Consider the following 56,044-nt stretch of genomic DNA (forward strand, 5'->3'; position numbering starts at 1 on the left):
ACCGGCAGCGATTGCCAGAGGGATATTCACGCCGGACAGGACCTCAGCCTGTTCTACCGTTTCTCCTCCGCCCTGCTGCCACAATGGCAAAAGCTCGACGCGGATGTAAAAAACTATATCGAGCGCCGCCTCGTAAAAGACGGAAATCGGTGAAACAGCACGGCACAGATTGCGTGCGAAAAGTCGCATTTTATGGAAGGCAGATACCTTTCATAAACCACTTGGTAACGCCATCCCGATAAAGTTTCTTCCCGGAGCATCGGGCGGGGCGTGTCCGAGCGGAACAGAAATATGCGATTGAAGAGTTCAGCAGTGTTGAAAAGTCTATCTGGGGCACATTCGCGCAAAGCGGGTGCGACGTCTTTCGTAAGGTTTATTGCGCTAACCCTTGCTGCGGCGTTCATAACCGCAACATCCGTTCAGACCGCAAAGGCCGATCCGAAATATGCGGGTATCGTCATCGATGCCAAGACCGGCAAGGTCCTCTATGGAGAGGATCCGGACGGGCTGCGTTATCCGGCTTCGCTAACGAAGATGATGACGCTTTATCTGACATTCGAAGCGCTCAATACCGGACGTATCTCACTCGATTCCAAGGTGCCGGTGTCAGCCAACGCCGCCAAGGAGCCGCCATCCAAGCTCGGCGTGCGCGCCGGCGGCAGCATCACTGTGGAACAGGCTATCCTTGCACTCGTCACCCGGTCCGCAAATGACATGGCAACCGCGCTCGGCGAATATCTCGGCGGCTCGGAAGACCGTTTCGCCAGAATGATGACCGCCAAGGCCCGCGCACTCGGCATGACCCGCACGACCTATCGCAACGCCAACGGCCTGCCCAACACGGCGCAGATGACGACGGCACGCGACCAGGCCCGTCTCGGCGTCGCGCTTCGCCAGCATTTCCCGCAATATTACGGCTATTTCTCCACCCGCACCTTCAATTTCGGCAAGCAGGTTATCGGCAACCATAACCGCCTCGTCGGAACCGTGAAGGGTGTGGATGGCATCAAGACCGGTTATACCCGTGCAGCCGGCAGCAACCTTGCTACATCGGCTCAGCTGGACGGTCGCTCCATCGTCGCCGTCGTTCTCGGCGGCCGCTCCAGCGCTGCCCGTGACGCCACCATGCGCAAGCTTGTTGCAACCTACCTGCCGCAGGCATCGCGTGGCGGCAACAGCAACCTGATCGCGCAGACCCGCTCAGCGCCAGTCGAAGAGCCCGTCGCCGTAGCGGCTGCTGTTCCGTCCGTCGCAGTTGCAGCAACCGCAGCCGGCCTGCCCAATTCCGGTCCGGTGCCGCAGACCCGTTACGAAGAAGCGCCGGTCACCGCCTTCGCAGGTTCCTCTTCCAATGCAGCCGTCAAGGCCATGGAAGCTGCCACCTGGCAGAAGGGCAAGGATCCAATCAATCAGGCGCCCGCTGCACCGGACCGCAAGTTGATCACCAATTCGACCAAGGTGGACAATATCGTCACCGCGTCCACCACGGCGCCTGTTGTCTCCGCCCCTTCGGTTTCGGCCAGGTCCGAGGCTCCGCAGGGCGGCTGGGTCATCCAGATCGGTGCATCTCCCGATGAGAACTCCGCGCGCGGCCTGTTGCAGAACGCGCAGGAAAAGGGCGGCGCGGCACTGCGCTCCGCAAAACCCTTCACGGTCGCCTTCAGCAAGGACGGCTCCCAGATCTACCGCGCCCGTTTCGGCGGCTTCGATGGCCAGAACGCCGCGGTGAATGCATGCAATGCATTGAAAAAGAAAGGCGTCAGCTGCTGGGCGTCACTCCAGTAACAGACGTTTCCGCAGGCGGTGGTTCATGGTCGAAACATCGCCTGCCTCCTCGAAGTTTGTAATGTGTAGCGAGGCTTTCCAAGATGGCAGTCAACGAGAATTATTCGGACATTGCGTCTGGCAACGGGCATGGCAGCCTGTCGGTTCTGCATCCCATTCACGAGGCGGCGATGCGTATCGCCGATCTCGGTCTTAATCGTTCCAAGGCGAAGACACGCGATCTCGTGGCGCTGCTTCTGTCGCATGGCGCCCGCGCCTGGCGCTCCAACCAGCCGGAAGCGAACATCCACCTTCATGTCGCGAGCCGCTCGGGTCGCGCTCCGGTCCATATTCGCATTCGCTGAAAATCAAACGCAGTCGACAAGACACAAACAAAAACCCCGCGGAGCCTGAGCGCCGCGGGGTTTTTCTTGATTGGTAACCGAAGATGACGAAGCGGCTTACGCCTCGTTTTCCGGTGCCTCCGGCAGATCGTCGGCGGCATCTTCGCCATTGCCGTTCTCTGCTTCGTCGTCGCCTTCCGGCTCGTTGATGCGCTCCACGGAAACCACCTTCTCATCCTTGGCGGTCGAGAAGATCGTCACACCCTTGGTGGCGCGGCTGGCGATGCGGATGCCGTTGACCGGCACGCGGATGAGCTGACCGCCATCGGAAACCAGCATGATCTGGTCGCCTTCTTCCACGGGGAAGGCCGCGACGAGTTCGCCGATCTCGTTGGTCTTCGAGGTATCGGTGGCGCGAATGCCCTTGCCGCCGCGACCAGAGGTGCGGAAGTCGTAAGAAGAGGAACGCTTGCCGAAGCCCTTCACGGAAACCGTCAGCACGAACTCTTCGCGTGCCTTCAGTTCCTGATAGCGCTCTTCGCTGAGTTCGCCCTCTTCCGTCACTTCCTCGCCGACGAGCGCAATATCGTCCTCATCCACGCCTGCGGCACGCCGTTCGGTAGCCGAGCGCTTCAGATAGGCCGCACGCTCCCACGGTTCAGCTTCCACATGGCCCACAATGGTCATGGAGATGATGCGGTCGCCGTCGGCCATGTTGATGCCGCGCACGCCGACGGAGTTGCGGCCGGCAAAGACGCGCACATCGTCCACGGGGAAGCGGATGCACTGGCCGAGCGCGGTCGTCAGCAACACGTCGTCGCGGTCCGTACAGGTTTCGACGGAGAGGATTTCATCGCCCTCCTCGTCCAGCTTCATGGCGATCTTACCATTGCGGTTGACCTGCACGAAATCGCCGAGCTTATTGCGGCGAACCGTGCCGCGCGTCGTCGAGAACATCACATCCAGCGTTTCCCAGGTCGTTTCGTCCTCGGGCAACGGCATGATGGTGGTGATGCGCTCGCCGGGCTCCAGCGGCAGCATGTTGATGAGGGCCTTGCCCTTGGACTGCGGCGTGCCGATCGGCAGACGCCAGACCTTTTCCTTGTAGACGATGCCACGCGAGGAGAAGAACAGCACCGGCGTATGGGTATTGGCAACGAAGAGACGGTTGACGAAATCCTCGTCGCGCGTCGCCATGCCGGAACGGCCCTTGCCGCCGCGACGCTGCGCCCGGTAGGTGGTCAGCGGCACGCGCTTGATATAGCCGAGATGCGAAACGGTGACGACCATGTCCTCGCGGGCGATGAGGTCTTCATCGTCCATATCGGGACCGCCCTCGACGATCTCGGAACGGCGCGGCGTGCCGAACTCGTCGCGGATGGCGACAAGCTCGTCCTTGACGATCTGCTGGATGCGCAGGCGCGACGACAGGATTTCGAGGTACTCGGAAATTTCCGCACCGATCTTGTTCAGCTCGTCGCCGATTTCATCGCGACCGAGCGCCGTGAGGCGGGCAAGACGCAGTTCGAGAATGGCGCGCGCCTGCTCTTCCGAGAGATTATAGGTGCCGTCGTCATTAATGCGGTGGCGCGGATCGTCGATCAGACGAATCAGGCTTTCCACATCCTGCGCCGGCCAGCGCCGCGTCATCAGCTCTTCGCGGGCCGAAGCGGGATCGGGCGCATGACGGATAACCCGGATGACCTCATCGATATTGGCAACCGCAATCGCCAGACCAACCAACACATGCGCACGCTCGCGCGCCTTGCGCAGCAGATATTTCGTACGACGGCTGACGACATCCTCGCGGAAGGCCACGAAGGCGCGCAGCATGTCGATGAGCGTCATCTGCTCCGGCTTGCCGCCGTTCAGCGCCACCATGTTGCAGCCGAAGGAGGTCTGCAGCGGCGTATAGCGGTAAAGCTGGTTCAGGATGACTTCGGCATTGGCGTCGCGTTTCAATTCGATGACGACGCGATAGCCCTGACGGTCGGATTCGTCGCGCAGGTCGGAAATACCCTCGATGCGCTTTTCCTTGACCAGTTCGGCCATCTTTTCGATCATGTTCGCCTTGTTCACCTGATAGGGAACCTCGGTGATGATGATCTGCTCGCGGTCGCCGCGCATCGGCTCGATGGTGGCGCGGCCGCGCATGATAACCGAGCCGCGGCCGGTCTCATAGGCCGAACGGATGCCGGAACGGCCCATGATCAGCGCGCCGGTCGGGAAATCCGGGCCGGGAATGATCTGCATCAGCTCCGGCAGCTCGATCGCCGGATTGTCGATCATGGCGATACAGCCGTCGATGACTTCCGAGAGATTGTGCGGCGGAATATTGGTGGCCATGCCGACCGCGATGCCGCCTGCCCCGTTGACCAGAAGGTTCGGGAACTTCGCCGGAATGACGACCGGCTCCTGCAGGGTGCCGTCATAGTTGTCGCGGAAATCGACCGTTTCCTTGTCGAGATCGTCGAGCAGCGAATGGGCGGCCTTTTCCAGACGGCATTCGGTATAACGTTCTGCCGCCGGCGGATCGCCGTCGATGGAGCCGAAATTGCCCTGCCCGTCGATCAGCGGCAGGCGGAGCGACCAGTCCTGCGCCATACGCGCCAAAGCGTCATAGATCGCCGCATTGCCGTGCGGATGGAATTTACCCATCACGTCCCCGGTAACGCGGGCGCATTTGACGTATTTCTTGTTCCAGTCGATGCCGAGTTCGGACATGCCGTAAAGAATACGGCGATGAACCGGCTTCAGGCCGTCTCGCACATCGGGAAGCGCGCGGGACACGATGACGCTCATGGCGTAATCGAGATACGACCGCTGCATTTCCTCCATGATGGAAATCGGTTCAATGCCTGGCGGAAGTTTTCCGCCGCCGGGGGGGCTCTGGTCAGTCAAAACGGATCACATTCTCTGTTAAGAATCGGATGGATTTTTATAGCGGAAACAGCCACGTTAAGCCAATTTCCCGGCGAGTTTTGAACAGGCTTTTGCGTCATTTGCAAGACGAACGCCGCTTTTCACGATTTAGCCCGGCAAAAGCGCCGCCGCTCCCTTTCAAAGTGCCGGCGACTTGCGTAGGCTCCGCCCTAAAAACAGATAAGACGGGGAAAGAATGGCCAGCAGCGAAACGCTCATCAACGCGCTTACCACACTTCTGGTCACGCTCGATCCGCCGGGCCTTGCCCCCGTCTTTCTGGCGCTGACCGCCGGTATGACGCGCGACCAGCGCAGCCAGGTGGCGCTGCGCGGCTCCATCATCGCCTTCGGCATTCTCGCCGTCTTCGCGCTCTTCGGCCTTGCCATCCTCAATCTTCTTGGCATCTCGCTCGGCGCTTTCCGCATCGCCGGCGGCCTGTTGCTGTTCTGGATTTCCTTCGAGATGATTTTCGAAAAACGCCAGGAGCGTAAGGAAAAGACCTCCGAGATCGCCATCACCAAGGACCACCTTCACAATCTGGCGGTCTTTCCGCTGGCGCTGCCCCTGATCGCCGGGCCGGGCGCCATCTCCGCAACCGTGCTACTTGCCGGCTCGATGAAAACCACCGTCGAGATGCTGGTGCTCATCCTGATCCTCGCTTTCGCCATGGCTCTAGTTTATGCGGCCCTGATCGTCTCGGAGCGGATGGACCGTTTTCTCGGCAATACCGGCCGCGCGATCCTCACCCGTCTGCTCGGCGTGCTGCTTGCCGCCCTTTCCGTGCAGTTCGTGGTCGACGGCATAAAATCGGCCTTCGCTTTTTGAAAAGCCGCACCTTGGCGGTGCCTGCGCAATAAATTCTCGCCAATCGCCAAAACGCCGGAAAATCCTCCCTTTAAATCCGGCCGCCGCTTCGGCTAAAAGACGCATGTTTTTTCGGATTCGAAAGTTATCTCCATGCGTTCCACGCTGCGTCGCCTCATCCCGGATGCCGCACCCGTCAGCAACAGGGAAAGGCTGCGCTCCGCAACCGGCGCCTTTGTCGGCATTCTGCTGACCGGCCTTCTGGGAAGTCTCGCTCTCAGTTTCGATCCCACCCTGCCCGCCATGATCGCGCCGATGGGCGCTTCGGCCGTGCTTCTGTTTGCCGTGCCCTCCAGCCCGCTGGCGCAGCCCTGGTCGATCCTATGCGGCAACCTCGTTTCGGCCTTCGTGGGCGTGACAGTGGCGCTGCTGGTTCCGGATCTATTCCTTGCCAGCGCGCTTGCCATCAGTCTTGCCATCGCCGCGATGATGGCTTTGCGCTGCCTGCACCCGCCAAGCGGAGCGGTGGCGCTGACCGCTGTTCTCGGCGGCCCTGCCGTGCACAGCCTCGGTTATGGCTTTCTGTTGTGGCCGGTCGCCGGAAATTCGCTGATCCTTCTTGCCTTGGCCCTCGCCTATAACAATGCCACCGGCCGCGCCTACCCACACGGCCTGAAGCTCGGCAAGGCCTCCCATGGCACCACCGATCCGACCCCCATCCAGAAAATCGGCTTTTCCTCCAACGACCTCGACGAGGTACTGAAGGAATATGACCAGGTACTGGATATCGACCGTGACGAGCTCGAAACCATTTTACGCAAGACCGAACTGCGCTCCTGGCGTCGCCGTGCGCTGCATCTCGATTGCGCCAGCGTCATGTCGCGTGATGTCGTCGGTGTTGCGCCTGATGACAGTCTGCGTCATGCCCACGCGCTGATGCACAGCCACCATTTCAAGGCATTGCCGGTCACCAACGATAAAGCGGAGATCGTCGGCATCGTCACCCAGACGGATTTTCTGGAAAAGGCGAGCTGGAGAAACGGCCGCCCCTCCATTGGTTTCCTGCAGCGGCTGCGCCTCATCCTCTCCGGCGCAAGCGCCCCCAACGATACCGTCAAGGACATCATGACATCGCCGGTCAGAACCGTACGGCCTGAAACGGCAATCGAGGAGGCCATCATCCGCTTTGCCGAAGAAGGACTGCACTACCTGCCGGTCATCGACGCCAGAGGCAAGATGGTGGGCATCGTGTCGCAATCCGATGTCATGGTGGCGATGCTGGCGGACAAGGTGGCGGCATAAGCGGCAGCACTCAAGCCAATGAACGGGAAGAACACACGCTGAAAAATTCCAGGGACGTCAACCGCTACCCGAAAGCGTCAAAGCTTCAGGCGGCGGATGCTTCTACCATGCACCACCGTGAGAATGAGGACGCCTGAAACGTCAATTTCATAAAAGATGACATGGCTTCCATGCTCATGTCGGCGCACACCTTCCCCAATCGCCGGGGCAAGACGTCCCATGCGCGGATTATCGCCAAGCAACTGGAAACAGCCTTCCAATTCATTCTTGTAAAAATGTGCCTGTCTCAATCCGAACTGTTCAACGCCATAGATAAAGATATCGAGAATTTCGCTTTCGGCCTGTTTAGTCAGCCGATAGCTACTCACGCACAACTCCACGTGCGGCCGCTATCCGTTCGCCTTCCGCAAACAGATCATCCATACTGCGGGAACCGATGCCGCTCGCGCGGGAATCCGCGACGATCTGGCGAAGCTCATCAACGCTGAACTCCTGCCCCCGCCGCGCCCGGTCACGACGCACCAGATCGCGCACATAGTCGCTAACGCTCGCATATTCGCCTGTCAGGACCTGGGTCTCGATCCATTCTTTCATGGGATCTGGCAAGGAAACGGTCATGGTCGCCATATTTGTAAATCTCCCGTCAGTCCTCCCAAGATACCAGAGAATATGAAAAAATCACAAAGATTCCGACTTGTGATAGTTTCCTCGATATCAGAGTCAGAACGGAATATCGTCATCCATATCGTTGGAGAAGCCGCCGGAAGGCTGGCCGCCGCCACGGGAAGAGCCGCCGCGCGACGAGGACTGCTGGTCGTAACCGCCGCCATAGCTGGAGCCGCCGCCACTGCCATAATCGTTGCCGCCGCCGAAATCGCCGCCGCTGCGGCCACCGCCCTCACCGCGACCATCGAGCATCGTCAGCGTGGAGTTGAAGCCCTGCAGCACGATTTCAGTGGAATAACGGTCGTTGCCGGTCTGGTCCTGCCATTTGCGCGTCTGCAGCTGGCCTTCGATATAGAGCTTGGCGCCCTTCTTGACATATTGCTCGACGACCTTGCACAGGCCTTCGTTGAAGACGACGACGGTGTGCCATTCGGTCTTCTCGCGGCGCTCGCCGCTGTTGCGGTCCCGCCAGGTCTCCGAGGTGGCAATGCGCAGATTGGCGATGGGGCGGCCATCCTGCGTCCGGCGGATTTCGGGATCGGCGCCCACGTTCCCAATCAGAATTACCTTGTTTACGCTACCAGCCATCTCGTCATCCTGTCCGCCGGCCATCATGACCGGCAATTGCATTTCAAAAAATTCGCCACACAATAGCTGCCGCCGCCCGCAAAGGGCACCGCAAGCATGGAACTATCCACAAAGAATAATCTTAAGCTGCGGGAGCAGACATTCGCGCTTGCAATTCGTTCCTTTTTTGTTCTATTAAATCGCAGATTTCGAGTCAAGCATTCCGAAAAGCTGCGACCGATTGGGAATAGACCTCGACACATCCGGCTGCGTCACTACATAAGGACGCGCTGCCATCAAGCCTGTTATTTTTGTCCGAGCCTTGTCATGAGTGAACTGAAGACGATTTCCATCCGTGGCGCCCGCGAGCACAACCTCAAGGGCATCGATCTGGACCTGCCGCGCAACAAGCTGATCGTCATGACCGGCCTTTCCGGTTCGGGCAAGTCCTCGCTTGCCTTCGATACGATCTATGCCGAAGGCCAGCGCCGTTATGTCGAGAGCCTGTCGGCCTATGCGCGCCAGTTCCTGGAAATGATGCAGAAACCGGATGTCGACCAGATCGACGGCCTCTCGCCGGCGATCTCCATCGAGCAGAAGACCACATCGCGCAATCCGCGTTCCACGGTCGGCACGGTCACCGAAATCTACGACTATATGCGCCTCCTCTTCGCGCGTGTCGGCGTGCCCTATTCGCCGGCCACGGGCCTGCCGATCGAAAGCCAGACGGTGAGCCAGATGGTCGACCGCATCCTCGCTTTTGAGGAAGGCACGCGTCTTTACATCCTCGCGCCGATGGTGCGCGGCCGCAAAGGCGAATACAAGAAGGAACTTGCCGAGCTGATGAAGAAGGGCTTCCAGCGCGTCAAGGTGGATGGCCAGTTCTACGAAATCGCCGACGTGCCCGCCCTCGACAAGAAATACAAACACGATATCGACGTGGTCGTTGACCGCGCCGTCGTGCGCCCGGATATGGCCGCACGCCTGGCCGACAGTCTCGAGACCTGCCTCAAGCTTGCCGATGGCTTGGCAATCGCCGAATTTGCCGACAAGCCTCTGCCGCCGGAAGAAACCGCCGCTGGCGGTTCGGCCAACAAGTCGCTCAACGAGACCCATGAGCGGGTGCTGTTTTCGGAAAAATTCGCCTGCCCCGTTTCCGGTTTCACCATTCCGGAAATCGAGCCGCGGCTGTTCTCTTTCAACAATCCCTTCGGCGCCTGCCCAAGCTGCGATGGCCTCGGCTCGCAGCAGAAGGTGGATGAAAACCTGATCGTACCGGAGCCAGCCCGCACCCTGCGTGACGGCGCCATCGCTCCCTGGGCCAAATCCTCCTCGCCCTATTACAACCAGACGCTGGAAGCACTCGGCAAAGCTTTCGGTTTCAAGCTGTCGAGCAAGTGGTCGGATCTTTCGAAAGAGGCGCAGCACGCCATCCTGCAGGGCACCGATGACAAGATCGAATTCAACTATCAGGACGGCGCCCGCTCCTACAAGACAGTGAAGAATTTCGAAGGCATCGTGCCCAATCTGGAGCGTCGCTGGAAAGAGACCGACAGCGCCTGGGCGCGCGAGGAAATCGAACGCTACATGTCGGCGGCCCCCTGCCCGGCCTGCGCCGGTTATCGCCTGACGCCGGAAGCGCTCGCCGTGAAGATCAACAAGCTGCATATCGGTGAAGTCACCGAAATGTCGATCCGCACCGCGCGCGACTGGTTCGAGGTACTGCCGGAAAGCCTCAACGCCAAGCAGAACGAGATCGCAGTCCGCATCCTCAAGGAAATCCGCGAACGCCTGCGCTTCCTCAACGATGTCGGTCTGGATTATCTCAGCCTGTCGCGCAATTCCGGCACGCTTTCCGGCGGTGAAAGCCAGCGCATCCGTCTGGCCTCGCAGATCGGCTCGGGCCTCACCGGCGTTCTCTATGTTCTCGACGAACCCTCGATCGGCCTGCACCAGCGCGACAATGCCCGCCTGCTGGATACGCTGAAACATCTGCGCGATATCGGCAATACCGTCATCGTGGTCGAACATGACGAGGACGCCATTCTGACGGCGGATTATGTGGTCGATATCGGCCCTGCCGCCGGCATTCATGGCGGTCAGGTGATCGCTGAAGGCTCACCGCAGGAGGTGATGGCCAATCCGAAATCGCTGACCGGCAAATATCTCTCCGGCGAACTCGGTGTCGCCGTGCCGGCGGAGCGCCGCAAGCCCAAGAAGGGTCGCGAGATCAAGGTTTTTGGCGCACGCGGCAACAATCTGAAGAATGTCACGGCCGCCGTGCCGCTCGGTGTTTTCACTGCCGTAACCGGCGTATCGGGTGGCGGCAAATCCACCTTCCTGATCGAGACGCTCTACAAGTCGGCGGCGCGTCGGGTGATGGGTGCGCGCGAAATCCCGGCCGAACACGACCGCATCGACGGTTTCGAATTCATCGACAAGGTCATCGATATCGACCAGTCGCCGATTGGCCGCACACCGCGTTCCAACCCGGCCACCTATACCGGCGCCTTCACGCCGATCCGCGACTGGTTCGCCGGCTTGCCGGAAGCGAAGGCGCGCGGTTATGCGCCGGGCCGTTTCTCCTTCAACGTCAAGGGCGGCCGCTGCGAGGCCTGCCAGGGTGATGGCGTCATCAAGATCGAGATGCACTTCCTGCCTGATGTTTACGTCACCTGCGATCTCTGTCACGGCAAGCGTTACAATCGAGAGACGCTCGATGTCACCTTCAAGGGCAAATCCATTGCCGATGTGCTGGATATGACGGTGGAGGAAGGCGTGGAGTTCTTCGCCGCCGTCCCGGCCGTGCGCGACAAGCTGCAATCGCTGTTCGATGTCGGCCTCGGTTATATCAAGGTCGGCCAGCAGGCCAATACGCTCTCCGGCGGCGAAGCGCAGCGCGTCAAGCTCGCCAAGGAACTGTCGAAACGCTCGACGGGTCGCACGCTCTATATTCTCGACGAACCGACGACCGGCCTGCATTTCCACGACGTCAACAAGCTCCTGGAAATGCTGCATGCGCTGGTCGAGCAGGGCAATTCCGTCGTGGTGATCGAGCATAATCTCGAAGTCATCAAGACGGCTGACTGGATCATCGATATCGGGCCTGAAGGCGGCACGGGCGGCGGTGAAGTGGTGGCGACCGGCACACCGGAGGACATCGTGAAGGTCGAGCGTTCCTATACCGGTCACTTCCTGAAGGAGCTTCTGGAGCGCCGGCCGGCTGGAAAACGGGAGGCTGCGGAGTAATCCGCAGCTTTCGTCGCAAGGGTTCGATAGGCCAAAGGCCGGAGGAGGAACAGCATATGTCGACATCAGGCACGATCCGCACCGGTATCGGCGGCTGGACCTTTGAGCCATGGGAAGGCACGTTTTATCCCGAAAAATTGCCGAAGAAGCGCCAGCTGGAGCACGCCAGCCGGCAGCTCACGGCGATCGAGGTGAACGGCACCTATTACAGCAGCCAGAAGCCGGAAACTTTTGCCAAATGGGCTTCCGAAGTGCCCGAAGATTTCGTCTTCTCGCTAAAGGCGAGCCGTTTCGTCACCAACCGCAGGGTTCTGGCCGAGGCCGGTGAATCGATGACGAAGTTTCTGACGCAGGGGCTGACGGAACTCGGGTCCCACCTCGGTCCGATCCTCTGGCAATTCGCGCCGACGAAAAAATTCGACGCGGAGGATTTTGGCGCATTTCTGTCCCTGTTACCGGAGAAGCAGGACGGCATCCGTCTTCGCCATGTCGTCGAGGTGCGCAACGAGACATTTCAGGTTCCGGAATTCATCGATCTTCTCGCCAGGTACAAGGTCGCCGTCGTCTGCGCCGATCATCATGACTATCCGATGCTGCCTGATGTGACGGCCGATTTCGTCTATTGCCGCCTGCAGAAGGGCGAGGACGATATCATGACCTGTTATCCGAAAAAAGAGATCGACCACTGGGCCGAGCGGGTAAAGACCTATGCGAAGGGCGGCGTGCCGGACGATCTGCCGCTGATAGCGCCGGATCGGAAGGTCGAAAAGACACCGCGCGATGTCTTCGCCTTCTTCATCACCGGCGGCAAGGTGAATGCGCCTGTTGGTGCGCAGGAACTGCAAAAGGCGGTCTGAGCGCTTTCAGCCCGCCATTTCTTTCGTCGGGCTGAAATCGATGGCCGCGAAAGCTGCCTCGATAACCTCCGGGCCAGCGCCCGGCCGGGTGGCGTCGCTGGAGAGGATTTGCCGGAAACGGCGCGCGCCGGGCATGCCCTGAAACAGCCCGACCATGTGGCGGGTGACGTGGTTGAGACGTCCGCCTGCGGCGATATAGTCGGCGGCATAGGCCATCATCGCGTCGCGCAGCGCCATCCAGTCTGGCTGGTGAGCCTCTTCGCCATAGATGCGATGGTCGACATCGGCAAGAATGGACGTGTTGTGATAGGCGGCACGGCCGAGCATCACACCATCCATATGCTGGAGATGTTCGCTCGCCTGATCGAGATCGGCGATACCGCCATTGATGCCGATAAAGACATCAGGGTTTTCCCGCTTCATGCGATAGACGAGATCGTAATCGAGCGGCGGCACTTCGCGGTTTTCCTTCGGCGAAAGCCCCTGCAGCCAGGCTTTTCGCGCATGAACCCAGACCGCGTCCGCGCCCGCCGCAACAACCCTCTTCAGAAAATCCGGCAGAACTGCTTCCGGCTGCTGGTCGTCCACCCCGATCCGGCATTTCACCGTAACCGGCACGCTGCTGACAACCTTCATTGCGGTGACACATTGCGCCACTACCTCCGGCTCGCGCATCAGGCAGGCCCCGAATGTGCCGGACTGAACCCGATCCGAGGGACAGCCGACATTGAGGTTGATCTCGTCATATCCGTAATCGCCGGCGATCCGCACCGCCTCGGCAAGTTTGGTCGGATCAGACCCGCCAAACTGTAACGCGACGGGATGTTCCTCAGGGTGATAACCGAGCAGTCTGTCTCGCTGGCCATGGATGATGGCATCGGCAACGATCATTTCGGTATAAAGCAGAGCACGCTTCGACAATTGCCGGTGCAGAAATCTGCACCTCGTGTCAGTCCAGTCGATCATGGGGGCCACGGCGAAGATTTTTTCGCCGTTTGCAAGCGCTTGTCTGTACATGAATTAACCTCTTTGCGCCGGCTTCTACAGCAAAGGACCGTAAAAAGCCAGTTTTGCAGCCGGGGTCATTTTGAACTGGAAATCGCCCCGGAATCGCGGGACAAGAATTGCACCGAAAAAGACGACAGGAAATCGACATGGCCGCCACCGTCATCCCCGCTCCGAAACCCGTTCTCCTGCCCGTTGAAGGCACGGACGACCTCTTCCCCGTACGGCGGGTCTATTGCGTCGGCCGCAATTATGCCGATCACGCCATAGAGATGGGTCACGATCCCTCGCGCGAGCCGCCCTTTTATTTCCAGAAAAACCCGGACAATCTGCTGCCCGCCGGTCAGGATTTCCCCTACCCGCCGCTGTCGTCGAATGTGCACTACGAAGTCGAGTGTGTCGTGGTTCTGAAAAGCGGCGGTGCCGATATCCCGGCTTCCGAGGCGCTGGACCATGTCTGGGGGTATGCCGTCGGTATCGACATGACGCGCCGCGACCTTCAGGACGGCCTGAAGAAGATGGGCCGCTCCTGGGAGGGCGCGAAGGCCTTCGAATATTCCGCACCGGTCTCCCCCATTGTCCCGGCGGACAGGATCGGCCATCCCGCCACAGGTGCGATCTGGCTCGACGTCAATGGCAAACGCAAGCAGACGGGCGATCTTGCCCAGATGATCTGGAAGGTGCCGGAAGTGATTGCCGAGCTTTCCAAGCTGTTCACGCTTGCCGCCGGTGACGTCATCATGACCGGCACACCGGCCGGCGTCGGCCCCATCGTACGTGGCGACCGCATCGAATGCGGCGTCGAGGGTGTCGGCACGCTGGGCGTGACGGTTGCCTGAGGCCGTCGAAAAAAGGGAGGATACCGCCATGCCGCTTTACCGCCTCGCCGACCGTGTGCCGCAGACCCCTGCGCCTGATCGCTACTGGGTGGCGCCCGACGCCAATGTCATCGGCTCGGTGACGCTCGGTGAGGATGTCGGCATCTGGTTCGGCGCAACGCTGCGCGGCGATAACGAGCCGATCAGCATCGGGCGCGGCACCAATATTCAGGACGGCGTGATGGTGCATAGCGATCCCGGTTTTCCCGCCGTCATCGGCGAAATGTGCACCATCGGCCACCATGCCATCGTGCATGGCTGCACCATTGGCGACAATTCGCTCATCGGCATGGGCGCGACGATCCTGAATGGCGCCAAGATCGGTCGCAACTGCCTCGTCGGCGCCAATGCGCTGGTGACGGAGGGCAAGGAATTTCCGGACAATTCCCTGATTGTCGGCTCGCCGGCGCGCGCCATCCGCACGCTGGATGACGAGGCCGTCGCGGGGCTTCGCCGCTCGGCGGAAAAATACATCGAAAACTGGAAGCGCTTTTCGAAAGATCTGGCGATCATCGAAGGATAGGAAACGGCGGGCATCCACGCCCGCCCTGCTGTGAGACTAAGCCGAGCAGGCGGCGCAGAGGCCGCGAATTTCAATGGTGGTCTTTTCCGCCTTGAACTTGCTGTCCTTCACCCAGCGCTCCAGGCGGTGGTCGATTTCATGATCGTGGAATTCCGTCACCTGCCCGCAGGATTCGCAGATGGCGAAAGCCACCGTGCCATGGTGGTGCGAGCAGCACTCCGCCTGCGTATGGGTGCAGGCAACGAAGGCGTTAAGGCTCTCAAGCCGGTGCACGAGACCAAACTCCACCAGCTTTTCCAGCGCACGGTAAACCTGCAGCGGCGCACGAAAACCCTCATCCCGCAGCTTGTCGAGGATCATATAGGCGCTGAGCGGCTGATGCGCGTTTGAGAGGGCATTCATGACCAGCGACTGGTTCTTGGTGAGGTTCTGCTGGGTCTGCGCATTCATGACTTGCCTCCTTCATCCGCAGCGCGGGAAAAACCCGGCGCCGGCAACAGGCTTATAACGAAGAGGATCACCGCGGCAACCACGATGGATGGGCCGGACGGTGTATCGTAACTGAGCGAGCCGAACAGGCCGCCGACAACGGCGACCGCGCCGATCAGCGAAGCCACCACCGCCATCACCTCCGGCGTCGCGGAAAAACGTCTGGCAGTCGCCGCCGGTATGATGAGCAGCGATGTGATGAGCATGATGCCGACCACCTTCATGGCAATGGCGATCACCAGCGCCATCAACAGCGTGAAGATCAGTTTTGCACGCTCCGGGTTCAGCCCCTCGGCCTCGGCCAGCTCCGTATTGACGGTGGAGGCAAGCAGCGACCGCCACAGGAACACCATGGAGACGATGACCACCAGCCCGCCGCCCCAGATCAGGGCGATATCGCTGCGGGTAACGGCGAGAATATCGCCGAACAGGAACGAGACGAGATCGATGCGCACCCAGCTCATGAAAGCGACGATGACGAGACCGATCGCCAGCGCCGAATGGGACAAGATACCAAGCAGCGCATCGGCGGATAGCGCCTGCCGCCGTTGGAGAAAGAGCAGCAGGATCGAAACCGCTGATGCCACCAGAAAGACGCTGACGATGAGGTTGAGCTGCAACAGCAGCGACAGCGCGACGCCGAGCAGCGCCGAATGGGCCATCGTATCGCCGAAATAGGCCATGCGACGCCAGACGACGAAACAGCCGAGAGGACCGGCAGTGAGCGCAACGCCTATACCGGCGACCATGGCGCGAACGAAGAAATCGTCAAACATGGCGCTCTCCCTGTCCGCGGCTGGATGGCGTATGGCCCTCATGCTCATAGCCGCAGCCGCATTCGTCATGGCTGTCGTGATGATGGCCGTGGTCATGCATATGATGGTGCCCATCCTCGGGGTGGCAATGATCGGTCACCGAACCATCCTCATGCCGCACCCGGCCATCAGGCAGATGGGTATGATCGTGATGGTGGCTATAGACGGCAAGCGCCTTGGCCGCGGCGCCGCCAAACAGCCGCATATATTCCGGGCTCTGGCTAACCGCCTGCGGCGTGCCCCGGCAGCAGACATGGCCGTTCAGGCATATCACGGTGTCGGTTTCAGCCATTACCACATGCAGGTCATGCGAGATTAACAAAATTCCGCAATTATTTGAATTTCTGATATTTTTTATCAAATCATAGAGCGCAATCTCGCCGGAAAAATCGACCCCTTGCACGGGCTCGTCAAGAACCAGCAGATCGGGCTTGCGGGCGATGGCGCGGGCCAGAAGTGCGCGCTGGAACTCACCACCGGAAAGGTGCTGCACTTCCGCATTGGCGAGATGCGCAATGCCCGTCGCATTCAGCGCCGCATCGATTTCGCGGGCTGGCAGCGGGCCGGTCAGTGTCATCAGCCGCCGCACCGAAAGCGGCATGGTCCAGTCCACGGCAAGCTTCTGCGGCACATAACCGACCTTCAGACCGGCAATGCGCGAAACCTCGCCCTCGGTCGGCTTCACCACGCCGATTGCCATTTTCGCGCTGGTGGATTTGCCGGAACCGTTCGGCCCGATCAGCGTGACGATCTCGCCTTTGCTGACGGAAAACTCAACGCCGCGCACCAGCCAGCGGCCGTTGCGCTGCACGCCGGCATTGGCGAGGGAAACCAGTATCTTTTTGCCCCGATGGGCGGAATGAAGCATGGGATTGTCCGTTCGGCGATGTTGCTTACCGCTATTGCATACGTTATAGAGTTACGCAATAAATGTAATAACATAACTATACTTCTTCAAGTGGAGTGCATTTCATGAAATCGTTCCTGATCCCGCTCATGGCATCGGTGGCAATAGCGGCCGCCGCTTCCGGCGCCACCGCCGCGCCCGATGTCGTGGTCTCGATCAAGCCCGTACATTCCCTCGTCGCCGCCATCATGCGGGGCGTCGGCGAACCGCAGCTCATCGTTGACGGCGCGGCTTCGCCGCACACCTACAATCTCAGACCGTCCAATGCCCGCAAGCTGGAAAAGGCCGATGTGGTCTTCTGGGTTGGGCCGGGACTGGAAGCATTCCTGGAAAAGCCGCTCGAAGCGCTTGCCAGCAAGGCAACCGTGGTGGAACTGGAAGACGCAAAGGGTCTGGAAAAGCTGCCCTTCCGCGAAGGCGGCCCCTTTGAAGCACACGACCATGGCGATGAAGGCCACGAGGCGCATGACGGCCACGCTGAAGAGGAAGGCGCACACGATCATGGACACGACCATGCGGAGGGTCACGAGGACCATGACCACGGTGCATACGATACCCATCTCTGGCTCGATCCTGTCAATGCCAAGGCCATGGCGCAGACGATAGAAACCGCGCTGATCGCGGCCGACGCCGGCAATGCCGCGACCTATCAGGCCAATACCAAAAAACTGATCGACGACCTCGATGCGCTCGATGCCGAACTCAGGGAAACGGTCAAGCCGGTGAAGGACAAGCCCTTCATCGTCTTCCACGATGCCTATCAATATTTCGAGCATCGTTACGGCGTGAAGACGGCGGGATCGATCACAGTCAGCCCCGAAACCCTGCCGGGTGCGGACCGCGTCAAACAGATGCAGGAAAAGGTTCGCCAGCTTGGCGCAACCTGCGTTTTCGCTGAACCGCAATTCGAGCCGAAGCTGATTTCGGTCATCACCGAAGGCACCGCCGCGAAATCGGCGACGCTCGATCCGGAGGCAGCGACACTGGAACCCGGCCCGGACCTCTATTTCAAGCTGATGCGCGGCATTGCAGGCTCGCTGAAGGATTGCCTGTCCTGATGCGCATTGCCGCCCCTAACGCCCCGGCTCCGTCATTCCGGCCTTGAGCCGGAATACGGCCGAAGCGTGAATGATCGGAAGAATAAACATTTCAAACCAGTTACTTGCGCTTGAAATATAAAGTAATGCATAAGAAACGAGGCGCGACAATCGCTGGGTAAGAGACGTCGCGCCATCAATCGCAATGCAGCTCGTTACGGCTTCGGCGCCATTGAAGACCAGACCGGGCTGCTGATGCTCTGCAAGGTTTCCGGCGACGCGCCGTTGATGCGCGCCAGAAGGGCCTTTGCAAGCTCCCTGCCCGCCAGCTTGATATCCTCATTGACGGTGTGGATCTGCGGTTTGATCCAGTTCAGGAACTCGGCGGACTGTTTCGAGACGATATCGATATCTTCGCCGATTTTCACACCGGCTGCCTCAAAACCGGCCACCAGCGCAATGGTGCTGCTGCCGCTGATCGAAACAATGCCGTCGGGACGGTCATCGGATTGCATCAGCCGCTGGCCGAAATCGCGGATTTTTTCGAGCGGCGTTTCGATGGTGATGGCATCCAGCGGAAATTCACTAAGGCCGAAATCCCTGATTGCCCTCATGAACCCCTTGCGGGCGTGATCGTGGAATGAAAACCGCGATGGCGGCACGACGACGGCTATCCTTTTGCGTCCGCATTGCGCCAGCCGCTCGACCGCCTCATAGGCATAGGCCTCGTTGTCGAAATCATGAAAGGCATGGTCGATGCCCATATCGGACCGCCCATGAGTGACGAAGGGCATGTTGCGCTCGGTCATGAAACGAACGCGCGGATCGTTGGGCTCGATCTTCGAAATAATGACCCCATCCGCCGAACCGGTATCGAGAATATAGCGGATCGGCACCATGGAATCCTTGGCATGGATGTGGGGCGTCACGACCAGATGATATTGTGTTGTGGAAAGAACCTCGGTGATGCCGAAGACCATCTGGCTGGTGAAACCCATCAGTTCTTCATCGACGCTCAGCACAAGGGCAATCACATTGGTCTTGCCGGTGCGAAGGCGCACCCCGGCGCGGTTTGGCTGGTAACCGATCTGCCGGGCGATCAGCCGCACGCGTTCCTTGGTTTCAGCGCCGATATCGGGCGCATCCTTCAGTGCGCGCGAGACGGTGGTGATGCCGAGACCCGTCATATAGGCGATTGTCTTCAAGGTCGGACGCTCGCCCGTGGTCGCGGGTATGTCGTCCCTGCCGGATTTGCCAGTATCGTTCATGTCATTTCGCCACGCTTTACCGAACGATAATCATAGATAGCTTTTGCTCCGTTGCAAAGGCAAAGGTCTGCGGACAAAGGCCGGTCCTGTCCGGCTATCGGCCAATTCAGCTAAAACGATATAGGTCCGTAAAATATTTCCCGTCTGCGATCCTTTTCTTACGGGGCCAAAAGTCCGGATATCATTGGATGAATTTCCTCATTATATAGATTAAAAAATTTACATAACACGCTAATATAAAATGATAAAAATCTATAATTTTTTGTCGATGCAACAGCATCGTCAAGACTCGGCGTTCCCTGGCATTTTTCGTGGTACCGATTGTCACTCAAAGGAATGACGGAACGATTGTTTTACGGTAACGTTGCCGAAGGGAGGAAATCGCAAAGCCGGATAAATGTGAGGCAGCCGCTTTGCGAGCATCCATTCTCCCCAGATTCTGACACAAGCCTGCACCATGATGCAGGCCAGTCTTCTTCGAATTCATATTATGCAGGGTCCGATTATGATTTCTTCTTCCTCGCCCGAAACCGTCATCGATCTGGCCGGGTCCTGGCGCTTGACCTCGGTGGAAGGAGACCACGCCACCCAGCTTTCCGTACCGGGCGATATTCACACCGCGCTCAAAATTGCGGGCATCATTCCAGATCCCTATCACGGCGCCAATGAGAAGGCGGTACAATGGGTCGCACAGCAGGACTGGATCCTCGAGCGCACATTCATTCTCGATGAGGCGGATGCCAGCTGGTATCTCGATATCGATTACCTCGACACCGTCGCCATCGTCTTCGTCAACGACATCCCGGTGCTGAGCGCCGACAATTGTTTCCGCCGTTACCGCCCGGATGTTTCGCGGGCTGTGCGGCCGGGTGAAAATACCATCCGCATCCATTTCCATTCCAACATCGCGGCTGGCGCGGAACGGCAGGCACGCCAGCCTTTCTATATTCCCTATCACCCCGGCAATTCGCCGATTGCCAATGGCAACATGCTGCGCAAGCCGCAATGCCATTTCGGCTGGGACTGGAATATCGCGATTGCCCCGCTCGGCCTTTACGGCAAAATCCTGCTGAAGCGCCTCGATACAGCCCGCATCGAACATGTCGTCACCTCGCAGCACCATGTCGAAGGCGGCGTGGAACTGCATGTCGCCGTCACGCTGTTTGCCGAAGGTCCGGCGAGCCTGCCGGTCTATCTGTCGCTGAATGACGAAAGGCTCAGGCTCGATTGCGGCGTGGGCGCCGGCGAAACGGTGGTGCGTCACGTCTTCTTCGTAGAAAATCCGGAACTCTGGTGGCCAGCCGGCAGTGGCGAACAGACGCTCTACGAGCTGACGGTGGAATTGCCCGATGAGACCGTGACCCGGCAGATCGGCTTCAGAACCATCGAGCTTCTGACGGACAAGGACGAGGCCGGCAGCCGCTTCGCCTTCCGCATCAACGGCCGGGAAATCTTCTGCCGCGGCGCCAACTGGATCCCCGCCGATGCGCTTTATTCGCTGACCAGCCGGGAAAAGACCGAAGACCTTCTCTGCTCCGCGGTCGAGGCCAATATGAACATGATCCGCGTCTGGGGCGGCGGGTTCTATGAGGAAGACTGGTTCTACGATCTCTGCGACCGTCTCGGCCTGCTGGTCTGGCAGGATTTCATGTTCGCCTGCAACCTTTACCCCTGCAGCGAGGATTTCCTCGACAATGTCGAACACGAGGTCGAGTATCAGGTGAAACGCCTCTCCTCCCATCCCTCCATCGCGCTCTGGTGCGGTGATAATGAATTGGTGGGTGCGCTGACATGGTTCGATGAATCCCGCAACAATCGCGACCGTTATCTCGTGGCCTATGACCGCCTGAACCGCACCATCGAACGGGCCCTGAAAAAAGCCGCTCCCGAAGCGCTCTGGTGGCCATCGAGCCCAGCGTCGGGTTATCTCGATTACGGCGATGCCTGGCACGCCGATGGTTCCGGCGACATGCATTATTGGTCCGTCTGGCACGAGAACAAGTCATTCGACAATTATCGTTCGGTGAAACCGCGCTTCTGCTCCGAATTCGGTTTCCAGTCCTATACATCCATGCCCGTCATCCGCACCTACGCGGAAGACCGGGACATGAACATCGCCTCCCCGGTCATCGAGCTGCACCAGAAGAATGTCGGCGGCAATGAGCGGATTGCGGGCACCATGTTCCGCTATTTCCGCTTCCCGAAGGATTTCGAGAATTTCGTTTATCTCAGTCAGGTCCAGCAGGCGCTGGCGATCCGCACGGCTGTCGATTACTGGCGCTCGCTCAAGCCCCATTGCATGGGCACGCTTTATTGGCAGCTGAACGACACCTGGCCGGTCGCCTCATGGTCGAGCCTTGATTATGGCGGCGGCTGGAAAGCGCTGCATTATGCCGCCCGCCGTTTCTTCCAGCCGGTTACAGTCTCGACCATCCCTTCAGAAGATGGAGGCCGGGTGAGCTTCTCCATGGTCAACGACACGGCGGAGGATGTGGAAATCGACATGAACATCGTCGCCCTGACCATGGACGGCAACCGCGTGCCGCTGAAATCTGCCAACGGCACCTGCGCGACCGACAGGGCCGCGATATTGACCGACATCGACATGGACACCCTGCCTCACGGCGCCGTCCTTGCCTGGAGCTTCATCGCCTCGAACGGCATGACCGGCGAAGGCCTTCATGTGCGCGACACTTACAAGGCGCTGGAGCTTCAGCCAGCAGGCCTGACATTCACCACCAGCACACTGAAAAACGGCCAGTTCGAAATCGATGTCACCGCCACCGGTCTCGCCCTCTTCGTCATGCTGGAGGCAGATCAGCCCGGACGTTATTCCGACAATCTCTTCGATCTTGCCGCCGGCGAAACGCGCCGTATCATCTTCACCCCGAAAGCGGACGGCCCCCAGCCGCATTTCCGCATCTTCGATCTTCATACCTGCCAATCCTCGCCCGATCCCGGCATTGAAAGCATGCGGAGAAAGGCATAACCATCCCTCTCGGGAATGACAGGTGAACCCACGCCTGTCTTCATCAGTTCAAAAGGCTGCGGGGTTCTCCGGCAGCCAGTCATCAGCAAGCGGAGGAAGACCCATGGTTTGGCAACCGGCCGAAAACCGATATGCATCCATGAAATATAATCACTGCGGCAAAACCGGCCTGAAGCTGCCGGCGATTTCGCTCGGGCTCTGGCACAATTTCGGCAACGACACGCCGCACCAGACCAAACAGGCCATTTGCCGCCGTGCTTTCGATCTCGGCATCACCCATTTCGATCTCGCGAACAATTACGGCCCGCCGCCCGGCAGCGCCGAAACCGCCTTCGGAGAAATTCTGAAGACGGATTTTGCCGGCTATCGCGATGAGATGATCATCTCCTCCAAGGCCGGTTACAACATGTGGCCCGGTCCTTACGGTGAATGGGGCAGCCGCAAATATCTGATCGCTTCCTGCGACCAGAGCCTGAAGCGCATGGGGCTGGACTACGTCGATATCTTCTATTCCCACCGTTTCGACCCCAATACGCCGCTTGAGGAGACCTGCGGCGCGCTGGACCAGATCGTGCGCTCGGGCAAAGCGCTTTATGTCGGCATCTCGTCCTACAATTCGAAGCGCACCCGCGAGGCCGCCGCAATCCTGAAGGACCTCGGCACGCCCTGCATCATCCATCAGCCGAGCTATTCGATGATCAACCGCTGGATCGAGGAAGACGGTCTCGTCGACACGCTGGAAGAACTGGGCATCGGCTCCATCGTCTTCTCGCCGCTGGCGCAGGGCATGCTGACGACGAAATATCTCGGCGGCGTGCCGGATGGCAGCCGTGCATCGCAGAGCAAGTCTCTCAACCCGGCCTTCCTCAACGAGCGCAATGTCGAAAACATCCGTGCGCTGAACAGCATTGCCGAGCGACGCGGCCAGACGCTGGCGCAGATGGCGATTGCCTGGGTTCTGCGCGGCGGCCGCATCACCTCGGCGCTGATTGGCGCAAGCCGTGTCGAACAGGTCGAGGATTGCGTGAAGGCGCTCGACAAGCCGGATTTCACGGCAGAAGAGCTTGCCGAAATTGATCGTTACGCCAAGGACGCGGATATCAACCTCTGGGCAAAATCCGCCGAACGCGTCTGATTGAGGACAGACTGCCCGGTTCTGCCGGGCGGTCTGCAGATTGCAAAATGCCGGGCCAAAAACCTCAAAACAAAAGATTAACTTCCGCCCCTAAGCGTTAATAACCATTACATAAATGTAATTTTAAATTCAGTTTCCGTTCATTCGTTTATTCGTAAGTTCTCCTCATCGAAACACGAGAGGAAACTTCCATGAAAAAGTTCGTCACCATTCTTCTGGCCGCCACCGTTCTCGCCGCTCCGATGGCCCAGGCCCAAAGCCGCCACGACGATCGCCATCGCGGCGTCACCGTCGAGCGTCAGGTCACCACCAAGAAGGTCATCGTGAAGAAGCACCGCTGGGATCGCGGCCAGCGCCTTTCGGCCCGTGAGCGCCGCAACATGGTAGACCGTCGTGACTACCGCCGTTACCACCTTGCAGAACCGCGCCGCGACCAGCGCTGGGTACGCGTCGACAACCAGTTCCTGCTCATCAACGCCGTCAGCGGCCTGATCGTCGGCCTCGCCGCCGCCCGCTAACTAATCCAGGCATCGATGAAATGAAAAAGGCCCGCTCGCGCGGGCCTTTTGTCGTTTGTCGTTTCAGCCGATCAAAAAATGTCGGCGCCGCTGCCCCACGGGCCGTGTGGCTTGTCCACACCGTCGGTGCGTTCGAAACCATGGGCGCCGAAGAAGTCGCGCTGCGCCTGAATGAGGTTGGCGCTGCCGCGGCCACGGCGATAGGCGTCGAAATAACCAAGTGCCGAAGCAAGTGCCGAAACTGGCAGACCCGACAGAACGGCGTAGGAGACGACACGGCGCAGCGGTGCGTCGGTATCCTTGACGATGCCGGCAAAGGCAGGCGTCACGATGAGGTTGGCCACATGCGGGTCCTTGGTGAAGGCCGAGGTGATCTCATCGAGGAATTCCGAGCGGATGATGCAGCCGGCGCGCCAGATGCGGGCAATCGTCGGCATCGGCAGGTTCCAGTTGAACTCCTTGGAAGCGGCCGACATGATGGCGAAGCCCTGCGCATAAGCGCCGACCTTGGCGGCCAGAAGCGCGCTTTCCAGGTCGGCGATAAAAGCCTTTTTGTCAGCCGGTGCAGGCGCAACGGTCGGCAGGCCGAAGATCTTCTCCGCAGCTTCACGCTCGTCCTTTTGCGAAGAGAGAATACGGGCAGCCACGGCCGCCTCGATGGCGGTTGCGGCGACGCCCATGTTCTGCGCCTCGATGACCGACCACTTGCCGGTGCCCTTCTGGCCGGCCTTGTCGAGGATAAGATCGACCATCGGCTTGCCGGTGATCGGATCGGCGGCGCGCAGAACCTTCTCGGTGATTTCGATCAGATAGGAATTCAGGCGGCCCTTGTTCCATTCGGCGAAGACATCGGCGATTTCGACGGCGCTCATGCCAAGGCCGTCACGCAGGATGCCGTAGATTTCGGCGATCATCTGCATGTCGGCATATTCGATGCCGTTATGGATGGTCTTGACGAAATGGCCGGCGCCGTCATTGCCGAGCCATGCCACGCACGGATCGTTGTTGTACTTGGCGGAAATGGAAGTCAGCACCTTCTCGACGCGCTTCCAGCTATCTTCGGTGCCGCCGACCATGATCGACGGTCCATGGCGCGCACCTTCTTCACCGCCGGAAACGCCCATGCCGATAAAGGTCAGGCCGCTATCCTTCAGATTGTCGAAACGGCGGATCGTATCGCGGAAATTGGCATTGCCGGCGTCGATCATGATGTCGCCATTGGCGAGATGGGGTTTCAGGATTTCCATCTGCTGGTCAACCGGATCGCCGGCCTTGATCATGATGATGATCGGGCGCGGAGGACGAATGGCGGCGACGAATTCCTCGATGGTTTCGCAGGGGATCAATTGTCCCTGCAAGTCCCCGGCCTCGGCGTAGAATTTTTTCGTCGCTTCAGGGGTTCGGTTGAATACGGCAATCTTGTTGCCCTTTTCCGCGATGTTCAACGCCAGGTTCGAGCCCATGACGCCGAGACCGATCAAACCGATTTCTGCCTGTTCCACGGATGTGCCTCCATCTTGCTTTTTGGTGGTCGTGTTGTGGCACTGTAATGAACAAACGGCAAGGCTAGCCGCGACTGAAACGATTAAATTTTGATGACGCAAATCAGCTTTGCATATTTGCGACAGGTCGAGGCCGGCTCAAAATGGCAAGCCCGACTCGCCTCTTATGATCGTCGGGGCCGGTCGTCACCATCATCCAGCGCCCGCCAGGCGGCCCCGTCCATATCCTCATATTGGCCCGAACGCACCGACCAGAGGAAGGCGAAAAGGCCGAGCGCTCCTAAAAACAGCGCGACGGGAATGAGATAGATCAGCATGTTCATGCCAGTTGCGCCCCCTCGCCTGCAAATCCGGTCTTCGCTTCATTCTGAGGACGGACGGTTTCAGCCGTACCGGCAAGACGCAACGCATTGGCGACGACGATCAGCGAGGACGTCGACATGGCGATGGCCGCGATCATCGGCGTCGCATAACCGGCAATGGCAATCGGCACGGCGATGATGTTGTAGCCGATGGCAAGCGCGAAGTTCTGCCGGATCAGCCTTCCTGCCCGTTGCGATGTCTCGATTGCGAAAGGCACGGCATCGAGATCCTCCTGCATGAACACGAAATCGGCGGCCTGCCGGCCGATATCGGCGGCGGTGGCGGGCGCCATGGACACATGCGCAGCAGCAAGCGCCGGCGCGTCGTTGATACCGTCTCCCACCATCAGTACCCGCCGCCCCTCGCCCGCAAGCTCGGCGCAACGCGCCGCCTTGTCCTTCGGCGATAGGTCCGCACGCCAGTTACCAATCCCCAGCCGCTGCGCCATGGCGCTGACGGCTGCTGCCCGGTCACCCGAAACGATTTCCTGCATAAGCCCCCGTACCGACAGGCTGCGCAATGCCGAAACCGCACCCGCGCGCGGATTATCCTCGAAGCCGAAGCTTGCCAGATGCCCGCCATCGAGGGACAGCACCACTTCCGAGCGCGCATCGCCATTGTCGACGCTCGCTTCACTTGCGCACGCGAAACGGCGATTGCCCAGCCGATAGGTTCCGGCTTCCGTTTCCGCCTCGACGCCGGAGCCCGGAATTTCCCGCACCGCCTCATAGGCCGGCACCGCGCCGCTATAGGCAGCATGCAGGGCTTTCGACAGGGGATGACGCGAATGGGCGGCAAGCCCCGCTGCAATCGCCATGGTGACGGGCTTCACATCGCCAGTCTCAACCAATCTCGGTTTGCCGATAGTCAGGGTGCCGGTTTTGTCGAACAGCACGGTATCGATTTCGGCCAGCCGCTCCATGGCCGAGCCTTCCTTGACCATGATGCCGTGCCGGAACAGCCTTCCGGCGGCCACCACCTGCACGACGGGAACGGCAAGGCCAAGCGCGCAGGGGCAGGTGATGATGAGAACCGCAATGGCGATCAGCATCGCCTGTTTCCAGTCACCGCCGAAAATGCCCCAGCCGAGAAACGTCACCAGCGCAAGAAGATGCACCACGGGAGAATAATAGCTTGCGGCGCGGTCGGCGATGCGCCGGTAACGCGCCCGCCCGCCTTCGGCCGCCTCCATCAGCCCGATTACTTCCGAGAGGAAGGAATCCTTCGCCGATGCCGTCACCCGCACAATCAGCGAACCGGTAAGGTTGAGCGTGCCGGCCTGAAGGCTGTCGCCTGCCGCAACGCGGCGTGGCGCGCTTTCACCGTTGACGATGGACATGTCGAGATCGCTGCTGCCGGAGACGACCACGGCATCCACCGCCACACGGTCCCCGGCCGCAATCGCGATCGACATTCCCGGCTGGATATCGGCAAGGGGCCGATACTCCCGCGTTCCATCCTCACCGATCACCGTTGCCCCGCGCGGTGATAGCCGGGCAAGCCCGGCAATGGCCGAGCGCGCTTTGTCGCGCATGATATGGTCAAGCGTCCGGCCGATCAGCAGGAAAAACAGAAGCGATACGGTCGCATCGAACCAGGCATGTTCGCCGTGATGGATCGTCTCCCACAGGGAAACGGCATAGGAAAGCGTGATGGCGAGTGCGATCGGCACATCCATATTGGTACGGCCATGTTTCAGCGCGTTCCAGGCCGACTGGTAAAAGAAACGCCCACCATAGATCAGCGCCGGCGCGGCGATCATCGCCGAAATCCAGTGGAACATGTCGCGCGTCGCCGCATCCGCCCCTGACCAGACGGAGACGGACAGGAGCATGATATTGGCGGACGCAAAGCCGCACAGCGCCACCCCCCTTATCAGCTGCGAACGCAAGGCGTCCGAGGCATCCTGCCCGCTGGCGAAAAGATGCGTGCGATATCCCGTCGCAAGAATGGCGCGGGCAATCTCGGAAGGGTCAGTCCTGACTCCGTCGACTTCTTCTTTCCAGACGACCGCCACGCGTTTGGACGACAGGTTCACACGCGCCCGCTCCACTTGGCGCAGACGGCCAAGCGCGGTCTCGATGGTGGTGATGCAGGCGCCGCAATACACATCCGGCACGCTGAGATCGGTCTGGCGCAGCCCCTGCCCCAGATCGCGGCTGGCCAGCAGCAATTCCTCCGACGAGGGCGGATTGACCGGCTCGCCGAGCTGTAACGAACCTTCCGTTCCCGGTGCGCAGCAGCTCATTTGCGCCCCCTGATGACGGCAATCCGCGTGCCCTCATGCACGATAATCCGGCCGTCCTTGACGGCGGTGACCTCGACGATCCATTGGCCCGGCAGCATGTCATGCGGGCCGGTGAAGAGGCCGGTGGAAACCGGGGTCAGTTCCATGTCGAAATTCTGGCGTTCCCCGACAGGCCGGCGAAAATGCGCCGTCACCTTATCGGTGTCGACCGGGCCGGTGTCGGGATGAAACACCTCGTAACGCACCGTCTTTTCATCCACGATAAGCTTGCCCTTTATACCGGTCGCGGCCCTTGCCTTGGCGGCTTCCGCCTTGGCGTTGAACTGCTGGCTGGCAACATAGGTATTGGGCACGACAAGCCCGCTCCAGCTGTTGACCGCGTTCCAGGCCATCACCATGTTGACGGTGATGACGGTGCCGAAAAACAGCAGCATGACACCCAGCATATGCCAGCCAGTGAACGTGAAACCGGACGTCTGGCGATTGTTCACGGTCATTTTTTCACTCCCGGAGCGTTGAATACAGCATCGTAGCGGGCCGTCTCATGGCCGCCCGTATCGCTGACGATGAATTCGAAATTTTCCGCCGCCCGCGCAACATCTTTGCCCGGCAGAGTGACGAAGACCTTCAGCGTCGTCGCCTCGTCCGGCTCCACCGTCACTTCGAAGGTGCGCGCGGCCGTATCCGGCATGCCGTTGATCTTCATCACCGCATTCGGAATGCCCTCAATGGTCAGGGTCATCGTGCGTGGCTGCGGCACCATGTTCAGAATGCGCACCGTATAGCCGTTGCGAATGGAGCCGTTCGATTCCAGCACATATTGCGGATTGCGGTCATGCAGGACATTCAGCGCCAGCCGCTCGCGCGTCACCAGCGCAAACAGCATGCCGATGCCGACCGCCGACCAGATGGCCGTGTAAAGCAGCGTGCGCGGCCGGAAGACGATGCGCCAGTTGAAGTGGCGGACACTCTTCCTGAAGCTGCCGTCCTCCTTGCGCACATTGGCGGGGCGGACGGCGTGCTCACCATTGCCGGTCGCGAGCGCCATGTTGGACTGGTATTCGGAAAGCGTCGCATAGGCGATCAGCCCGCGTGGCTTGCCGATCTTGTCCATCACCCCGTCGCAGGCATCGATGCAGAGCGCGCAGGTGATGCATTCCAGCTGCTGACCGTCCCTGATGTCGATGCCCATGGGACAGACCGCGACGCAGGCATTGCAATCGACGCAGTCCCCGATGCTCTCCCCTGCCGCCGCGGCCTTCTTGGCATGCCGTGAGCGCGGCTCGCCGCGCCAGTCATTATAGGTGACGACAAGCGAGTTCTCATCCAGCATCGCCGCCTGAATGCGCGGCCAGGGACACATATAGGTGCAGACCTGTTCCCGCATCAGCCCGCCGAAGACATAGGTGGTGGCGGTGAGGATGGCGACGGTGGAATAGGCGATCATCGGCGCCTGCCCGGTCATGAACTGCATCGCCAGCGTTGGCGCATCGGCGAAATAGAAAATCCAGGCGCCGCCGGTCAGAACGCCGATCACCAGCCAGATCGCATGTTTCAGCACACGCTTGCGCAATTTGCCGAATGTGAAGGGCGCGGCATCCAGTTTCATGCGCGCGTTCCTGTCACCCTCTATCGCCCGTTCGACCACCAGAAACAGGTCGACCCAGACGGTCTGCGGACAGGTGTAACCGCACCATGCGCGCCCTACAGCGGACGTGACGAGAAAGAGCCCCAGCCCGGCCATGACAAGCAATCCGGCGACGAAGAAGAATTCCTGCGGCCAGATTTCGATGAAGAAGCAATAAAAGCGCCGGTTGGCGATATCGATCAGCACCGCCTGATCCGGCGCATAGGGACCGCGATCCCAGCGCAGGAACGGCGTTAGATAATAAATGCCGAGCGTGACCAGCATCACCAGCCATTTGAAGCGCCGAAACCTGCCCTCGGCGCGCTTGGGAAAAATCTTCCTGCGTGCCTCGTAGAGCGGTTTGCGCGTTTTTGCGGAATTGACGGCTTCCGCCTCCAGCCTCTCGACGGGCTGTTGCGGGCGATCCTGTCCGGCGCGATAGATGTTCATGATAGGAGTCCGTTTTTATCTCCTTGCTTTCTCCCATCTCCCCGGTGAAACATCCTTGACTTACATCAAGTGACGACAAAGTGGCGCAGTATGGGAACGCGCCGCCAAAGGGAGGATGAAATGCCTGTCATGCAGTCGAGAATCATTCATCTGTCGGTCGAAAAACCCTGGAGCCACGTCTATGACTTCGCCTCCAACCCGCAGAACATGCCCCGCTGGGCCGCGGGCCTTGCGGGCGGCCTCACACCGGACGGCGAGGACTGGATCGCCGCGGGCGGGCCGCTTGGCGAAGTGCGCGTCAATTTCGCGCCCGCAAACGAGTTCGGCGTCATCGACCATGTCGTGACATTGCCGGATGGCGTGAAGGTTTATAACGCGCTACGGGTAACGCCGAACGGCAGCGGCACGGAGGTGAGTTTCACCCTGCTTCGCCTTCAGGACATGACGGACGAGGATTTCGAGCAGGATGCAAAAGCGATCACGGCCGATCTCGAAACGCTGAAGGCGCTGCTCGAAAAGGATTGATGGAGGAAGCATGACCACGAATACGAACGACCGGCGGATCGACTATGTCGAATTCAACGTCACCGATATCGAGCGCAGCAAGGAATTTTACGGCGGCGCCTTCGGCTGGTCCTTCAAGGATTACGGTCCGCAATATTGCGAGTTTTCCGATGGCCGGCTGACCGGCGGTTTCACCACCACGGCGCCGGTCTCGGCCAAGGGCGGACCGCTCGTCATTCTCTACGCCGCCGATATCGAGGATGTGCAACGACACGTCGAAGCCGCCGGCGGGCAGATCAGCGTCGCAATCTTCGAGTTTCCGGGCGGCCGGCGTTTTCACTTCACCGATCCGGACGGATACGAACTGGCCGTCTGGTCGGACCGATAAGAAAAAGGCCGCATCGCGGCCCACATTGAAACCTCTCCGTCATGCCGGACTTGATCCGGCATCCAGCCACGGCGCGTCTGCGCCGTGAGAAGAGTCTTTTGCGATCAATGACTTGATCGCGCTGGACCCCGGATCAAGTCCGGGGTGACGGAGTGCGGATGAGGTACTCTGCCCAAAACATCTCCGCGTGGCCTTAGGGCCGCATCACGCGGCCCTTTGCTTTTCTACCTCAAGCAATCACTCACCCCCGCCAAGCGAATGAACGAAGATCGCCAGCTGCTTGACCGTCGTATCGCCGAGACGCTCACCCCAGGCGGGCATGACCCCGTGCTTGGGCGAACGGATCTGCGCGGCGATGCCTTCCTCCCCATGCGCCTTCAGCCAAATCGCGTCGGCCAGATTGGGCGCGCCGAATTCGCGATTGCCCTTGGCGTCTTCCCCGTGGCAGGAGGAGCAATTGTCGGCAAAGAGCTGCTTGCCTGGCTCCACCAGAGCCGGGTTGGATGGGGTGCCGGTGAGGCTGACGACATAGGCCGCGACCTCGCGGATTTCGTCCGATTTCAGAATTTCACCGAAAGCGGGCATTTCCGAAGCACGCGTATCCGCATCGTCGGCAAAACGAATGCCATGCTTCACCGTCGTATAGATGTCGTCGACGCTGCCGCCCCACATCCAGTCGTCATCGTTGAGGTTGGGATAGCCCTGCCCGCCTTCCGCGCCCGAACCGTGACACTGAATGCAATTGACCTTGAAAGCGGCAGCGCCGCCGGAAAGGGCAAATTGCATTAGCGTCGGGTCGGCCTGAATTTCGGCAAGCGACGAATTGGCGATCTTGTCGACAAAGACGCTCTGCGACTGTTTTGCATCGGCAATTTCGGCGGCAATATCGCCGCGGCTGTTCCAGCCGAGCAACCCTTGCGTCGCCCCATTGATCAGCGGCCATGCCGGATAGGCGATGGTATAGCCGATGGCCCAGAGGATCGTGAAATAGAAGGTCCAGACCCACCAGCGCGGCATTGGATTGTTCAGCTCGCGGATACCGTCCCATTCGTGGCCGGTGGTTTCGACGCCGCTGATGTCATCAATGTGTTTTTCGGACATATCCTAGTCCTCCTTGAGCGGAATGCTGGCGGCATCGTCCGCGGCCTTCTTCGAGCCGGGGCGAAGGGTGAAAACGACGACGCCGGCAAAGAACAGGGTCATGGCAAGCAGACCCCAGCTATCGGCGAAGTGGCGCATGGCCGTGTAGGTTTCCATGGCTCACACCTCCTCACCGGTATCCGGCGGCATCGTCATAGGTCGAGAAATCGACCAGCGTGCCGAGCATCTGCAGATAGGCGACCAGCGCATCCATTTCGGTGAGCTTAGCCGGATCGCCGTCGAAATCGCCCACCTTCGCCTTGGGGTAACGCGCCAGAAGTTCCGACGAATCCGCATTCGGGTCGGCCTGGGCGGCAAGATCGGCAGCGGATTTCTCGATCATCTCGTCGCTATAAGGCACACCGACAGCGCGGTTGGCCTTCAGCTCCATGGAAACATCGGTGATCTTCAGCGGCGTGGTCTTCAGGAACGCATAGGAGGGCATGACCGATTCCGGCACCACAGAACGCGGATCGGCTAGATGCTGCACGTGCCACTCGTTCGAATAACGATCGCCGACGCGCGCAAGGTCAGGCCCCGTGCGCTTGGAACCCCACTGGAACGGGTGGTCGTACATGGATTCCGCCGCCAGACTGTAATGCCCGTAACGTTCCACCTCGTCGCGGAACGGCCGGATCATCTGGCTGTGGCAGACGTAACATCCCTCTCGGATGTAGATGTTGCGCCCGGCCAGTTCCAGCGGCGTGTAGGGCCGCATGCCCTCCACCTTCTCGATGGTGTTTTCGAGATAAAAGAGCGGTGCGATTTCAACGATGCCGCCGATGGAAACGACCAGCAGGGAGCCGACCAGAAGCAGCGTCGCGTTGCGTTCGATGACGCCGTGTTTGTCAAGTATGGACATCGGCCTCTCCTTATTCAGCAGGCTGCAGCGAAGGAGCCGCGTCCTTGCTGGCGCCCTCCTCGCGTTGATGACCGAGGATGGTCATCGTGACGTTGTAGGCCATGATCAGCGCGCCGCTGAGGAACATCAGGCCGCCCAATGCACGCATCACGTAATAGGGAAACAGCGCCGCGACCGATTCCGCGAAGGAATAGACGAGGAAGCCCTGGCTATCATATTCGCGCCACATCAGCGCCTGCTGGATGCCGGCCACCCACATAACCGCGGCGTAAACGACGATGCCGAGCGTGGCGAGCCAGAAGTGCCAGTTGACCAGTTGCAGGCTATAGAGACGCTCCCTGCCCCACAGTCTCGGCGTCAGGTAATAGATCGCGCCGAAGGTGATCATGCCGTTCCAGCCGAGTGCGCCGGAATGAACATGGCCGATGGTCCAGTCGGTATAGTGGCTGAGCGAATTGACGGCCTTGATCGACATCATCGGGCCTTCGAAGGTCGCCATGCCGTAGAAGGCAACCGCCATCACCATCATGCGCACGACGGGATCGGTACGGATCTTGTCCCATGCGCCCGAAAGCGTCATCAGACCGTTGATCATGCCGCCCCACGAGGGCATCCACAGCATCACCGAGAACACCATGCCGAGCGTCTGCGCCCAGTCCGGCAGCGCTGTATAGTGCAGGTGGTGCGGGCCGGCCCAGATATACATGAAGATCAGCGCCCAGAAGTGGATGATCGACAGGCGGTAGGAATAGACCGGGCGGTTCACCTGCTTCGGGATGAAATAATACATCATGCCGAGGAATCCGGCCGTCAGGAAGAAGCCGACCGCGTTATGGCCGTACCACCATTGCGTCAGCGCATCCTGCACGCCCGAAAAGGCCGAGTAGCTCTTGACGCCGAGGAACGAGACCGGAATGGCGAGATTATTGACGATATGCAGCATGGCAATCGTGACGATGAATCCCAGGTAGAACCAGTTCGCCACATAGATATGCGGCTCCTTGCGCATGAAGATCGTGCCAAGGAAGGCGACGAGATAGGCAACCCAGACGATGGTCAGCCAGATATCGACATACCATTCCGGCTCCGCATATTCGCGGCCCTGCGTAATACCGAGCAGATAGCCGGTGGCGGCCATGACGATGAAGAGGTTGTAGCCCCAGAACACGAACCAGCCGAGATTGCCGCCGAACAGGCGCGCCCGACAGGTTCTCTGCACCACGTAAAAGGAGGTGGCGATCAGCGCATTTCCCCCGAAAGCGAAGATCACCGCCGATGTGTGCAGCGGCCGCATCCGGCCGAAATTGAAATAGGGCGCGATATTGAGATCGGGAAAGGCGAGCTGAAGCGCCACCACGACGCCGACCAGAAAGCCGACGACACCCCAGAACACGGTGGCGATGACGCCGTATTTCACCACCTCATCGAAATATTCCGACTTTAGGCGGGCACGCGCGGCTGAATCGACAGGCGCGAAGGAGACACGGCGCAACAGAAGCACCGTGCTGACCAGAAGCGTAAAGAACAGCACCCACATATGGGCGGCGAAAAGATTGTCATGGGCAAAGGCTGCCCCGAGCAACGCGAGAAAGGCCCCAAGGGCCACGATCGCGGTTTCTAACGTGTAATTCATTGTTGGTTTCCCCCAACGTGCAAGCCGACCGACGAAAGGCACGGCACGCGCCTGGGAGAGCGGAAACGCGCCTTTGCGTCGGTTGGAGCATTGCCACCGGCAGGGGAACGCCACCTTGATCCAGATCAAGAAAGCAAAGCTGTCGCAGCCCCGGCAAAACGGGGCGCGGCTTTATGAGAGGAATTTGCGTAAGAGCAAAAATACACGGCGATGTCGGCCCGCTTTCGCGGGTGCCGCTTCAGCCCTTCATCTTCAGGGGCAGACCGGCGGCGACAAAATAGACCTCACCGGCAATGGCGGCGATTCGCTGATGCAGGCAGCCGGCGTGATCGCGAAATTCCCGCGCCATGCGGTTTTCCGGCACGATGCCGAGACCGACTTCGTTGGAGACGAAAATCAGCTTTGCCCGAGCCGATACAATCGCCGCCTCAAGCGCCGCAACGGCAGCCTCGATATCGGCATTCTCCATCATCAGATTGGTGAGCCACAGGGTGAGGCAATCGATGAGAACTACATTTTCCGGCGCGTCGAGTTGCTCCAGCACGGCGGCAATATCGACGGGCGCTTCATGCGTGGTCCATTCGCCGCCGCGCCGCGCCTGATGATGGACGATGCGGTCGCGCATCTCGTCATCCCATGCCCGGCCGGTGGCCAGATAATGCAGGCTTCCACCGAACTTGCCCGCAAGCTCTTCCGCAAAACGGGACTTGCCGGAGCGCGCGCCGCCAAGAATGAAAACGGAGCGGTTTTTATCTGTCATCTAAAACCTGAAGGAAGAGAATGAAGTGGACCGGCATCTTCGCCGTGTCGCAGGCCAGGGACAGGCAGACATGAAGGGAACGATTCGTAGAAAAAGGCGTCCCCCGGTTGCTCATGCCGGACTGCCGCTGATACCGGGCCGGAGAAAACAAGACCTGCCTGCAGGATGCGGGGCATATCAGCCTTGGCGACTCCGGATACCGGAAACACCGGTCCTGATGAAAGGCTAGGTGCGAACGGCCATCCTGTCAATCGGTCCCTGCCGTTAGCCAAAAATCAGGCGGAACCGGAACGCAAAACCTTAATCCGGAACCGGCAGACCTGTCGTCCGCGACTGGATTGATAAAGCGACTTGGTTACCGGAAAGTTAGCGAAAAACCGAATGATGAAACCGCAACGCCAAAGGAGAATATGGAGTGACGGCAGCCGCCGCCATTGCCTTGCCATGGCCTTCAAATCAATATGCTTTCGAAGATTCGCAAACAGCAAGGTGGCCTGCCCGTGATGACCGTCATGGACTATATCTCGATCGTCGTTTTCATCCTGTTATGGGCCGTCTATACCCATGTCACGACGGGAACGCGGCTATTTTCGAGAGCCAGCCTCAATCAGGCCATGGCCGAGCGTCGGCGAGACTGGATCATGAATTCGCTGAAGCGCGACCTGAAGATGATCGACACGCAGATCATGGCCGGCCTGCAGAACGGCACCGCCTTTTTCGCTTCCACCTCCATCTTCGCCATCGGCGGATGTTTCGCCCTTCTGGGCGCGACCGAACAGGTCGAATCGGTGTTTCGCGACATGCCTTTCGTGCATTACGCCGGGCGCACGGCCTTTGAACTGAAGGTCATCGGGCTCACCTGCCTGTTCGGTTATTCCTTCTTCAAGTTCGGCTGGTCGTACCGCCTGTTCAACTATTGCACGATCCTGTTCGGCGCCATTCCCATGGTTCACGACGTCGGCGCCGATCGCGAGGCGGCGGAGCGGGCGGCCGAAAACGTCATAAAGATGAACATCATCGCTGCTAAGAACTTCAATGACGGCCTGCGGACCATCTTTCTGTCCATCGGTTATCTCGGCTGGTTCATCAGCCCTTATGTCTTTATCGCCAGCACGGTCATCATCATCGTGGCGCTGCTACGCCGCCAGTTCTTTTCCGAAGCACGACGCGCCATCATGGAAGAAAACAGGCCTTGAAATAGCCGCACTTCAAGGGCCAAGCCCAGCGTGATACCGGCCTCCCCGAAAGCTTGAAAAACGGAAACCATGGACACGAACGCAGCCGCAAACGAAAACCGCCGCAAAGGCCGCATAGGCGGTCTCGACACCCTGCGCGGGCTGGCCCTCATCGCCATGGCGTCCTACCACTTCACGTGGAATCTGGAATATTTCGGCTATCTCGAACCCGGCACGGCGACGACCGGCCTGTGGAAACTCTATGCGCGCGGCATCGCCAGCTCGTTCCTGTTTCTGGCCGGTTTCAGCCTGTTTCTCGCCCATGGCAAGGGCGTGAACTGGCCGTCCTTCGGCAAGCGTTTTGCGATGGTGGCCGGCTCGGCGCTGCTCATTACCGTCGCCACCTATTTCGCCTTTCCGCACAGCTTCATCTTCTTTGGCATATTGCACAATATCGCCGCCGCAAGCCTTGTCGGGCTGTTGTTCCTGCGAGCACCCGCGGCCGTGACGCTGCTTTTTGCAGTGGTTGCTTTCATCCTGCCGCACTATCTGCAATCGGAACTGTTCAACGCAAAATGGCTGGCCTGGATCGGTTTTTCCACCATGCCCCCCCGCTCGAACGATTATGTGCCGCTGCTGCCCTGGCTTGCGCCCTTCCTCGCCGGACTTGCGGTGTCGCAATTCGTCACGCCGCGCGACTGGCTCGACCGCTTTCGAAGCCCGAGTTCGCCTCGCAACCTGATTGCAGGCGCCGGCCGTCACAGCCTTGCCTTTTACCTCATCCACCAACCGGTGCTGATCGGCCTCGTCTACACCCTGTCGCTCATCGCCCCGCCCCCGCCTGTCGATCAGGTCGAGCTTTACAAATCGAGCTGTGAAAAGAGCTGCGTCGAGCAGGCGAACGGACTGGAACTGTGCCAGCGTTTCTGCGGCTGCACGCTGGAGAAGCTGCAGGCGGAAAACCTGTTCGACACGATGATGGAAGGCAAGCTCAGCGCCGATCAGCAAACGAAGGTAAGCGAGGTGGCGCAGCAGTGCACGGTTGAGGCGCAGTAGGCTCAGGTAGCCAGAACGTTAGCGCTTGCCGCCTTTTCTTCTCCCCGCCGGGGAGAAGGTGGCCCGAAGGGTCGGATGAGGCGGCAACGTCGGCGATAAATCGAGAGCTTGCCCCCTCATCCCGCTGCCGCGACCTTCTCCCCGGCGGGGAGAAGAGACAAGCGAAACCCGCTCGTTCCATATGCAACAAAAGTGAAAAGGCTTCGGAGCCATTCTTGACAGCTACGTCAACGGAATAGCCAACACCGCTATAGGGCCGGGGCCGGCTTCACGTCCCCACGCCGATTTCGGCAAGCCGCGTCAGACAGGCTTCTTCGACATTGTCGAGTTCCGCCAGCGTCTCTTCGATGTCCTTGCGTTTTTGCCGAAGCTCGGCGCGCTTTTCATCGACCTTCTTCATCAGAAGCACCAATTGGCCCGATTCGCCCGGCGGTTCCTTGTAGACGTGGATGATTTCGCGAATTTCGGAGATCGTGAAACCGATACGGCGGCCGCGCAGGATTTCCTGAATGAGGCGGCGGTCCGCAGCCCTGAAAAGCCGTGTGCGCCCGCGACGCTCAGGGTGAATCAGCCCCTCGTCCTCGTAAAATCTCAAGGTACGGGTGGAAACACCGAATTCGCGTGTCAGTTCGGTTATGCTATAATACTTGTCCAAGGGTCTATCCGATTCATAACCGGATGATATTATTTGACCTTCACGTAAAAGTCAATTTTCGCCCGCCTAGCCTTACCCGGAAATACCGTACCACCAGGTCGCGATCCCCAAAAAGGCGAAAAAGCCGACAATATCGGTGACCGCCGTGACGAAGACCGCCGAGGAGACCGCCGGGTCCGCCCCGAACTTGTCGAGCACCAGCGGAATGAGAATGCCCGCCAGCGCCGCCGCCAGCATGTTGAGACACATGGCCGTGGCGATGATGCCGCCGATATGGATATCCTGAAACCAGATGCCGGCAACAATGCCGATGGCGCAACCGAACAGCATGCCGTTCAGGATACCCACACCCGCCTCACGCCGGATGATGCGCGCGGCGTTGTGAATATCGAGGCTTTTGGTGGCAAGTGCCCGCACCGACACCGTCATGGTCTGCGACCCGGCATTGCCGCCCATGCCGGCCACCGCCGGCATCAGGATCGCCAGCGCGACGATCTGCTGGATCGTCGCATCGAACAGGCTGATGACGGAGGCGGAGAGAAAGGCTGTGATGAGATTGACCGCAAGCCAGGGCACGCGTGAACGCGATGTGCTGGCAATCGAGTCCGACAGTTCTTCGTCACCGACACCGCCAAGGCGCAGCAGATCCTCTTCGGCCTCTTCCTGAATGACGTCCACCACGTCATCGATGGTCAGCACGCCCACCAGTCGGCCGTTGTTGTCGACCACGGCAGCAGAGAGAAGGTCATATTGCTCGAAAAGCTGCGCGGCCTCTTCCTGGTCCATTTCCGCCGGAATGGAGTGGTTGGTCTCGTGCATGATCGTTTCGATCTTCACCTGACGCTTGGCGCGCAGCACCTTGTCGAGATCGAGCGCGCCGACCAGCTTGAAGGTGGGGTCGATGACGAAGATCTGCGTGAAGGAATCCGGCAGCTCCTCCTCCTCGCGCAGATAATCGATGGTCTGCCCCACTGTCCAGAACGGCGGCACAGCCACGAATTCCGTCTGCATGCGGCGCCCGGCCGAGCTTTCCGGATAATCCAGAGCCCGCATCAGCCGCACACGTTCGGTGAACGGCAGTTGCGAGAGAATATCCTCGCGGTCCTCGTCGTCGAGGTCCTCGAGAATATAGACGGCGTCGTCCGAATCCAGCTCGCCGATACCGGCTGCGATCTGCTCGTTCGACATCTGGTCGACGATATCGAGACGGATACCCTCATCCACCTCGGTCAGCGCCGTCATGTCGAAGTCGGAACCGAGAAGACGCACCAGCGCATGGCGCTGTTCCGGCAGGATGGATTCCAGCAGGTCGCCGAGTTCGGATTCGTGCAGCCGCGCCACGTTCTTGCGCAGGAAAAGCAGATCGCGGTCAGCGATCGCGGCACCCACCATCGTCAGAAAATCCGAGCGGACGGAGCCGTCTTCTGCGTAAATATCGGAGGGCGCTTCCGCAGGCTTCATGTCCTCGGGCGCGACAGGATCGTCGTCACGGTCTGTCATCTGGCGTCCCCTTGTATTCAAATGCCGCAGTGCACGGATGCGCAGGCAGAATGGCGTTAAAAGGTTTATTGTCAACAACCGGATAGCGGCAAATAAACAAGCTCTCCGGCTGCGACGAAAAATCCATACGACATTCCTCTTCCTCTTCGCAGGCTTAGCCACGGGCAGCGGCTATAGGCATGTTTAGCCAGGCTTTGCAGCTTGTTTTGCGACAACGCCCACCCCCTTTACGCCGTTCCCGTTTTAAATGTCGAACGGGCGAACAAAGGTTTCGCCGCAATGCACAATTAAGACATTGACAGGCAGCGTGGAACGGCGCTTCTGGATAGGCATTTGACAAACGGCAAACGCCGACTGGCGGCACGAGAAGACAGATTCCGGGAATCAGGAACATGAGCAAGACGGACTTCATTGGCAAGGCATCGACAGCCGCAGGCGGCTGGGGCGCACTCAAAAGCGTCGGCAAACGCCTTCTTGAATCCGGCGCCCCGATTTCCGGCGCCCGCACGCTTTTGAAGACCAACCAGCCGGATGGATTCGACTGCCCTGGCTGCGCCTGGGGCGACCCGGAACACGGCTCGTCTTTCGAATTTTGCGAGAACGGCGTCAAGGCCGTGTCATGGGAAGCGACGGAGGCCCGCGTGCCGCCGGACTTCTTCGCCAGCCGCACCGTCTCGGAACTGCGCGGCTGGTCCGACTACGATCTGGAAAAACAGGGCCGCCTCACCCATCCCATGCGTTATGACCGGGCGAGCGACAAATATCTGCCCGTCTCCTGGGACGATGCCTTCGCCGAAATCGGCCGTATCCTCAACAGCCTCGACAGCCCGGACCGGGCGGAGTTCTATACCTCCGGCCGCGCCTCCAACGAGGCGGCCTTCCTATATCAGTTGATGGTCCGGCTTTACGGCACCAACAATTTCCCCGATTGTTCGAACATGTGCCACGAAGCGAGCGGCGTTGGCCTGAAGGCTTCGATCGGCGTCGGCAAGGGCACCGTTTTGCTCGAGGATTTCGAACAGACGGACGCCATTTTCGTCATCGGGCAAAATCCCGGCACCAACCATCCCCGCATGTTGGGCGACCTGCGCCGCGCCGCCCTTCGCGGTGCCCGCATCGCCGTCTTCAACCCCATCCGCGAAAAGGGTCTGGAACGCTTTGCCGACCCGCAGGACAAGGTGGAGATGATTACCGGCGGCAGCACCCGCATCGCCACCAATTATTACCAGCCGCGCCAGGGCGGCGACATGGCGGCCGTGCGCGGCATGAGCAAGGCGGTCTTCGCCGCCGACGATGCCGCAAGGGCGGCGGGCGAACCCGCCATCATCGATTACGACTTCATCGCCGAACATGCGGCAGAGTTCGAGGCCTATCGTGCTGCCGTCGATGCGACGAGCTGGGAAAGCATTCTCGACCAGTCCGGCCTCACCCGCGCGGAGATCGAGGAAGCCGCCCGCATCTACATGAATGCCGGTTCCGTCATCGCCACCTGGGCCATGGGCGTCACCCAGCATAAGCATTCGGTCATCATCGTTCGCGAGATCACCAATTTCATGCTGCTGCGCGGCAATATCGGCCGTCCGGGCGCCGGCCTCTGCCCGGTGCGCGGCCATTCCAACGTGCAGGGCGACCGCACCGTCGGTATCGACGAAAAAGCCCCGCCAGCGCTTCTCGACGCGCTGGAAAAGGAACTCGGCGTCCCCATGCCGCGCAAGCCCGGCCACAATACCGTGGAAGCCGTCGCTGCGATGCTGGACGGCGAGGCGGAGACTTTCATCGCGCTCGGCGGTAATTTCATGCGTGCGACGCCCGACAGCCCGCTGATCGTCAAGGCCTTCGAAAAGCAGAAGCTGACCGTCAACATCGCCACCAAGCTCAACCATTCGCATCTGGTGCCGGGCGAAACCTCCTTCGTGCTGCCCTGCCTCGGCCGAACGGAAATCGACCGCAATTCGGCCGGCCGCGCGCAGATCGTCACGGTCGAAGATTCCATGAGCATGGTGCACGGTTCCGGCGGCATCAATCCGCCGGCCTCGGATGAGCTGCGTTCGGAAGTCGCCATCGTCGCCGGCATCGCCGAGGCGACGCTTGGCAATGTCCATGTCGACTGGAAGGCGCTTGCCGATGACTACGATCTCATCCGCGACATGATCGAGCGGGTCATTCCCGGTTTCGATAATTTCAACGAGCGCGTCCGCGTACCGCGCGGTTTTCATCTGCGCAATGCGGCGGCCGAACGGGAATGGAACACACCGGCGAAAAAGGCCACCTTCTATAGCGGCCCCTTGCCCGAACAGACCGAACACCAGCAGGCGCTCACGCGCGACGACCTGTTCGTATTGCAGACCTTCCGCAGCCACGATCAATACAACACCACGATCTACGGCATGGATGACCGTTATCGCGGCGTCTATGGCGAGCGCCAAGTCATCTTCATGAACCCGAAGGACATGGAAGCTCTCGGCGCTCATTCCCGCCAGCGCGTCGATGTCATCGGCGAATATGGCGACGGCGTGGAACGCATCGCAAAGAATTTCCGGCTGGTGCCCTATAATATCCCGCAGGGCAGCGTCGGCGGTTATTATCCGGAACTGAATGTGCTGGTGCCGCTGTCGAGCTACGGCGAAGGCAGTTTCACGCCGACATCGAAATCGGTGCTCGTCTCCGTTCGCCTGCGCCGGGATGCCTCCTGATGGAAGAGGAGCAATCCACTGCGGCGTTCATGGCGGCGGTGGAGCGGGTTCAGGAAAGCGCCTCACAGGCGCTGACCGCCACGGGCGCAGCGATCCTTCTTTCGGTTTATCTGACCATCGCCGCTGACAGCCGCAGTATCGCCAACCGGCTGGGGCTTGCACACGCCCTCATTCTGCGCGAAATCACTGCCCTGTCGCCACGTTTCGTGCGGGTGACAAAACGCGATGCCCGCACCCAGCGCAGCTTTCTGGAGGCAACCAAAGAAGGACAGGCCCTTGCGGCGGCGTCCCTACGGATTTGAAACGAACGGAGCATTCCTTGGCAATCAGGCCGATCCTGCCCTATCCCCATCCCGGCTTGTCCGAAATCTGCGCGCCGGTCACGGCTTTCGACGGGCAATTGCAGGAACTGGTGACGGACCTGATCGATACGATGCGCGCCGCACCCGGCGTCGGCATCACCGCCGCCCATATCGGCGTCAAACAGCGCGTTTTCGTGCTGGAGCTGACACCGGGAACCGTGCTCACCTACATCAATCCTGAAGTCGTCAGCCAATCCACGCAGACCATGCGCCATGTGGAGGGCAGCGTCTCCATGCCGGGCTTCACGGAGGAAGTGGAGCGACCCTCCGAAATCGAGGTGAGATTTCAGGACGTAGCCGGCGGCGAACACCGGCAGGCCGCCGAGGGATTTCACGCCATCTGCATCCAGCACGAGATCGACCAGCTGGACGGCATTTTCTGGCTGAAGCGCCTCTCGAAGCTCAAGCGCGACCGGCTGGTGAAAAAATGGGAAAAATCCCGGAAATCCTGATGGTCAGCCGGTAATCGACAGCGCAAATTCCGCATCGCCCTTCAGCGTGTTGCTGACGGTGCAGATATCCTCGGCCATATGGGCGATGGCGCTGCGCGTCGCCTCATCGAACCCCCCCTTTATCTCTATCCGGACATCGAAACGCACGATCCGCGACGGCTCCTCCTCAGCCTTTTCGCCGGATACACGCACCATGACCTTTTCGAACCGGTCGAGCACGCCCATGCGGCTCGCCGCAATCCGGGCGCTGAGCGCCAGACAGGCCGACAGCGACGAATAAAGAAGGTCGAGCGGATTGAAACCCGGCTCCGAGGCCGCCGTCACCACAGTCAGGGCGCCTCCGGTGGCCGTGACGACATCGGGATGCCCGAGACGGCCAAGAGTGACGACAGCGCCCGTCGGCCGCTTTTTAACCCTGAACTGATTCATGCCCGACCTCACACCGCAATTTCACCCGATGGAACCAAAATTAGCCTCGCGCTTTTACTCACGCAACGGTGAACGACCGTTGAGTATTGATTGAAAAGGGAGCTGGGACATATGGTTACATCTACGCTCGTCAGCATTCTGATCACCTTCCTGGTGATTGTGCTCGTCTTGTGGCTTATCGCGCGACTGCCGGTCGGCGGCGGTGCGAAACAGATCGCACAGGTGATCGTCATCATCATCGGCATTATTTCGCTGCTGAAATATCTCGCCGTCTTCTGATGTCCCCGCACGGTGCAGACGAAAAAAGGCGGCGAAAGCCGCCTCTTTTTATGCGCGGTTTTCACCCGTCCGGTCGCTATTGCCGAGGCTCGAACTGATAGGTTTTTTTCAGGGTAATATCCCGAACGCTGCCAATACCCAGAAACGGCGTATTGTCGGCATCGAAAATCGCCCTGCCCTTCGCCACGATCCACCGATCCGACCCATCCGGCAGATTGACCTTGTAGCGCTGGTCGAAAAACACCCCGGTAGTGATGCTCTCAAAAATGGCCTGCGCCACCTGATCGCGCATCTCGACGTCGATTCTTTCGAGAATCTCCTCGATAGTCACCCCACTCGACGCAACCGGCTCCGAAAACCCATGGCATTCCGCAGTGACCGCATCCATGATCAGCCTGTTATCGGAAATACTCCACATGTAATAGCCAAGCGCATTGTCTGAATCCGTTTTGTCCCCCTGCACGAAAACCCCCAGACATATTTTCCTGACAAAAGCTAACATCGGACCTCTAATATTCCACCCCTCCTTTTTGTAGGGGGAAACGCACGGCTACTACAGCGTGCATCGATATCCACTGAAATTTGACGATGACCGAATCCAGCTGGAGCATTTCCAGTAAAAGTGCGTAGCGGTTTTACGTCCCGGAATGCGAAAAAACAAAGCGATAGAGCACGCCCCACGATTCCGTTTTGACCGGACGTGCTCCAGGTTTCCGAAATGGACGATAAATTTCGAAGAGGCATCGCAAAACCACCTGCCTGCGCCTACATGGCTTGTGATGACATGTCGAAGGAGTTCAATATGGTGCGAGCCGCCCTCACGTTCGGATTGCTGACCGCAACCGTCTTTCTGGCCGGGTGCCAGACGTGGCATAGTCCATATCGTGGAAACGAGTGGCGCATGGATCAGGTCATGGATGGTGACCCCTACCGTGTCGGTGACGGCCAGCGCAACCGACGCTGATCCCACCTCGTGCATTCAATTCGAACGGCGGCAGGTCGATAATTTGCCGCCGTTAATTCGTGGCGCTCTGGCCGCGGGATAAAGCAGATTGGTGTGGTTTGGGACACATCCAATACGGTCCAACGAACCTGGGACAGGAAACAGAAGGCAAGCTAAACGACTGGCTAAAAAAGAAAAAACCCGCCGAAGCGGGTTTCTTTGGTGCGGTCGAGAAGACTCGAACTTCCACGGGTTGCCCCACAGCGACCTCAACGCTGCGCGTCTACCAATTCCGCCACGACCGCATCGTGGTAGGCGTCGACTTGCGCCGACGGGGGTGCATGTAGCAAAAGGATTTTCGGTGCACAAGAGCGTCGTGACAGTTTTTTGAAATTAAAAATCGCACCGCACCATCCTATATGCAGGAAGCCCGGAAATGCTGGGGTTGCGGCCTTGTCGCCATTTTGCGAGAAGGCTGTGGAAAGGACTTTTTCATGCTCACACGCACCGATATCGAGACAAACATGCTGCCCGCCGCCGGTTCGCCGCCTGTTCGCTGGCGAATCTCGGAAGGCCTCGTCCCTTATGAGCAGGCGATTGAGGAAATGGAGCGTGAAGTCGCCGCCATTGCCAGCGGCGAGGCCGACGAACTCGTCTGGCTTCTGGAACATCCGCCGCTCTATACCGCCGGCACCAGCGCCGATGCCGCCGACCTCATAGAACCGGAGCGTTTTCCCGTCTTCGCCACGGGTCGTGGCGGCGAATATACCTATCACGGGCCGGGACAGCGGGTAGTCTATGTCATGCTCGACCTGAAGCGTCGGCGGCAGGATGTCCGCGCCTATGTGGCGGCGCTGGAGGATGTCATCATCCGCACGCTCGACAAGATGAATGTGCGTGGCGAGCGGCGCGAGGACCGCGTCGGCGTCTGGGTCCGGCGGCCGGAAAAACCGCTGCTTCCCGATGGCGGCATGGCCGAGGACAAGATCGCGGCACTTGGCATCAGGCTGCGCAAATGGGTGAGCTTCCACGGGCTTTCGATCAATGTCGATCCGGACCTCTCGCATTTTTCCGGCATCGTTCCCTGCGGCATCAGCGCCTATGGCGTCACCAGCCTTGTCGATCTTGGATTGCCGGTTATGATCGGCGACGTCGACGTTCTGCTGCGCGAGGCCTTTGAGGAGGTGTTTGGCGAGGCAGTGCCCGAAACCGGCGCAAGCGGCTGATCCCACCGCAACCTTTGCCGCAGGCCGGTGTTTCCAGCATCGATCACCACAAGAGGAGGAACGATCATGTTCACAACGTCCGCCTATGCCTGCGATGACGGTTCTTCGCCGATGAAGCTCGCGACCATCAAGCGTCGCGATCCCGGCCCGCGCGATGTCGAAATCGAGATCGAATTCTGTGGCGTCTGCCACTCCGATATCCACACTGCCCGCAGCGAATGGCCGGGCTCCCTCTATCCCTGCGTTCCAGGCCACGAAATCATCGGCCGCGTCGGCCGTGTCGGCGCGCAGGTCACCCGGTTCAAGGCGGGCGACCGCGTCGGCGTCGGCTGTATCGTCGATAGCTGCCGGGAATGCGCAAGCTGCGCCGAGGGGCTGGAGCAATATTGCGAAAACGGCATGACCGGCACCTATAATTCGCCCGACAAAGCGATGGGCGGCGGCGCGCATACGCTCGGCGGTTATTCCGCCCACGTCGTCGTCGATGACCGTTACGTCCTCAATATTCCCGAAGGCCTCGATCCGGCGGCAGCAGCACCCCTGCTCTGCGCGGGTATCACCACCTACTCGCCGCTGCGCCACTGGAACGCCGGACCCGGCAAGCGTGTCGGCGTTGTCGGTCTTGGCGGTCTTGGCCATATGGCGGTCAAGCTCGCCAATGCCATGGGCGCAACCGTGGTGATGATCACCACCTCGCCCGGCAAGGCGGAGGATGCGAAAAAGCTCGGCGCACACGAGGTGATCGTCTCGCGCGATGCCGAGCAGATGAAAAAAGCCGCTTCGAGCCTCGATCTCATCATCGACGCCGTGGCCGCCGACCATGACATCAACGCCTATCTGGCGCTGCTGAAACGTGACGGCGCGCTGGTGCAGGTGGGCGCGCCTGAAAAGCCGCTCTCGGTTATGGCCTTCAGCCTCATTCCCGGTCGCAAGACCTTTGCCGGCTCGATGATCGGCGGCATTCCCGAGACGCAGGAAATGCTGGATTTCTGCGCCGAAAAAGGCATCGCTGCCGAAATCGAGATGATCGATATCGATCAGATCAACGACGCTTATGAACGCATGATAAAAAGCGATGTGCGTTATCGTTTCGTCATTGATATGAAGAGCCTGCCGCGCCAGAAGGCTGCCTGACCCCGGAAGGGGGGCGACCTTGCGGGCGTCCCCTCTCCCGTTGGACCTTTCGGTCGAAAGCGCAGCCTGACCCATGACTCCCCGATCCATGACCAGCCAGACCGGTTTCAACGATATCGCCAAGGGCATGACCATCATGGCGGGTTGCATGCTGGTGCTGCCGGTCATGGATGCGATTGCCAAATACATGGCGGTGAGCGGCGGCATGTCGCCGGCGCAGGTGACCTTCTACCGCTTCTTTTTCCAAGTGCTCTGCACCCTGCCGCTGCTGCTCGTGGTGTCGCCCAGGGCGCTGTTCAGCGCCAAGCGGCCGTGGATGAACTGCCTGCGTGGCGTCCTGCACGCCTCGGCCAGCCTGATGTTCTTCGCCGCCGTCAAATACATGCCGCTCGCCGATGTCTTCGCGATCTATTTCGTCGAGCCTTTCATGCTGACGATGATGTCGGCCCTCTTCCTCGGTGACAAGGTGGGCTGGAAGCGCTGGACGGCGATTGCGGTCGGCTTCGGCGGCGCGCTGATCGTCATACAGCCGAGTTTCGAAATCTTCGGCTGGACATCGCTTCTGCCGGTCGCCTGCGCCTTTCTTTATACGCTCTACCTTTTCCTGAACCGCGCCATCGGCGATGCCGACAGCCCGCTGGTCATGCAGACAATGTCCGGCATTGCGGGAACCGTGTTCATGGGGGCGGCACTTTTCGCCGGCGATGCGCTGGGCGACAAGGATTTTGCCGTCTCGCTGCCGCAATCCGGCTTCGCACTTGCCCTGCTCATATTGTTAGGATCGATATCCGGCTACATGCACCTGCTGATCGTCAGGGCCTTCCGGCTGGCGCCGCTCTCTCTGCTGGCGCCGTTCCAGTATTTCGAGATCATCTCGGCGACGATCCTGGGTTATGCGCTGTTTTCGGATTTCCCGACGCCGTCGAAATGGCTCGGCATCCTCATCATCGTCGCATCCGGCCTGTTCATCATCTGGCGCGAGCGCCAGCAGGCCGGTGCGACCCCGCCGCTTGACGGGCAGTGACAGCCGACACCTGACGTGCCTCAACCGTTCGAGGGCAGCGGGCCTTCGTCGTGATGGTCCTGCGCCTCCACGAGACTGCCGAGCAGCCAGAGGGAAACCTCGGCCGCTTCTCCGGCCGATTTGAACCGGTATGAGCCGCTATATTTCGGCATGTCGAAAAAGGTGACGACGAAACCGTCGCCGCTTTCAAGACTTTCGACCCGGATCCGCTCGGGATCGATCATCACGCACACATAATGCGATCCCATATTGCGCATGAAGCCGGCCTTGTTGTCGTGCAGCCGCACGAAGGCTGCGCCGCCATCCGCCGTCATATGCAGACTTCTGATCGCCTCATTGGGAAAGGCGCGGGCGAAATCCATGATCGCCTGCCCCACATCGTGACTGTTATCCTCATCCGTCGCCCGCGACATGCGCCAGGCGTAAACAGCGAAGACCGAAAGCAGCACGAAAACGATAATCCAGATCGCAATACTCATCCGGGACGCTCCCTCAGCATCGAAACATCAAGATTCGCGAATCGAAACGACGCGAACCCGGTTCAGCTTCATATAGACCGAGGCTTGTGCGAAGTGTTGCTTTGCGGGATCGACGTCGCTTCGCCGCCTGGCACGATCCGCGCCATCAGAAACGCTTGAGGAACGAAGCCTTTGCCAGCAGCCATTGCCGGCGAAGCTGCGACAGTTGCAGGTCTCCGTCGAATACGCCGCTCCCCGCCTTTCTCGCGGCGGCGATGACCGGCCCGGACAGGGCGACGGGAAGATAGGCGGCAAAGACATTTTTCGAAATCTTCGCGCGTCTCGCCTTCTCAATATGATCCAGCGCATGGGCCGCGAAAATTTCGATGGCGATGCCGATGCGCTGCCTGTCCTGCCCTTCAAGAAATGTTTCGCGGTCGAGCCCGGCCGCAGCCAGCATATCGGCGGGAATATAGACCTGCCCGCGACGCCGGTGCAGCGGCATGAGCAGCAGCATGCCCGCCATGGCCTGCGCCACGCCCGCGTGCCCTGCCGCCTCCGCGCTGGATGCGGCGTCTTCAGCGGAAAGCACGAGACTTGCAAGCTGGATCAATGCGGATGCGGTCTCTCCGGCATAACCTTCCAATGCATTGCGATCCTCGAACAGGTCGTCATAGAGATCGAAGATACGCGCCTCGATCATATTGGCGAGAACCGGGCGCGGCAGGCGATAGTGCTCGATCGTCGTCAAAAGCGCTGCTGCCACCGGGTGGGATTGGCTGTCGCCATGTGGATTGCCGTCGAGAAGATCGCGCCACCATTGCATGCGCACCTCTCCGGGCAGCGCTTCGCGCACGGAATCGCGGATGCGGGCAATTTCGGCATTGAAGGCGTATAGCGCGGCAAGCGCATTACGCCTGTCGGCAGGCGACAGAAGACAGGCGAGATAGCGGTCGCGATCGGTATCGCGCAGCGTCGCGAGGCAGACGTCGAGATTTTCTGTGGGTGCCATGGTTCCCCGCGCGAAACGTCCTGTCAGCCTTCGACGGCAATCAGCGCCGCGGCCACGGCACGCGATTCCGACAGCATGATGTTATAGGTGCGCACGGCAGCACCCGTGCTCATCGGGTCGACGGAAATGCCCGCTTCCTTGAAGGCGGCGCGCAATTCCTTCGGCAGAACCCGCATGCCGTCGCCCGTGCCGATCAGCAGCACTTCGATATCCTGCGCTTCCGCCAGAACCTTTTCGAAATGTCCGACCGTCAGTTCTTTCGCATCGACAGGCTCCCACCCATAGATGCCCGAAGGCAGGAGCAGAAGCGAACCGCGATGCGACATGTCGGCAAAACGGAACCCGCCATTGCCATAGGCATCGATGGGCGCCCGGCCGGGAAAATGGGCCGGGCGTATTTCAATCCCGCCGGCCATCAGACGGCAGGCTTGCCGCCAATGGCGCCGGTGTTGTTTTCTTTCTTGTCGTCCTTCTCGTCTTCCGCATCCTTGCTATCAGGACGCAGCTTGAAGGCGATCAGCACCGGAGCGGCGATGTAGACCGAGGAGAACACGCCGATACCGACACCGAACAGCATGGCGAAGGTGAAGGAACGGATGACCTCGCCGCCGAAGAGATACAGTGCCAGCAGTGCCAGAAGTACGGTCAGACCGGTAAGGATCGTACGCGACAGAGTCTGGTTCAGCGACACGTCGATGATCATGGAAAGCGGCATCTTCTTGTATCGCCTGAGGTTTTCACGGACACGGTCGTAGATGACGACGGTGTCGTTCAGTGAATAACCGATGATCGTCAGGATCGCCGCGATACTGGTCAGATTGAACTCTATCCCCAGGAAGACGAACAGTCCTATCGTGAAGACAACGTCATGCACCATGGAGATGACCGCGCCGAGTGCAAACTGCCACTCGAAGCGAACCCAGATGTAGACCATGATCGCCGCCATGGCGAGCATAACGCCGATGGTGGAGGTAACGGTCAGGTCGCCGGAAACGGCAGGACCCACCACTTCCACGCGGCGGAAGTCGTATTTGTCCTCAAGCTCGCCGCGTACCATGGTGATGGCGGACTGCTCAGCATTTTCGCCGCCGTCCTGCGCCTGAATGCGGATGAGAACATCCTGCGGCGTACCGAAATTCTGCGCCTGGATTTCACCGAGGTTGAGCTGGTTCAGACGATCGCGAATATCGGCCAGATCGGCTTCACCCTGCTTGGCGCGCACTTCGATGACCGAACCGCCCTGGAAATCGATGCCGAGGTTCAGACCCTTGGCCACGAAACCGCCGACGCAGGCGAGCATGATGGCGCCGGTGATCATGAACACCACGCGGCGATAACGCATGAAGGGAATGTCGCGACCGTCGAACATGGCGGTGCGGACACCCTTCGGCAGGTGCTTCGGACGGCTGCGGCGAACCCAGTAGCCGAACATCCACGCTGTTAGCGTATAGGCCGTGAAGACGGTCGTGATGATACCGACGGCCAGCGTAACCGCGAAGCCTTTGACCGGGCCGGTACCCATGTAGAACAGCACGCTTGCGACGATCAGCGTCGTCAGGTTGGCGTCGATGATAGTGGCGAAGGCGCGGGTAAAGCCGTTATCCAGTGACTGGATCAGCGGTTTGCCGCTCTTCACCTCCTCGCGTATTCGCTCATAGATCAGAACGTTCGAATCCACGGCCATGCCGATGGTCAGGACGATACCGGCAATACCCGGCAAGGTCAGCGTCGATCCGATCACACTTAGCACCGCAAGCAGCATGATGACGTTGACGATGAGGGCGATATTCGCCAGCAGGCCGAAGAAGCCATAAAAGACGAACATGAAGATGAGGACGCCGACCGCGCCAATGGCGCTGGCCGTCAGACCGGCGGTGATGGAGTCGTTACCGAGGCTCGGGCCGACGGTGCGTTCTTCAACCACGGTCAGCGTGGCCGGCAGCGCGCCGGCGCGCAGCAGAACCGCGAGGTCGTTCGCGCCCTGCACCGAGAAATTACCCGAAATCTGCCCCGAACCGCCGATGATCGGCTCGCGGATCACAGGTGCGGAAATGACCTGGTTATCGAGAACGATGGCGAAAGGCTTGCCGACATTCTGCTGCGTCGCCTGCGCGAAGCGCTGCGCACCGCGGCTGTCGAAGCGGAAGGTGACGACCGGTTCGTTGGTCTGCTGGTTGAAGCTTGCCTGCGCATCGACAAGATTGTCGCCGGAAACGAGCGCGCGACGTTCCACCAGATAGGGAACCGGCGGATCGTCCTGTGAATAGAGAACCTCGGAGGTCGCTGGCGGACGGCCGTTCATGGCTTCCTGTACCGGCATCGTCGTATCGACCATGCGGAAGGAGAGCTTTGCCGTCTGGTTCAGAAGCGATTTCAGGCGCTGCGGATCCTGAAGGCCGGGCACCTGCACGATGATGCGGTCCGAACCCTGACGCTGGATGAGCGGTTCGGTGGTGCCGACTTCGTCAACGCGACGGCGCACGACTTCGATGGACTGCGAAACGGCGGACGACAGGCGGTAGTCGATGCCTTCATCCGTCAGGTTGAGCCTGAGCAGATTGTCGCCACCGTCATTCATCGTCACTTCTGTGATGGAGCCGCCGACCAGCGTGCCGGCGGACACCGGCTGCGTCAGGTCGCGAAGCGCGTTCTTGGCGGCCTCCACCTGAGCGGGATCGCTGATGCGGACCTGAATCTGCTGGCCGTTGCCGGTCAGCCCCGAATAGCGGATGTTGGCGTCGCGAAGCTGCGTGCGCACATCACCCACGATCGTTTCAAGCCGTTCCTTGACGATGTCGGAACGCTCGATCTTGAGCATGATGTGCGAACCGCCCTGAAGGTCGAGACCGAGCGTTACCTTGTTGTCCTTGTACCAGGCAGGCATGCCCTCCAGCTGTTTGTCCGTAAACAGGTTGGGAGAGGCGATGAAGACGCTTGCCAGCACAAGCAGCCAGATGAAGACTGTTTTCCAACGGGAAAAATGAAGCATTTCGATCTCGGTCAGGGTTGGGGTAGCGCTTTGCGCAACCCGTCAAAATTCGCAATCGGGCATTCGATAATCCGGCAGGATCAGGAAGCGGCTTCCGTCTTGACCACTTCGCCCTTCACACGCACTTCGGCGATGTAGGCACGGGCGGCACGGATTTTCACGCCTTCGGCGATTTCGACTTCGAGTTCATTGTCATCGATGACCTTGGTCACCTTGCCGACGATGCCGCCGCCGAGAACGACCTGATCGCCACGGCGAATATTGGTCAGCGTTTCCTGGCGCTTCTTCATCTGCGCGCGCTGCGGGCGGATAAGGAAAAAGTACCAGACCACCATAAGCGGCGCAAACAGGAAAAGCATCTCAAGGCCGGAACCGAAGGCCGATGCGCCGCCCGCTGCGTCCTGGGCAAAAGCTTGACTAATGAACATATAAAACTCCTCAGAATTACGGCACGACCTTGGATGCCGCCCCAGCTTTCAAGCCGCCGGAATATAGTGGGGAACGCCGGGATTGCAACAGATGCAGGGCCCACGCCGTACCGATTCCGGACCTCTTAACCTTTATGGGCCTGAAACGCCATGCTAGGCCGGGCGCAAAACAGAGTTTTGAACACCAGACAAGCGGAAGAAACACCATGATTCGAGAAGAAACGGCCTCCCTGCTTCTTTCAGAACTGCGCCGGCTCACCATCGCCGTGGAACGTCTGGCCGGGCCGGCGCCCGCCGTAAACGACTGGAATGCGGCCGATTGTTTCGTCTGGGCGCCAGTCAACTCCTTTATCCAGCCGGTTCCCCGCCCCAACCGCATCGCCCTGAAGCTCATCCGTGGCGTCGACCACGTCCGCGACATTCTCCACGAAAACACGCTGCGTTTCGCGGAAGGTTTTGCCGCGAATAACGTGCTGTTGTGGGGTGCGCGCGGCATGGGCAAATCCTCGCTGGTCAAGGCCGTTCACGAAGATGTGCGCGCGGCAAGCGGCGTTTCGCTGAAACTGGTGGAAGTGCACCGCGAGGACATCCACACCCTGCCCGCTTTGCTCGATATATTGAAGGCCTCCGGCCATCGCGTCATCGTCTTCTGCGACGACCTCTCCTTCGACCATGACGATACGGCCTATAAATCGCTGAAGGCGGCGCTGGACGGCGGCATCGAAGGCCGGCCGGACAATGTGCTGTTTTATGCGACCTCCAACCGCCGCCATCTTCTGCCGCGCCACATGATGGAAAACGAGCAGTCCACCGCCATCAACCCTTCGGAAGCGGTGGAGGAGAAGGTTTCGCTCTCGGACCGTTTCGGCCTGTGGCTCGGTTTCCACAAATGCGGCCAAGAAGATTATCTGACGATGATCGACAGCTATGCGGCGCATTTCGATCTGGGTCTTGACCGCGAAACGCTGCATCACGAGGCGCTGGAATGGGCGACCACGCGCGGCGGCCGCTCGGGCCGTGTCGCCTGGCAATATATTCAGGACGCCGCCGGCCGTCTCAGAAAACCGCTCGACAGATAACGCCACCGTGACATCGGGCGAAACGCGGTGTCGTTACGACCACACCGCGTGTCGTATTCCCGAACGCCACATCTCCCCTCACATGGTTTGCTGCACCCATGAAGTCACCTGTTTCCGGAGGAGCGGACAGGTACGGTGTTCAAACCATGGAGGAGATGGATATGAGCAGGAACAGAGGCGTCGTCTACATGCGGCCGGGTCAGGTCGAGGTTCGCGATATCGATGACCCGAAGCTTGAGGCGCCGGATGGCCGCCGCATCGAGCACGGCGTCATTCTCAAGGTGATTTCCACAAACATCTGCGGCTCCGACCAGCATATGGTGCGCGGCCGCACAACGGCGATGCCGGGCCTCGTCCTCGGCCATGAAATCACCGGCGAAGTCATCGAAAAAGGCGTCGATGTCGAAATGCTGGAAATCGGCGATATCGTCTCCGTGCCCTTCAACGTCGCCTGCGGCCGCTGCCGCTGCTGCAAGTCGCAGGATACCGGCGTCTGCCTGACGGTAAACCCGTCCCGCGCCGGCGGTGCTTATGGTTATGTCGATATGGGCGGCTGGATCGGCGGACAGGCCCGTTATGTCACCATCCCCTATGCCGATTTCAACCTGCTGAAGTTCCCGGACCGCGACAAGGCGATGTCGAAGATCCGCGACCTCACAATGCTCTCCGACATTCTGCCGACCGGCTTCCATGGCGCGGTCAAGGCGGGCGTCGGCGTCGGCTCCACGGTCTATGTCGCGGGCGCCGGCCCGGTCGGCCTTGCCGCCGCCGCATCCGCCCGCATTCTGGGTGCTGCGGTCGTCATGATCGGCGATTTCAACAAGGATCGCCTTGCGCACGCGGCAAAAGTCGGTTTTGAACCCGTCGATCTTTCCAAAGGCGACCGGCTGGGCGACATGATCGCCGAAATCGTTGGCACCAACGAAGTGGATAGCGCCATCGACGCCGTCGGCTTCGAAGCGCGCGGCCATGCGGGCGGCGAACAGCCGGCCATCGTTCTCAACCAGATGATGGAAATCACCCGCGCCGCCGGCTCCATCGGCATTCCGGGCCTCTATGTCACCGAAGACCCCGGCGCGGTGGATGCGGCGGCGAAACAGGGCAGCCTGTCGCTGCGCTTCGGCCTCGGCTGGGCAAAGGCGCAATCCTTCCACACCGGACAGACGCCGGTGCTGAAATATAACCGCCAGCTCATGCAGGCGATCCTGCACGACCGCCTGCCGATTGCCGATATCGTCAACGCCAAGATCATCGCGCTCGACGATGCGGTGCAGGGCTATGAAAGCTTCGATCAGGGCGCGGCCACCAAGTTCGTCCTCGATCCGCATGGCGATTTGTTGAAGGCTGCCTGATACTTCAGCGGCATATGGCTGATAATTGTAAAGGCGCCCGCGACGGATATCGTCGCGGGCGTCCCTGTTTTCCGGCCCTGTCACTACCCGGTGAAACTTACGGCTCCCCTACCAGCAGCGCCTCCAGCTCGGCTTTCGCTTCCGGGGAGAGATAGGGCCTGAACAGGCTTGAGACCTGCTTCAATCCCCAGTCCAGCTGCGGCGGACCGAACTCGGTGATGCCTTCCTGAAGGTTGAGATAGGACGCCCAATAGGTGGAGACGATCCATAGGTTCGTCAAA

Annotated in this window: 56 protein-coding genes and 1 tRNA gene (2 of these 57 cut by a window edge); 27 read left to right on the forward strand and 30 right to left on the reverse strand. The window is 59.9% G+C overall.

Features of this window, described 5'->3' with window-relative positions:
* The 3 genes from AGR7B_RS07215 to AGR7B_RS07225 all read left to right on the forward strand — a co-directional run.
* Positions 1–153, forward strand: the end of a protein-coding gene (locus tag AGR7B_RS07215; protein ID WP_080856354.1) for a hypothetical protein. Its footprint begins 567 nt before the window's first position; 153 of the gene's 720 nt are visible here — the last part of the coding sequence; the start codon falls outside the window, past its left edge; its stop codon occupies positions 151–153.
* A gap of 138 nt (positions 154–291) precedes the next feature.
* A complete protein-coding gene (locus AGR7B_RS07220) occupies positions 292–1,785 on the forward strand; it encodes a D-alanyl-D-alanine carboxypeptidase family protein (RefSeq protein WP_080816997.1) in 1,494 nt (497 codons plus the stop codon).
* Between the two features lie 83 nt (positions 1,786–1,868).
* Positions 1,869–2,129: a hypothetical protein gene (locus AGR7B_RS07225; protein ID WP_003502750.1), complete on the forward strand. Its 261-nt coding sequence runs from the start codon at positions 1,869–1,871 to the stop codon at positions 2,127–2,129.
* A gap of 96 nt (positions 2,130–2,225) precedes the next feature.
* Here the strand turns inward: AGR7B_RS07225 and gyrA are convergent, their stop codons facing one another.
* Positions 2,226–5,009 (reverse strand): DNA gyrase subunit A, encoded by a 2,784-nt coding sequence (gene gyrA / locus AGR7B_RS07230; protein ID WP_080856355.1) that lies wholly within the window; start codon positions 5,007–5,009, stop codon positions 2,226–2,228.
* Positions 5,010–5,226: 217 nt separating this feature from the next.
* On the opposite strand from gyrA, the gene AGR7B_RS07235 reads away from it, so the two are divergent.
* Together AGR7B_RS07235 and AGR7B_RS07240 are read left to right on the forward strand one after the other, a co-directional pair.
* Positions 5,227–5,856, forward strand: a complete 630-nt coding sequence (locus tag AGR7B_RS07235) for a MarC family protein (protein ID WP_003525062.1) — start codon at positions 5,227–5,229, stop codon at positions 5,854–5,856.
* Between the two features lie 132 nt (positions 5,857–5,988).
* Positions 5,989–7,137 carry a CBS domain-containing protein gene (locus tag AGR7B_RS07240; protein ID WP_080856356.1) on the forward strand — a complete coding sequence of 383 codons (1,149 nt, stop codon included), beginning with the start codon at positions 5,989–5,991 and terminating at the stop codon, positions 7,135–7,137.
* Positions 7,138–7,214: 77 nt separating this feature from the next.
* On the opposite strand, the gene AGR7B_RS07245 is transcribed toward AGR7B_RS07240, so the two are convergent.
* The 3 genes from AGR7B_RS07245 to AGR7B_RS07255 form a co-directional block, all read right to left on the reverse strand.
* Complete coding sequence (locus tag AGR7B_RS07245; RefSeq protein ID WP_078052993.1) at positions 7,215–7,505, reverse strand: type II toxin-antitoxin system RelE/ParE family toxin; 291 nt, start codon at positions 7,503–7,505, stop codon at positions 7,215–7,217.
* Entirely contained in the window at positions 7,498–7,764 is a 267-nt protein-coding gene (locus AGR7B_RS07250) for a type II toxin-antitoxin system ParD family antitoxin (protein WP_080856357.1), read from the reverse strand. Before AGR7B_RS07250 ends, AGR7B_RS07245 begins: the two co-directional genes overlap by 8 nt.
* Before the next feature lie 93 nt (positions 7,765–7,857).
* Positions 7,858–8,433, reverse strand: coding sequence for a single-stranded DNA-binding protein (locus AGR7B_RS07255; RefSeq protein WP_065655441.1), 576 nt, complete (start codon positions 8,431–8,433; stop codon positions 7,858–7,860).
* A 264-nt stretch (positions 8,434–8,697) separates the two neighbouring features.
* Here AGR7B_RS07255 and uvrA point away from each other — a divergent pair, with 264 nt between their 5' ends.
* Both uvrA and AGR7B_RS07265 read left to right on the forward strand, forming a co-directional pair.
* Positions 8,698–11,619 (forward strand): excinuclease ABC subunit UvrA, encoded by a 2,922-nt coding sequence (gene uvrA / locus AGR7B_RS07260; protein WP_080856358.1) that lies wholly within the window; start codon positions 8,698–8,700, stop codon positions 11,617–11,619.
* Between the two features lie 56 nt (positions 11,620–11,675).
* A complete protein-coding gene (locus tag AGR7B_RS07265; protein WP_080856359.1) occupies positions 11,676–12,476 on the forward strand; it encodes a DUF72 domain-containing protein in 801 nt (266 codons plus the stop codon).
* A 6-nt stretch (positions 12,477–12,482) separates the two neighbouring features.
* Here the strand turns inward: AGR7B_RS07265 and dusA are convergent, their stop codons facing one another.
* Positions 12,483–13,493 carry a tRNA dihydrouridine(20/20a) synthase DusA gene (dusA, locus tag AGR7B_RS07270; RefSeq protein ID WP_080856360.1) on the reverse strand — a complete coding sequence of 337 codons (1,011 nt, stop codon included), beginning with the start codon at positions 13,491–13,493 and terminating at the stop codon, positions 12,483–12,485.
* Between the two features lie 137 nt (positions 13,494–13,630).
* Here dusA and AGR7B_RS07275 point away from each other — a divergent pair, with 137 nt between their 5' ends.
* Both AGR7B_RS07275 and AGR7B_RS07280 read left to right on the forward strand, forming a co-directional pair.
* Positions 13,631–14,320 carry a fumarylacetoacetate hydrolase family protein gene (locus tag AGR7B_RS07275; RefSeq protein WP_078052997.1) on the forward strand — a complete coding sequence of 230 codons (690 nt, stop codon included), beginning with the start codon at positions 13,631–13,633 and terminating at the stop codon, positions 14,318–14,320.
* A gap of 28 nt (positions 14,321–14,348) precedes the next feature.
* Positions 14,349–14,882, forward strand: a complete 534-nt coding sequence (locus AGR7B_RS07280; RefSeq protein ID WP_080856361.1) for a gamma carbonic anhydrase family protein — start codon at positions 14,349–14,351, stop codon at positions 14,880–14,882.
* Between the two features lie 36 nt (positions 14,883–14,918).
* Here the strand turns inward: AGR7B_RS07280 and zur are convergent, their stop codons facing one another.
* The 3 genes from zur to znuC are packed head-to-tail and all read right to left on the reverse strand — an operon-like array spanning position 14,919 to position 17,054.
* Complete coding sequence (gene zur, locus AGR7B_RS07285; RefSeq protein ID WP_020809932.1) at positions 14,919–15,332, reverse strand: zinc uptake transcriptional repressor Zur; 414 nt, start codon at positions 15,330–15,332, stop codon at positions 14,919–14,921.
* The gene (znuB, locus tag AGR7B_RS07290; protein WP_020809931.1) at positions 15,329–16,147 is read right to left on the reverse strand and encodes a zinc ABC transporter permease subunit ZnuB; all 819 of its coding nucleotides are present in this window, start codon (positions 16,145–16,147) and stop codon (positions 15,329–15,331) included. Before znuB ends, zur begins: the two co-directional genes overlap by 4 nt.
* A complete protein-coding gene (znuC, locus tag AGR7B_RS07295) occupies positions 16,140–17,054 on the reverse strand; it encodes a zinc ABC transporter ATP-binding protein ZnuC (RefSeq protein WP_080856362.1) in 915 nt (304 codons plus the stop codon). The genes znuB and znuC overlap by 8 nt, the downstream gene beginning before the upstream one ends.
* A gap of 104 nt (positions 17,055–17,158) precedes the next feature.
* Between znuC and znuA the strand changes: the two genes are divergently transcribed.
* Positions 17,159–18,151, forward strand: coding sequence for a zinc ABC transporter substrate-binding protein ZnuA (gene znuA, locus AGR7B_RS07300; RefSeq protein ID WP_080857015.1), 993 nt, complete (start codon positions 17,159–17,161; stop codon positions 18,149–18,151).
* 194 nt (positions 18,152–18,345) lie between these two features.
* On the opposite strand, the gene AGR7B_RS07305 is transcribed toward znuA, so the two are convergent.
* Positions 18,346–19,398, reverse strand: a complete 1,053-nt coding sequence (locus AGR7B_RS07305; RefSeq protein ID WP_162934075.1) for a LacI family transcriptional regulator — start codon at positions 19,396–19,398, stop codon at positions 18,346–18,348.
* A 490-nt stretch (positions 19,399–19,888) separates the two neighbouring features.
* On the opposite strand from AGR7B_RS07305, the gene AGR7B_RS07310 reads away from it, so the two are divergent.
* From AGR7B_RS07310 to AGR7B_RS07320, 3 genes are all read left to right on the forward strand, one after another.
* Positions 19,889–22,387 carry a beta-mannosidase gene (locus AGR7B_RS07310; protein WP_162934076.1) on the forward strand — a complete coding sequence of 833 codons (2,499 nt, stop codon included), beginning with the start codon at positions 19,889–19,891 and terminating at the stop codon, positions 22,385–22,387.
* A gap of 103 nt (positions 22,388–22,490) precedes the next feature.
* On the forward strand, positions 22,491–23,522 hold the full coding sequence (gene mgrA, locus AGR7B_RS07315) for an L-glyceraldehyde 3-phosphate reductase (protein WP_080856364.1): 1,032 nt from the start codon (positions 22,491–22,493) through the stop codon (positions 23,520–23,522).
* 191 nt (positions 23,523–23,713) lie between these two features.
* The gene (locus tag AGR7B_RS07320) at positions 23,714–24,040 is read left to right on the forward strand and encodes an RcnB family protein (protein WP_003525025.1); all 327 of its coding nucleotides are present in this window, start codon (positions 23,714–23,716) and stop codon (positions 24,038–24,040) included.
* A 71-nt stretch (positions 24,041–24,111) separates the two neighbouring features.
* Here AGR7B_RS07320 and gndA read toward each other — a convergent pair whose 3' ends face one another.
* From gndA to ccoG, 5 genes are all read right to left on the reverse strand, one after another.
* Positions 24,112–25,542, reverse strand: a complete 1,431-nt coding sequence (gene gndA / locus AGR7B_RS07325) for an NADP-dependent phosphogluconate dehydrogenase (protein ID WP_003525022.1) — start codon at positions 25,540–25,542, stop codon at positions 24,112–24,114.
* A 164-nt stretch (positions 25,543–25,706) separates the two neighbouring features.
* Positions 25,707–25,865, reverse strand: coding sequence for a cbb3-type cytochrome oxidase assembly protein CcoS (gene ccoS, locus AGR7B_RS07330; protein WP_003502794.1), 159 nt, complete (start codon positions 25,863–25,865; stop codon positions 25,707–25,709).
* Positions 25,862–28,153, reverse strand: coding sequence for a cation-translocating P-type ATPase (locus AGR7B_RS07335; RefSeq protein ID WP_080856365.1), 2,292 nt, complete (start codon positions 28,151–28,153; stop codon positions 25,862–25,864). Before AGR7B_RS07335 ends, ccoS begins: the two co-directional genes overlap by 4 nt.
* A complete protein-coding gene (locus AGR7B_RS07340) occupies positions 28,150–28,650 on the reverse strand; it encodes a FixH family protein (RefSeq protein WP_080856366.1) in 501 nt (166 codons plus the stop codon). Before AGR7B_RS07340 ends, AGR7B_RS07335 begins: the two co-directional genes overlap by 4 nt.
* On the reverse strand, positions 28,647–30,230 hold the full coding sequence (gene ccoG, locus AGR7B_RS07345) for a cytochrome c oxidase accessory protein CcoG (protein ID WP_080856367.1): 1,584 nt from the start codon (positions 30,228–30,230) through the stop codon (positions 28,647–28,649). The genes AGR7B_RS07340 and ccoG overlap by 4 nt, the downstream gene beginning before the upstream one ends.
* Positions 30,231–30,350: 120 nt before the next feature.
* On the opposite strand from ccoG, the gene AGR7B_RS07350 reads away from it, so the two are divergent.
* Together AGR7B_RS07350 and AGR7B_RS07355 are read left to right on the forward strand one after the other, a co-directional pair.
* On the forward strand, positions 30,351–30,755 hold the full coding sequence (locus tag AGR7B_RS07350) for an SRPBCC family protein (RefSeq protein WP_080856368.1): 405 nt from the start codon (positions 30,351–30,353) through the stop codon (positions 30,753–30,755).
* A gap of 10 nt (positions 30,756–30,765) precedes the next feature.
* Positions 30,766–31,122, forward strand: a complete 357-nt coding sequence (locus AGR7B_RS07355) for a VOC family protein (protein ID WP_080856369.1) — start codon at positions 30,766–30,768, stop codon at positions 31,120–31,122.
* A 237-nt stretch (positions 31,123–31,359) separates the two neighbouring features.
* Here the strand turns inward: AGR7B_RS07355 and ccoP are convergent, their stop codons facing one another.
* The 5 genes from ccoP to cobU form a co-directional block, all read right to left on the reverse strand.
* Positions 31,360–32,223: a cytochrome-c oxidase, cbb3-type subunit III gene (ccoP, locus tag AGR7B_RS07360; protein WP_080856370.1), complete on the reverse strand. Its 864-nt coding sequence runs from the start codon at positions 32,221–32,223 to the stop codon at positions 31,360–31,362.
* Positions 32,224–32,226: 3 nt separating this feature from the next.
* Positions 32,227–32,379, reverse strand: a complete 153-nt coding sequence (locus AGR7B_RS07365) for a CcoQ/FixQ family Cbb3-type cytochrome c oxidase assembly chaperone (RefSeq protein WP_003502810.1) — start codon at positions 32,377–32,379, stop codon at positions 32,227–32,229.
* Positions 32,380–32,392: 13 nt separating this feature from the next.
* A complete protein-coding gene (gene ccoO, locus AGR7B_RS07370) occupies positions 32,393–33,124 on the reverse strand; it encodes a cytochrome-c oxidase, cbb3-type subunit II (RefSeq protein WP_065655033.1) in 732 nt (243 codons plus the stop codon).
* A 10-nt stretch (positions 33,125–33,134) separates the two neighbouring features.
* A complete protein-coding gene (ccoN, locus tag AGR7B_RS07375) occupies positions 33,135–34,757 on the reverse strand; it encodes a cytochrome-c oxidase, cbb3-type subunit I (RefSeq protein WP_080856371.1) in 1,623 nt (540 codons plus the stop codon).
* Positions 34,758–34,995: 238 nt separating this feature from the next.
* Positions 34,996–35,517 (reverse strand): bifunctional adenosylcobinamide kinase/adenosylcobinamide-phosphate guanylyltransferase, encoded by a 522-nt coding sequence (gene cobU / locus AGR7B_RS07380; protein WP_080856372.1) that lies wholly within the window; start codon positions 35,515–35,517, stop codon positions 34,996–34,998.
* Positions 35,518–36,020: 503 nt separating this feature from the next.
* Between cobU and AGR7B_RS07390 the strand changes: the two genes are divergently transcribed.
* Together AGR7B_RS07390 and AGR7B_RS07395 are read left to right on the forward strand one after the other, a co-directional pair.
* The gene (locus tag AGR7B_RS07390) at positions 36,021–36,713 is read left to right on the forward strand and encodes a DUF599 domain-containing protein (RefSeq protein ID WP_003524993.1); all 693 of its coding nucleotides are present in this window, start codon (positions 36,021–36,023) and stop codon (positions 36,711–36,713) included.
* Between the two features lie 69 nt (positions 36,714–36,782).
* Positions 36,783–37,748 carry an acetyltransferase domain-containing protein gene (locus tag AGR7B_RS07395; protein ID WP_080856373.1) on the forward strand — a complete coding sequence of 322 codons (966 nt, stop codon included), beginning with the start codon at positions 36,783–36,785 and terminating at the stop codon, positions 37,746–37,748.
* 268 nt (positions 37,749–38,016) lie between these two features.
* Here AGR7B_RS07395 and AGR7B_RS07400 read toward each other — a convergent pair whose 3' ends face one another.
* Together AGR7B_RS07400 and mgtE are read right to left on the reverse strand one after the other, a co-directional pair.
* The gene (locus AGR7B_RS07400; RefSeq protein WP_003524989.1) at positions 38,017–38,403 is read right to left on the reverse strand and encodes a MerR family transcriptional regulator; all 387 of its coding nucleotides are present in this window, start codon (positions 38,401–38,403) and stop codon (positions 38,017–38,019) included.
* 72 nt (positions 38,404–38,475) lie between these two features.
* The gene (mgtE, locus tag AGR7B_RS07405; protein WP_065655029.1) at positions 38,476–39,903 is read right to left on the reverse strand and encodes a magnesium transporter; all 1,428 of its coding nucleotides are present in this window, start codon (positions 39,901–39,903) and stop codon (positions 38,476–38,478) included.
* Between the two features lie 392 nt (positions 39,904–40,295).
* Here mgtE and AGR7B_RS07410 point away from each other — a divergent pair, with 392 nt between their 5' ends.
* The 3 genes from AGR7B_RS07410 to AGR7B_RS07420 are packed head-to-tail and all read left to right on the forward strand — an operon-like array spanning position 40,296 to position 43,410.
* Entirely contained in the window at positions 40,296–42,596 is a 2,301-nt protein-coding gene (locus AGR7B_RS07410; RefSeq protein ID WP_080856374.1) for an FdhF/YdeP family oxidoreductase, read from the forward strand.
* Complete coding sequence (locus AGR7B_RS07415) at positions 42,596–42,898, forward strand: hypothetical protein (protein ID WP_080856375.1); 303 nt, start codon at positions 42,596–42,598, stop codon at positions 42,896–42,898. The genes AGR7B_RS07410 and AGR7B_RS07415 overlap by 1 nt, the downstream gene beginning before the upstream one ends.
* Before the next feature lie 17 nt (positions 42,899–42,915).
* Entirely contained in the window at positions 42,916–43,410 is a 495-nt protein-coding gene (locus AGR7B_RS07420; protein ID WP_080856376.1) for a peptide deformylase, read from the forward strand.
* Between the two features lie 3 nt (positions 43,411–43,413).
* Here AGR7B_RS07420 and AGR7B_RS07425 read toward each other — a convergent pair whose 3' ends face one another.
* On the reverse strand, positions 43,414–43,839 hold the full coding sequence (locus AGR7B_RS07425; protein ID WP_080856377.1) for an OsmC family protein: 426 nt from the start codon (positions 43,837–43,839) through the stop codon (positions 43,414–43,416).
* 111 nt (positions 43,840–43,950) lie between these two features.
* Between AGR7B_RS07425 and AGR7B_RS07430 the strand changes: the two genes are divergently transcribed.
* The gene (locus AGR7B_RS07430) at positions 43,951–44,118 is read left to right on the forward strand and encodes a Thivi_2564 family membrane protein (RefSeq protein WP_003502827.1); all 168 of its coding nucleotides are present in this window, start codon (positions 43,951–43,953) and stop codon (positions 44,116–44,118) included.
* A 76-nt stretch (positions 44,119–44,194) separates the two neighbouring features.
* Here the strand turns inward: AGR7B_RS07430 and AGR7B_RS07435 are convergent, their stop codons facing one another.
* Positions 44,195–44,620, reverse strand: a complete 426-nt coding sequence (locus tag AGR7B_RS07435; protein ID WP_065655024.1) for a PAS domain-containing protein — start codon at positions 44,618–44,620, stop codon at positions 44,195–44,197.
* A gap of 216 nt (positions 44,621–44,836) precedes the next feature.
* On the opposite strand from AGR7B_RS07435, the gene AGR7B_RS07440 reads away from it, so the two are divergent.
* Positions 44,837–45,082 carry a hypothetical protein gene (locus tag AGR7B_RS07440; protein ID WP_125145676.1) on the forward strand — a complete coding sequence of 82 codons (246 nt, stop codon included), beginning with the start codon at positions 44,837–44,839 and terminating at the stop codon, positions 45,080–45,082.
* 199 nt (positions 45,083–45,281) lie between these two features.
* Here the strand turns inward: AGR7B_RS07440 and AGR7B_RS07445 are convergent.
* Positions 45,282–45,366 (reverse strand) — tRNA-Leu (locus AGR7B_RS07445).
* 189 nt (positions 45,367–45,555) lie between these two features.
* Here AGR7B_RS07445 and lipB point away from each other — a divergent pair.
* From lipB to AGR7B_RS07460, 3 genes are all read left to right on the forward strand, one after another.
* Complete coding sequence (gene lipB, locus AGR7B_RS07450; RefSeq protein WP_121490406.1) at positions 45,556–46,287, forward strand: lipoyl(octanoyl) transferase LipB; 732 nt, start codon at positions 45,556–45,558, stop codon at positions 46,285–46,287.
* A 66-nt stretch (positions 46,288–46,353) separates the two neighbouring features.
* On the forward strand, positions 46,354–47,421 hold the full coding sequence (locus AGR7B_RS07455; RefSeq protein ID WP_003524975.1) for an NAD(P)-dependent alcohol dehydrogenase: 1,068 nt from the start codon (positions 46,354–46,356) through the stop codon (positions 47,419–47,421).
* Between the two features lie 88 nt (positions 47,422–47,509).
* A complete protein-coding gene (locus AGR7B_RS07460; protein ID WP_162934077.1) occupies positions 47,510–48,445 on the forward strand; it encodes a DMT family transporter in 936 nt (311 codons plus the stop codon).
* 20 nt (positions 48,446–48,465) lie between these two features.
* Here AGR7B_RS07460 and AGR7B_RS07465 read toward each other — a convergent pair whose 3' ends face one another.
* The 5 genes from AGR7B_RS07465 to yajC form a co-directional block, all read right to left on the reverse strand.
* Positions 48,466–48,924 (reverse strand): hypothetical protein, encoded by a 459-nt coding sequence (locus AGR7B_RS07465; protein ID WP_059753108.1) that lies wholly within the window; start codon positions 48,922–48,924, stop codon positions 48,466–48,468.
* Positions 48,925–49,069: 145 nt separating this feature from the next.
* Positions 49,070–49,915, reverse strand: a complete 846-nt coding sequence (locus AGR7B_RS07470; RefSeq protein WP_080856378.1) for a phytoene/squalene synthase family protein — start codon at positions 49,913–49,915, stop codon at positions 49,070–49,072.
* Between the two features lie 23 nt (positions 49,916–49,938).
* The gene (locus AGR7B_RS07475; protein ID WP_003524967.1) at positions 49,939–50,331 is read right to left on the reverse strand and encodes an Mth938-like domain-containing protein; all 393 of its coding nucleotides are present in this window, start codon (positions 50,329–50,331) and stop codon (positions 49,939–49,941) included.
* Entirely contained in the window at positions 50,331–52,904 is a 2,574-nt protein-coding gene (secDF, locus tag AGR7B_RS07480; RefSeq protein ID WP_003524965.1) for a protein translocase subunit SecDF, read from the reverse strand. The genes AGR7B_RS07475 and secDF overlap by 1 nt, the downstream gene beginning before the upstream one ends.
* Before the next feature lie 80 nt (positions 52,905–52,984).
* Positions 52,985–53,332, reverse strand: coding sequence for a preprotein translocase subunit YajC (gene yajC / locus AGR7B_RS07485; protein WP_003524964.1), 348 nt, complete (start codon positions 53,330–53,332; stop codon positions 52,985–52,987).
* 206 nt (positions 53,333–53,538) lie between these two features.
* Here yajC and AGR7B_RS07490 point away from each other — a divergent pair, with 206 nt between their 5' ends.
* Together AGR7B_RS07490 and fdhA are read left to right on the forward strand one after the other, a co-directional pair.
* Entirely contained in the window at positions 53,539–54,411 is an 873-nt protein-coding gene (locus AGR7B_RS07490; RefSeq protein WP_003524963.1) for an ATP-binding protein, read from the forward strand.
* A 161-nt stretch (positions 54,412–54,572) separates the two neighbouring features.
* Complete coding sequence (gene fdhA, locus AGR7B_RS07495) at positions 54,573–55,763, forward strand: formaldehyde dehydrogenase, glutathione-independent (RefSeq protein ID WP_003524961.1); 1,191 nt, start codon at positions 54,573–54,575, stop codon at positions 55,761–55,763.
* Positions 55,764–55,860: 97 nt separating this feature from the next.
* On the opposite strand, the gene AGR7B_RS07500 is transcribed toward fdhA, so the two are convergent.
* Positions 55,861–56,044 carry the 3' portion of a TetR/AcrR family transcriptional regulator gene (locus AGR7B_RS07500; RefSeq protein WP_080856379.1) on the reverse strand. Its footprint extends 476 nt past the window's final position, so 184 of the gene's 660 nt are visible here — the last part of the coding sequence; its start codon lies off the right edge, out of view — the gene reads right to left on this strand; its stop codon occupies positions 55,861–55,863.

Origin of the sequence: Agrobacterium deltaense RV3 (assembly GCF_900013505.1) — a bacterium.
In the GTDB taxonomy this organism is placed as follows: Bacteria; Pseudomonadota; Alphaproteobacteria; order Rhizobiales; family Rhizobiaceae; genus Agrobacterium; species Agrobacterium leguminum.

Bases quoted from the DNA above. Each gene is read 5' to 3' on its own strand.
- AGR7B_RS07225 (WP_003502750.1), top strand. From the start codon at position 1,869: ATGGCAGTCAACGAGAATTATTCGGACATTGCGTCTGGCAACGGGCAT.
- znuB (WP_020809931.1), bottom strand. From the start codon at position 16,147: ATGTTTGACGATTTCTTCGTTCGCGCCATGGTCGCCGGTATAGGCGTT.
- AGR7B_RS07415 (WP_080856375.1), top strand. From the start codon at position 42,596: ATGGAAGAGGAGCAATCCACTGCGGCGTTCATGGCGGCGGTGGAGCGG.
- ccoN (WP_080856371.1), bottom strand. From the start codon at position 34,757: ATGAATTACACGTTAGAAACCGCGATCGTGGCCCTTGGGGCCTTTCTC.
- AGR7B_RS07280 (WP_080856361.1), top strand. From the start codon at position 14,349: ATGCCGCTTTACCGCCTCGCCGACCGTGTGCCGCAGACCCCTGCGCCT.
- dusA (WP_080856360.1), bottom strand. From the start codon at position 13,493: ATGTACAGACAAGCGCTTGCAAACGGCGAAAAAATCTTCGCCGTGGCC.
- AGR7B_RS07410 (WP_080856374.1), top strand. From the start codon at position 40,296: ATGAGCAAGACGGACTTCATTGGCAAGGCATCGACAGCCGCAGGCGGC.
- ccoP (WP_080856370.1), bottom strand. From the start codon at position 32,223: ATGTCCGAAAAACACATTGATGACATCAGCGGCGTCGAAACCACCGGC.
- AGR7B_RS07255 (WP_065655441.1), bottom strand. From the start codon at position 8,433: ATGCAATTGCCGGTCATGATGGCCGGCGGACAGGATGACGAGATGGCT.
- AGR7B_RS07455 (WP_003524975.1), top strand. From the start codon at position 46,354: ATGTTCACAACGTCCGCCTATGCCTGCGATGACGGTTCTTCGCCGATG.
- yajC (WP_003524964.1), bottom strand. From the start codon at position 53,332: ATGTTCATTAGTCAAGCTTTTGCCCAGGACGCAGCGGGCGGCGCATCG.
- AGR7B_RS07335 (WP_080856365.1), bottom strand. From the start codon at position 28,153: ATGAGCTGCTGCGCACCGGGAACGGAAGGTTCGTTACAGCTCGGCGAG.
- znuA (WP_080857015.1), top strand. From the start codon at position 17,159: ATGAAATCGTTCCTGATCCCGCTCATGGCATCGGTGGCAATAGCGGCC.
- AGR7B_RS07265 (WP_080856359.1), top strand. From the start codon at position 11,676: ATGTCGACATCAGGCACGATCCGCACCGGTATCGGCGGCTGGACCTTT.
- AGR7B_RS07355 (WP_080856369.1), top strand. From the start codon at position 30,766: ATGACCACGAATACGAACGACCGGCGGATCGACTATGTCGAATTCAAC.
- AGR7B_RS07305 (WP_162934075.1), bottom strand. From the start codon at position 19,398: ATGAACGATACTGGCAAATCCGGCAGGGACGACATACCCGCGACCACG.
- AGR7B_RS07430 (WP_003502827.1), top strand. From the start codon at position 43,951: ATGGTTACATCTACGCTCGTCAGCATTCTGATCACCTTCCTGGTGATT.
- AGR7B_RS07250 (WP_080856357.1), bottom strand. From the start codon at position 7,764: ATGGCGACCATGACCGTTTCCTTGCCAGATCCCATGAAAGAATGGATC.
- AGR7B_RS07470 (WP_080856378.1), bottom strand. From the start codon at position 49,915: ATGGCACCCACAGAAAATCTCGACGTCTGCCTCGCGACGCTGCGCGAT.
- AGR7B_RS07440 (WP_125145676.1), top strand. From the start codon at position 44,837: ATGGACGATAAATTTCGAAGAGGCATCGCAAAACCACCTGCCTGCGCC.
- ccoG (WP_080856367.1), bottom strand. From the start codon at position 30,230: ATGAACATCTATCGCGCCGGACAGGATCGCCCGCAACAGCCCGTCGAG.
- AGR7B_RS07425 (WP_080856377.1), bottom strand. From the start codon at position 43,839: ATGAATCAGTTCAGGGTTAAAAAGCGGCCGACGGGCGCTGTCGTCACT.
- AGR7B_RS07395 (WP_080856373.1), top strand. From the start codon at position 36,783: ATGGACACGAACGCAGCCGCAAACGAAAACCGCCGCAAAGGCCGCATA.
- AGR7B_RS07275 (WP_078052997.1), top strand. From the start codon at position 13,631: ATGGCCGCCACCGTCATCCCCGCTCCGAAACCCGTTCTCCTGCCCGTT.
- AGR7B_RS07465 (WP_059753108.1), bottom strand. From the start codon at position 48,924: ATGAGTATTGCGATCTGGATTATCGTTTTCGTGCTGCTTTCGGTCTTC.
- AGR7B_RS07320 (WP_003525025.1), top strand. From the start codon at position 23,714: ATGAAAAAGTTCGTCACCATTCTTCTGGCCGCCACCGTTCTCGCCGCT.
- ccoO (WP_065655033.1), bottom strand. From the start codon at position 33,124: ATGTCCATACTTGACAAACACGGCGTCATCGAACGCAACGCGACGCTG.
- AGR7B_RS07365 (WP_003502810.1), bottom strand. From the start codon at position 32,379: ATGGAAACCTACACGGCCATGCGCCACTTCGCCGATAGCTGGGGTCTG.
- AGR7B_RS07220 (WP_080816997.1), top strand. From the start codon at position 292: ATGCGATTGAAGAGTTCAGCAGTGTTGAAAAGTCTATCTGGGGCACAT.
- AGR7B_RS07390 (WP_003524993.1), top strand. From the start codon at position 36,021: ATGACCGTCATGGACTATATCTCGATCGTCGTTTTCATCCTGTTATGG.
- ccoS (WP_003502794.1), bottom strand. From the start codon at position 25,865: ATGAACATGCTGATCTATCTCATTCCCGTCGCGCTGTTTTTAGGAGCG.
- AGR7B_RS07490 (WP_003524963.1), top strand. From the start codon at position 53,539: ATGATTCGAGAAGAAACGGCCTCCCTGCTTCTTTCAGAACTGCGCCGG.
- AGR7B_RS07475 (WP_003524967.1), bottom strand. From the start codon at position 50,331: ATGGCCGGCGGGATTGAAATACGCCCGGCCCATTTTCCCGGCCGGGCG.
- mgrA (WP_080856364.1), top strand. From the start codon at position 22,491: ATGGTTTGGCAACCGGCCGAAAACCGATATGCATCCATGAAATATAAT.
- mgtE (WP_065655029.1), bottom strand. From the start codon at position 39,903: ATGACAGACCGTGACGACGATCCTGTCGCGCCCGAGGACATGAAGCCT.
- secDF (WP_003524965.1), bottom strand. From the start codon at position 52,904: ATGCTTCATTTTTCCCGTTGGAAAACAGTCTTCATCTGGCTGCTTGTG.
- cobU (WP_080856372.1), bottom strand. From the start codon at position 35,517: ATGACAGATAAAAACCGCTCCGTTTTCATTCTTGGCGGCGCGCGCTCC.
- AGR7B_RS07460 (WP_162934077.1), top strand. From the start codon at position 47,510: ATGACCAGCCAGACCGGTTTCAACGATATCGCCAAGGGCATGACCATC.
- uvrA (WP_080856358.1), top strand. From the start codon at position 8,698: ATGAGTGAACTGAAGACGATTTCCATCCGTGGCGCCCGCGAGCACAAC.
- zur (WP_020809932.1), bottom strand. From the start codon at position 15,332: ATGAATGCGCAGACCCAGCAGAACCTCACCAAGAACCAGTCGCTGGTC.
- AGR7B_RS07240 (WP_080856356.1), top strand. From the start codon at position 5,989: ATGCGTTCCACGCTGCGTCGCCTCATCCCGGATGCCGCACCCGTCAGC.
- AGR7B_RS07235 (WP_003525062.1), top strand. From the start codon at position 5,227: ATGGCCAGCAGCGAAACGCTCATCAACGCGCTTACCACACTTCTGGTC.
- AGR7B_RS07310 (WP_162934076.1), top strand. From the start codon at position 19,889: ATGCAGGGTCCGATTATGATTTCTTCTTCCTCGCCCGAAACCGTCATC.
- AGR7B_RS07435 (WP_065655024.1), bottom strand. From the start codon at position 44,620: ATGTTAGCTTTTGTCAGGAAAATATGTCTGGGGGTTTTCGTGCAGGGG.
- fdhA (WP_003524961.1), top strand. From the start codon at position 54,573: ATGAGCAGGAACAGAGGCGTCGTCTACATGCGGCCGGGTCAGGTCGAG.
- znuC (WP_080856362.1), bottom strand. From the start codon at position 17,054: ATGCTTCATTCCGCCCATCGGGGCAAAAAGATACTGGTTTCCCTCGCC.
- lipB (WP_121490406.1), top strand. From the start codon at position 45,556: ATGCTCACACGCACCGATATCGAGACAAACATGCTGCCCGCCGCCGGT.
- AGR7B_RS07340 (WP_080856366.1), bottom strand. From the start codon at position 28,650: ATGACCGTGAACAATCGCCAGACGTCCGGTTTCACGTTCACTGGCTGG.
- AGR7B_RS07350 (WP_080856368.1), top strand. From the start codon at position 30,351: ATGCCTGTCATGCAGTCGAGAATCATTCATCTGTCGGTCGAAAAACCC.